We start from the raw sequence: 57,671 nt of genomic DNA, 5'->3' as shown, positions 1-57,671 counted from the left end.
CATTAGCAGGCGTTGCCCAAATATCTTTTAAGCGAGAGGTTTCTTTACTGATAGCCTCCATTTTTTCTTCATAGGCTTGCCAGCGTACATCATCAACCAAGCCAAGTTTTCGACCTGTTTCCGTTAAGCGCTGATCCGCATTGTCTTCACGCAGCAATAAGCGATATTCGGCACGGCTGGTAAACATCCGATACGGCTCAGTCGTACCATGAGTGATTAAATCATCAACCAGTACGCCCAAATATGCCTGATCACGGCGTGGTGTCCAGATATCAAACTCACTATTATTAGTAGTCACTAATGCCGCATTGGTTCCAGCAAGTAAGCCTTGCACGCCTGCTTCTTCATAGCCGGTTGTACCGTTGATTTGTCCTGCAAAATACAAACGCTCGATAGACTTGGTTTCAAGCGTTGGTTTCAAACTTTGCGGATCAAAATAATCATATTCAATCGCATAACCAGGGCGCGTGATATGCGCATTCTCTAGTCCTTTCATACTATGAATAAACTCTAATTGCACATCGAACGGCAAACTGGTTGAGATGCCATTAGGATATAATTCGTGCGTGGTTAATCCTTCTGGCTCAATAAAGATTTGATGACTGTCTTTATCGGCAAAACGATGAATCTTGTCTTCAATCGACGGACAGTAACGCGGACCTACGCCTTCGATTTTTCCTGAGAACATGGGCGAGCGGTCTAAGTTTTCACGAATAATATCATGCGTGCGCGCATTGGTATGGGTGATATAGCAGTTGACCTGCTCAGGATGCATAGATACATCGCCCATATAACTCATGACTGGCAAGGGCGTATCGCCCGGTTGTACCGTCATCACGCTAAAATCAACACTACGCGCATCAATACGAGCAGGCGTTCCAGTTTTTAGGCGACCAACTGGCAATTTCAATTCACGCAAGCGATCGGCAAGCTTAATAGACGGTGGATCACCTGCGCGCCCGCCTTTTGAATTCTCAAGACCAATATGAATGACGCCACCTAAAAACGTACCAGACGTTAAAATCACGGTTTCAGTTTTAAAGACAATGCCCGTCGCAGTCACCACACCAGTTGCACGACCATTTTCAACCAAAATATCATCAGCCGCTTGTTGGAAAATATCAAGATTAGCCTGATTCTCAAGCGTATGGCGAATCGCTGCCTTATATAAAATACGGTCGGCTTGCGCGCGCGTGGCTCGTACCGCTGCACCCTTACGACTGTTCAATACCCGAAACTGAATACCCGATTTATCGGTTGCTAGCGCCATTGCCCCACCAAGCGCATCAATCTCGCGTACCAAATGTGACTTACCAATACCACCAATCGCAGGATTACAGCTCATTTGCCCAAGGGTTTCGATATTATGGGTCAATAGCAAGGTCTGCGCACCCATACGCGCCGCTGCCAGTGCCGCTTCTGTACCAGCATGACCGCCACCGATCACCACCACGTCGTAAATTTTTGGGTATTGCATGTATGCCTCGCTTGACGAATGGCGACTGTCTCACTGCAAGTTATTGATTCATTAACCATAACCCGTAGCCTGATAAATCAGCATCGGTCGTATTTAGAAAATTAATAGCCGGTAATTATAGCAATTTTTGCACGTTTTTTTGAGATGCTTTTTAACTATTTTCAATAGCATCCATCAAATAAACCTAGACCACTGCCTAGCAGCAGCCCTCTTTTATAAATTAAACCATTCTAAATAATCTTAACTTAACGGCACAATCTGATCAGATTGACCACTGCTTAGCATATGTTCGCTGCCATGACCTTGTGGATTGGCTTCTAAATACTTGTCCATTTGCGCAATAGCATCACTATCTTGACTGGCTAAAATTTGCGCTTTAACAGCATCAACTGGTGGAAAAGGCAGATTTTTAAGTAATGCTAATCGTTGTTGATTATCGCCTTCGGCAATGACCAATTCGACAAGTTGGCGCACATCAATCGGTAAATCAAGCGTACTTTGCGCCAGTAATGCCAAATGATAAGCGCCGGCTGGGTCTTGATCGGTCATGATACGTTGCTCAATCGCCAAATAAGTGGCTTCAGTTGCACCACCTGCAACACTGAGCAGATGAATACAGCGCAAAGCAGAATGTGGTTCCGTGTTGGCAACGTCTATAATACGCGCAGACTCGGCTTTTAGGCGCTCACGGCGTAACTCAAGTGCCTGCTGTTCACGCGCTTCTTTATTATCCACTTCTTTATTAACTGCTTCTTGGTTAACACTGTTTTGCTCTGCTGCTTGCTGATTCATAGTCTTCTCTTATTATATCATCGGTGTTTTAGGGTATAAGCCTTAAGCACTATATGGGGTAAACGGGAAAAAATACAATAAACGGCTAATATAGCTACCCAAACCCTAATCTTTCAAATCAACAAAGCCCAAGCAACCATTATAAGATTACTTGGGCTTTGATATTCAATGACTATTTATTCAGAATTAAGACCATCTAAATAACAGCCTTTATATCATTTTCTATCAAAACTAGGCTGCTGGGCTGTTGGCTTCAACCAAAGGCTTTAGCTCGCCTGATTGATACATTTGCAAAATGATGTCAGAACCGCCCATCAATTCACCATCAATCCACAATTGTGGAAAGGTTGGCCAGTTAGCGATTTTTGGTAACGTCGCACGGATTTCTGGATTTTCTAAGATGTTTACAAACGCGAACGGACGACCGATTTGAGTTAATACTTCAATAGAGCGTGCAGAAAAACCACACTGCGGGAATTGCGGTGTGCCTTTCATGTATAAAATAACTTTATTGTCACGAATTTGGTCACGAATCAATTGTTCAACATCGCTAGCTGGGGTTTGGGTTTGCTCAGTCATAAAAACTCCTATTTATTAAAATTTTATCTTAAAAAAGATTGTTCATATTAAATTTGGCATGTTGCTGCTACATGGGGCAATCATTGCTATATTGCAAGCGTTATCAATAGCTATCAGCAGCAATTGCATGCACTAATATACGATAAAAATTAAACGCCTGACGCATTTGCCAGTAATAATACCACGGCATTTGCCATAATGCCCTCTTGCCGACCCGTAAATCCTAATTTTTCTGTAGTGGTCGCCTTAACGCTAATATTGCTCACGTCTGTCTGTAAATCGCTGGCGATATTGGCACGCATGGCTTGATTATAAGGAGCAATTTTTGGACGCTCACACATGATGGTAATATCGGCATTGCCCAGTCTATAACCTGCCGCTTGAACTTTGCCATAGACATAACGTAATAATATTCGTGAATCTAAACCTGCGTGCGCCGCATCGGTATCAGGAAAATGTTGCCCAATATCGCCGAGCGCAAGTGCACCAAGCAACGCATCAGCAAGGGCATGCAACACCACGTCACCATCAGAATGCGCAAGCAAACTGTGCGTATGTTCAATAGGCACACCTGCTAGCACGACGTATTGTTGCTGCTCGCCAGTATTATGAAAAGCGTGAACGTCAATACCTTGACCAATTTTTATCATGATTATCCCAAAGTGTCTTAAAGGTAAGTTAAGAGTTATAAAACGGCAATTCTAAATCGTATTCATACTTATTATTTGAAATTTTATAGCCGAATAGCTGGGCAGCTCGCCACCCGTTTCAATTAGCTGTTATAATATGACGCTTATTTTACCATAAGTAGTTGAGTGCTTTGTTATGTTAGCTATGTCAGATACATCAGCCACGCCAGTTACCTCCGCCATCCAAGCCCCCAGCTCTTTTAGAGCCCATCGCGCATTGAGCCTTACCGATATTAAAAATCCTACGACCACGCGAGTGATTGTTGGGATGTCAGGCGGTGTCGACTCTTCTGTCTCTGCTGTGTTGCTCCAGCAGGCAGGCTTTATTGTCGAAGGTCTGTTTATGAAGAATTGGGAAGAAGATGACGGCACTGAATACTGCACTGCAATGGATGATTTAGCGGACGCCCAAGCCGTATGCGATAAAATTGGCATAAAATTGCATACTGCTAACTTTGCTATGGAATACTGGGATCGTGTCTTTGAGCATTTTTTAGCCGAATATAAAGCCGGACGCACGCCCAATCCTGATATTTTATGCAATAAAGAAATTAAGTTTAAAGCCTTTTTAGATTATGCCTTAACGCTTGGCGCTGATTATATCGCTACTGGCCACTATACGCGCCGCAGTGTGAATTATACAAATAACAATGGCGTTGAAGTGGCGCAACTGCTACGTGGTTTGGATAACAATAAAGACCAAAGTTATTTCTTACATGCGGTTGGTGGTAATAAAATCGCTAAGACTTTATTTCCAGTGGGCGAACTTGAAAAGCCAGTAGTTCGTCAAATTGCGGAAGAACATGATTTAATTACTGCTAATAAAAAAGACTCAACCGGTATTTGTTTTATTGGCGAGCGCCGCTTTAAAGACTTTTTACAGCAGTACTTACCGGCGCAAAAAGGCGATATCGTCACGGACGATGGCTTCACTATTGGTAAGCATGACGGGCTGATGTATTACACTTTAGGTCAGCGCGGCGGTATCGGTATTGGCGGTGTGAAAGACCGCCCTGAAGAACCATGGTTTGTACTTGCCAAAGATTTGGATAAAAATCGTCTAATCGTCGGTCAAGGTCATGAACATCCGATGATGCTCAGTAATGAGCTGCACGCTTATAAATTGGATTGGGTCGACGGTTTACCGCCTACGGATATTTTTACTCCTGCTGGTTTGCGCTGTATGGCAAAATCGCGCTATCGTCAGCCGGATCAAGCCTGTACGGTATTTGCTGCTAATGAAGATGGCAGCGAAGTACGTGTCGTTTTCGATGAGCCACAACGCGCGGTCACTCCGGGTCAATCAGCGGTATTCTATATTGACGAAATTTGCTTAGGCGGCGGCGTGATTGCGTCAATTGATGCGCCTTGTGGCTTTTAATATTATGTTCTATTTCTTTTAACTTTTAACTTTTAACCGTTGTTTAACTTCTGATAACTTTCTATCTTTAACAACTCTTGAGGTATTGCTATGAACTTACTTACTGCCCTATCCCCAATCGACGGTCGCTATGCGTCCAAAGCCGACAGCCTGCGTCCTTATTTGTCTGAATTTGGTCTGATCAAAGCCCGCGTGACCGTTGAGATTCGCTGGTTACAATCATTGGCTGAAAACAATGCGATTGGTGAATTAGCCGCATTTGATAATGATACCAATGCTTTTTTAAATGCTATCGTTGATAATTTTAGTGAAGCAGATGCGCAAGCGATTAAAGATATTGAAGCAACCACCAATCACGACGTAAAAGCGGTTGAATACTTTATTAAAGATAAATTCCGTGGTCAAGCAGCACTGGAAGATTCATTAGAATTCATTCATTTTGCTTGTACCAGTGAAGATATTAACAATTTATCATACGCGTTAATGCTCAAAGACAGCCGCGAAATCGTCGTTGCTAAAATGCAAGAAGTGACGGATAGCATTGTTAATTTAGCAATCACTCATGCTGACCAACCCATGCTGTCTCGTACACATGGTCAAACCGCAAGTCCAACGACGCTTGGTAAAGAAATGGCAAACGTGGCTTATCGTCTTGCGCGTCAAATCAAGCAAATGGGTCAAGTTGAGCTACTGGGTAAAGTGAATGGCGCCGTCGGTAACTATAACGCCCATTACGCTTCATACCCTGACGTTGATTGGCAAGGTCATGCCGAAATCTTTATTAATGAGCGTTTAGAACTGACATTTAATCCTTATACCACGCAAATTGAACCACATGATTATATCGCTGAATTATTCGATGTCGTAAAGCGTTTTAACACGATTTTGATCGATTTTAACCGTGATATTTGGCAATATATTAGCTTAGGCTTCTTTAAGCAGCGCCTAAAAGATGGTGAAGTAGGTTCTTCTACCATGCCGCATAAAGTGAACCCGATTGATTTTGAAAACTCAGAAGGTAACTTGGGCGTTGCTAATGCGATGTTGGCGCATTTAGGCGAAAAGCTACCGATTTCACGTATGCAGCGCGATTTATCCGACTCTACCGTATTACGTAATATCGGTGTTGGCTTAGCGCAAAGTATGATTGCTTATGATGCGTGTCTAAAAGGCGTGGGTAAACTTGAGTTAAATGCACAACGTTTAAATGATGACTTAGATAATGCGCAAGAAGTATTGGCAGAGCCGATTCAAACCGTCATGCGCCGTTACCGTGTTGAAAACCCGTATGAGAAACTAAAAGCACTCACGCGTGGCAACGCCATGACGCGTGAAGCCATGCTGACATTCGTTGAGAGCGATGAGCTGTCTGCGGTTAGCGATGCAGATAAAGCGCGCCTACGTGAGATGACGCCTGCGACATATATCGGTAATGCAGCTGAACAATCGCGTTCGATTAAAGAGTGGATTGCGAAGCTTGATAAATAATCAATTTTAACCATAAAAAAAGCAATGAGTACCTAAAAGGTACTCATTGTTTGCAATCTATAACCTTACTCTGAATACTATGAATTTTTTTAAACATAGTCGATGGGTAAGGTTTTGTTTTTTATCCTTACTTTTTATTCTTTTTACCGTCGTCCTCGTCTTCATCGCCACCCGGGATGATGGCTTTAGTCACAGCGACTGTACCTTTGACCACGCCTTTGGTGGTTTTATAGGCAACTTTCACCGGTACTGTGACGAGTTTATGAACGCAGGCTTGTAATAAGAAAGTGCTCGCAAGGAGAATAATAATGGATAATTTTTTCATGAACGTCCTATAGTTGACGATATAATTTAAAATAAATCATGTAATAGCTGCACATCATAAACTATTAAAATTCTTTTCTAAAGCAAACCTTTATCCGAACCCAATTAATATATTAAACTAACCAATAAGATGGAGTCACTAATGACTGCTTTAAAATTATGTTTACCAGACTCTATAACACCAGAACAATTTTTAAGTGAGTATTGGCAAAAAAAACCACTACTGATTAAGCAAGGCTTACCACAACTGATTGGTATGTTTGAGCCTGATGATATTTTAGGCTTAGCAATAGATGAAGATGCGACCGCAAGGCTACTGACTCAAGCCGCAAGTAAACAAAACGGTCAGCCGCAATGGCAGCTTAAAAAAAGCCCACTGACTGAAGCAGATTTTGATACCTTACCTGAGCAATGGTCGGTATTGGTACAGAACCTTGAGCAATGGTCGCCCGAACTGGGTCAATTATGGCAAGCATTGGACTTCATCCCGCAATGGCAGCGTGATGACATTATGGTGTCCTATGCGCCAAAAGGTGGCTCGGTTGGTAAGCATTATGATGATTATGATGTCTTCTTAGCGCAAGGGTTTGGTCAACGTCGTTGGCAGCTGGGAAAATTCTGTGATGAGCACACTGAATTTGTCGCTGATGAGCCGATTCGACTGTTTGATGACATGGGTGAGATTATCTTTGATGAAATCTTAGAAGCGGGCGATGTACTGTACGTACCGCCTAAACTGTCTCATTTTGGTGTGGCGCAAGACGACTGTTTGACGTTTTCATTTGGCTGCCGTCGCCCAAATTTGATGCAAATCATTGATAGCCTTGCCGATGTGGCAACCAACGACAGCTCTTTATTTGTCCCAATGATTCTGCCACAAGGACAACAATCGTCTGGCGAATTACAAGCGGACAGTATTGACGCTATCACCGCGCAATTATTAGCACTACTACAGTCAGAACGCGGCGCGGATATTATGCGTCAAGCGGTCTGCGAAGTGGTCAGCAAACGCCAATACGATGTGCTTCTACCTGAGGAAACCCTAAATACTGACGAGCTCATCCAAGCTTTAGCTGAAGGTGCTACGCTACAAGCCGACTATAGCAACCGTTTACTATATAACCAAACGCCTGAGGGCTTAACGTTATACGCAAATGGTCAACTGCTCGATAGTCTCGATGACACTGCGACTGCACTTTTGACACGCTTAGCGAATGGTGAGCACTTGACACTTGATGACATGGAAGGGATTGACCCTGATGAAGTGATGGAGTGGTTAGAAAACGGTTGGATATGGTTAAATTATCCTGAGTAATTGCTCAGTACTTTACCTGAATTAGATATCATTAATTCATAATAAAAAAAGCCCCGATATCTGCGTAACAACAGAATATCGGGGCCTTTTTTTGATAAAAACAATAAGGAAAGTAATACTAGAGCAAGAAAAAATATGCCCAAAGACCCACAATAACCGTCGCAATAATATTAAGAATGACACCGACGCGTATCATCTCTGACTGCTTAATCAAACCCGTACCAAAGACAATCGCATTTGGCGGTGTCGCAACTGGCAGCATAAAGGCACATGACGCACCAATACCAATAATCAATACTAACACTTCATTTGGTATACCCATTTGTTCAGCAATGGCTGCAAATACGGGCACTAACAGCGCAGCGGACGCTGTATTCGAAGCAAACTCTGTCAAGAAAATAATAAATGCCGATACAGCAAGCATCACGATAATGAGCGGTGCAGAAGCCAAAGCATTAGCAACTGTTTGACCCAATACTAACGATGCTCCCGATACTTTTAAAATCGTTGAGAGTGCAATCCCACCCCCAAACAGCATGAGCACGCCCCAATCTGTATTATCGGAAACTTGCTTCCATGATACTAAACCCAGACTGACTACCGCAGCGGCAGCGGATAAAGCGACGATAGCATCCGTATCCTTAATATCTAGCGCAGCCCCAATTTGCTTAGAAAATATCCAGCTAAACGCCGTTATGATAAAGACCATGATGGTCAAAACGCGTGGCTTTGTCCATTCAATAGGCGCTTCTTCATTAAGTGTAACCGTACGATTTAGATTAGGTTTTAGATAAACATACATCGCACCCAACAATGCTGGCAATAGTACCAACATCATCGGTACACCAAACTTCATCCAATCAACAAAAGCAATATTCAGTGCTTTAGCGGCAATCGCATTCGGTGGTGACCCCACTATCGTACCCAAACCGCCAAGACTGGCAGAATAAGCGATACCCAATAGCACAAATACAAAAGTACCTCGGTCTTTTTCGCTATCGACATGCGTCAAAATACCGAGTGCTAGAGGCAACATCATGGCTGCCGTTGCCGTATTCGATATCCACATCGATAAAAATGCCGTTACCCCAAATATTAAAAATACGGCTGTACTTAGCTTACCTCCAGACATTGACAATATTTTTAGCGCGATTTTTCTATCCAACTTTTGTACATGTAAGGCAGCTGCCAAAGCAAAACCACCGAAGAAAAGATAGATGGTTGGATTAGCAAAACTTTGTAAACCAATTTCGGCATCGAACTCTGGTATACCAATCAGTGTACCAACTACCACGACTAATAGCGCGGTAATGGTCACATGCACGGCTTCAGTTAGCCACAGCACGCCAATAAAAAACAGCATGGCAAGCCCTTTATTGGCATTGATATCAAACGATAACGTATTATAAATAACCACACTGATAATAGCAGCGATCACTACTACTATTAAGCCCTTGCCCGTACCTTTTGGAAAAGTGTCCGTAAATAAATACTCATTGCCATCATCAGGAAGATGACTGTCTAATTTTTGCTCTGACATAAAGAGTCCTAATTGCACCCAAGAATAGTGTTAAAAAATACAAAATAAAGAGGTATTTTAATATAAGACGGCAATTTTTACTCATTTTTATGATATAGATTAAATCGTTTTAGATGAAAACAAAGGTAAATAGTCCGTAATTAAGTTACATATCGATACCAAATGCGCTTAACCTACCTCTATACAAGAGGTAATCGTTATCTCATACTAAAGTTATTGTGTATTAAACAGGTTAATTATAAACGGGAGTTCCTTATGCCAAGCTATAATAAAACTGATGAGACGACTAAAATGGCTCGAAGAGACATCAATCAAGATGGTCTGTCTGAAGAAGATCAGCAGCGTACTGATGAATGCGCGCTCGATATGATGCAAGGCTTACATGAGCATGAAGATCATGAAGAAGAGGATGATGAATAAACGGCTATTTTTCACAATATATATTTATAGCGGTTTAACTATCGAAAGCTAAAATGACTTCACTAGAAAAATACCTAAAATTAAAAAGCGCTTATCAAGGTGATGAGCGCCTTTTTTTTCTAGGTTGCCGTTTTTCTGGTAACTGGTCTGAAGCATAGTTATAGAAAAATGCCGCCAACAACACAATAGTAATGGGTACAAATAACGCGCCATAGCCAACTCTAGCGTACAAAAACGCACCTACTGCCCCACCACCGAAAAAGCAATACCAAATGATGGCTTGAAAGCCAAGCGTTGGCTTACTAATCGGTCGTCCTGCCAGCCAATTACCAATCGCCGCGCCCATATCTGAAGTCAGCCCAGTCAAATGGGTCGTCCGAATGACCGCCCCACTATAAGTAGCCACCATCGCGTTTTGTAGTCCACAAGCCATCGCAGCGGCTAATTGTCCAAGATAATCGTGCTCTTGATATAAAAAATAGCTAATTAGCAGCAGTGCTGCCTCAACATATAGGGCACGACCATAGCGTTTACCCAGCGTGAGAGATTTTTGCCCAATGACAAAACCACTTAAAATTGCACCTACTAAAAATGATAACAATGAGGCGCCAATATATAAAATACTGCGTCCATCAAAATGCGCCACAGCAGCGGCAAATAAACTGACATTACCCGTGACATGCGATACCGACAGATTGGTAAAACCCATCAGCGCAGCAGTATTGACACAGCCGGCACTAAACGCCAACACTGCTCCGCCCCACAATATCCATTTTGGTAATCTGGTTATCATATTTGCCGCCTAAAAGCTTATCGCTAAAAAAATGATATAGTATAGCTGAAAAAGGCTATAACCAAAAAAAGACAGCCTATTGGCTGCCTTTCTGATATTTGTTGCTGGATACTTTTTTTAATTTATTTTTTTGGTTCATCAATATCAAGCATCATTAACTGCTCGCTAATCGCAACGGTATTGAAACCAGCATCAACAAACATAATCTCGCCAGTGATACCAGATGCCCATGGCGACAGTAAGAATAGCGCGGCATTACCGACTTCCATTTGACTGACGTTACGCTGCAATGGGGCAATTTTTTCACTGATATCTAGCATTTTACGGAATGATTTAATACCACTGGCGGCAAGGGTACGAATAGGACCCGCTGAAATCGCATTCACACGAATGCCTTCACCACCCATTGACGTTGCTAAATAACGCACGCTGGCTTCAAGACTGGCTTTTGCCATACCCATGACGTTGTAATTAGGCAATACCGAAATACTACCTTCATAAGTTAAGGTCAACATAGAACCGTGACGCATGGCTAGCAAGGCGCGGGCTTCTTTAGCAAGAGCGACAAAACTATAGCTTGAGATATCGTGGGCAATTTGACTGCCTTCGCGCGTGGTAGCATTGGTAAAGTCACCATCAAGCTGATCCATCGGTGCAAAGCCAATCGCATGAACCACACCATCAATACCATCACCCCAATGCGCAGTCACTTGCTCAAAACAAGCAGCAATAGATTCATCAGAGGCGACATCACACTCAAGTACCAAATCAGCCTCAAAATGCTCTGCTGCCATATCGACGCGTTTTTTAATTTTATCGTTTGGATACGTTAAAATCAAAGAGGCGCCTTCACGATGTAGCGCTTCAGCAATCGCCCATGCGATAGAAAGTTTACTGGCGATGCCGGTGACGACAAAGCGTTGTCCTTGAAGTAGCATAGTATTTCCTTGTTAAAGGTTAGAATCAAATTGATATTATCAATAAAAATAATTAAACACTGGTTAAATATTAGTAATACAATCAAAAAAAGTTGTCTTATTATACACGAATGAAATTAAGTAAACAGTCGTAAACTCTTATGCCTTGATGATGATATCTCAAACACTAAAGCAGTCTACATTATTGATAGCGGTATGAAATTGAGGAGTTTTCAAGTATAATCACAGCCCTTACCAGCTTGCACATTTTTCATATAAATCCTTTACAACCGTTGTTTGTAAACAAGGATTTAGCGTTAAGCTATACCCACATTTTGGATGGCTGCCAAACTTATGAGTAACACCCCAACAGTAACATTAGACTACCAAGAAAGCACCGAATCGTATCGTCAACTCATCAGCTCAACTGGCGAAGATTTAGAGCGTCCTGGTTTACAAGATACTCCAATTCGCGCTGCAAAAGCATTTGCGCATCTCACCCGCGGCTATTGCCAAAATCTAGACGAAGTGGTTAATGATGCTCTTTTTCCATCAACCAATCGTGAGTTGGTGTTGGTACAAAATATCGAATTTTATTCTTTATGTGAACATCATATGCTGCCTTTTCATGGCGTTGCTCATATTGGTTATTTACCAAACGGGCACGTTTTAGGCTTATCTAAGTTTGCGCGTATCGTCGATATGTTTGCTCGTCGTTTGCAAGTTCAAGAGAATCTCAGCGAGCAAATCGCACAGTCGATTATGGATGTGACTGGCTGCCGCGGTGTGGCTGTAGTAATGGATGCAGCGCATATGTGCATGATGATGCGCGGTGTTAATAAACAACACTCCACCACACGTACCACATCGATGTTGGGTGAGTATGTGCATGACAACCAAGCGCGCAATGAATTTTTGGGTGCCATTCCTAAGCGTCAACCTGCGTTTTAAGTTGTAAATTAAAAATATTAAAGGATGCTTAAGCATCCTTTTTTTATTGGCTTAAATCTGCTTTATGCTTTTAAAAACAACATCTCAACTTTTATATTACTTAGACTATTATGCTCGCTTGCAATAAGCGTTGAGCATAAGGATGCTGCGGATGATTAAACACAGCTTCCGTCAGACCTGACTCCACACATACACCGTCTTTTAGCACCATAATCTGCTGACATAACGCACGAACCACTTTTAAGTCATGGCTAATGAATACATAGCTTATATTTAATTTTTCTTGAATTTCACGTAAAAGATTCACTACTGTAACCTGCGTGGTACTGTCAAGCGCAGAGGTTGGCTCATCCAAAATCAGCAAGCGTGGTTGCATGACCAATGCTCGCGCTAAAGCCACGCGCTGACGCTGACCGCCTGAAAGCTCGTGTGGATAACGCTGTAAAAAATCGGCAGGTAGATGTACAGTTTCAAGACTATCTATAACCGCTTGCTGACGTGTTACCTTATCAAACCCTTGTACTAGTAGTCCTTCCTCTATAATTTGCAACACGGTCATACGCGGATTGATACTGGCAAAGGGATCTTGAAATACCATCTGCACTTGGGCGCGAAACTGACGTAAGTCGGATTTAGACAGCGCCATGATATCTTGACCATTGATATTGACTTGCCCATTCACACGCGCCTGATTACTGAGTAGGCGACATAAAGCAAGCGCAATGGTGGTCTTACCAGAGCCAGATTCTCCGATAACCCCTAATGCCTGCCCTGTCTGCAAGGTCATATCTAACGCTTTTACGGCATCAAACCAGCGCTTTGTACTGCCAAATAAGCTTTTTTCTACCGCAAATTGCACTTGTAGATTTTTCACTTCTAATGCGGATATTTGCTGTTCTTGAGAATTTTTTTCTTTTACATCAAGAGCCTTGCCGAAGTCTTGAGACATGAGTGTACGGGTATAATCCGCTTCAGGATGCCTGAAAATCGCTGTCGTATTGCCTTGCTCGATGGTCTGCCCTTGACGCATAACGATAATGTCATCGCTATAACGTCTGACAAGATTAAGGTCATGACTGATTAAAATCATTGCCATGTTGCGCTCACGCTTTAGATTATCAAGCAGCGCTAAAATCTCATGCTGCAACGTCACATCAAGCGCCGTAGTCGGCTCATCAGCAATCAAAATATCTGGCTGCTGCGCTAATGCCATGGCAATCATAACGCGCTGGCGTTGACCACCTGACAGCTCATGCGGATAGCGCTGCAATTTGTCTTCAGCATCATTGATATTAACGTCATTTAATAGCGCTATGGTTTGCGCGCGCCACTCTTTTTTAGGTACACCATTTAAATGTAGGCATTCAGCGATTTGCTTTGCCACGGTATGTAATGGATTGAGCGCGGTCATCGGTTCTTGAAAAATCATCCCAATACGTTGACCACGTATCGCACGCAGCAATCGATTACGAACGCTATTATTCACACTAGGTGCAATAGGTAAACGACCGACACCTGCCAACTGCACGTCCCCAGTAATGATTAAGCTATCAGGTAACAGTCCTAATAAAGCTAAACTGGCAATAGATTTTCCGGAACCGGACTCCCCGACGATAGCTAATGTCTGACCTTGTTTTACGGCATAAGACAACTTATTCACCAGTGCTACACCGGCTTGTGTGACAATACTTAACTTATCAACTGTTAGCATTATTGTGTTGGTTTTGTTCACACCGTCTTGAGGCTGAACCTTATCTTTTTGAATAAAAGCTGTCATATTAAGAGCGCCTCGGATCGAACGCATCGCGTAGCGCTTCGCCAATAAAAATAAGTAACGATAACACAAGGGTTAAACTAAAAAATCCGGACAACGCAAGCCACGGCGCATCAAGATTATTTTTACCTTGTACCATAAGCTCCCCTAATGAGGGTGAACCGGGTGGCAAACCATAACCCAAAAAATCCAAGGAAGTCAGGGCAATAATATTAGCCGTTAGAATAAAGGGCAGCTGTGATAAGCTCGATGCCAGTGCATTAGGCAAAATATGTCGTAACATGATTTGACCATCTGACACTCCCAAATTGCGAGCAGCACGCACATAGTCGAAATTACGCGCCCGCAAAAACTCTGCGCGAACCAAACCAACCAGTCCCATCCAACCAAAGAGCAGCATCATGGCAAATAATACCGTGATATTGGGGCTAAACAAGCTGACCAAAATAATAATCATAAACAGCTGCGGCATTCCGCCCCACACTTCCATAAAGCGCTGTCCTGCTAAGTCAATCCAGCCGCCATAATAGCCTTGAATCGCCCCGACAATAATCCCAATCAAGGCTCCTGCTATCGTGAGTGCCAAGCCAAATAATAACGACACGCGCAACCCATACAGTATCCGCGCCAGAACATCACGCCCCATATCATCCGTCCCTAGCCAATTTTGACTATTCGGTGCTGCCGGATACGGAATACCCAGTTCCACATTGGGCGTTTGATCGGCAAATGGAATGGGCGGCATCACATAATAACCCTGACTATTAATCAGCGTTTGCACCGCAGGGTCTTTATAATTGGTTTCAGTCTCAAAAATACCGCCAAAGGTCGTCTCAGGATAAGCTTTGACCACTGGAAAATAATAAGCACCGTCATATTGCACGATAAGGGGTTTGTCATTGGCAATCACATTCGCTGCCATACAAACCACAAAAACCAGCGTAAACACAATCAGCGATATAACCCCTAAGCGATTGTTCCGAAAACGCTTTAAGCGTGCTTGCCATATCGGATTTAATTGGCTTTTTTGTGGCGTTGGAAGCATTGTTTTTGGCTGATTAGGTGGCGGAGTATGAGCAGCGTTATTCGTTAATGGTAGCTGACTATTTGACATTAACGCCCCTCAAAATCAATACGCGGATCAATCAGGTGATAACTCAAATCACTAATCAACTGTAATAACAGCCCGAGCAAAGTAAAAATAAACAACGTACCAAAAATTACTGGATAATCGCGCTGCTGAATCGCTTCAAAGCCAAGCAAGCCTAGTCCATCAAGTTTAAAAATAATCTCAATTAAGAAATTACCCGCAAAAAATATACCAACAATCGCCGCAGGAATACCGGCAATAATAATCAACATCGCATTGCGGAACACATGACCATAGAGCACTTGCCGCTCATTTAGACCTTTAGCACGCGCTGTCAGCACGTATTGCTTACCCAATTCTTCCAAAAAGCTAAACTTGGTTAAGTACGTCAATCCTGCGAAACCGCCGACGGTACTTGCCAGCAATGGTAACGCCAAATGCCAAAAGTAATCTTTAATCTTACCAATGAGGGATAATTGGTCAAAATTCTCTGACGTCAATCCTTGTAGCGGAAAAATATGCCAATAGCTTCCACCCGCAAAAAATACTAATAAAATGACTGCAAATACAAATACGGGAATTGCGTGCCCAACTGCAAGCAACATGGCGGTCGCTTTATCCACCGCTGAACCATGATGCATCGCTTTATAAATCCCCAAAGGAATCGCAATCAAATAAATCAGCAACGTACTCCATAGTCCAATGGAAATAGAAACTGGTAATTTTTCGATGATTAAATCCGTCACCGATTGCCCTTTAAAAAATGATTCACCAAAATCTAGACGGGCGTAGTTCTTGAGCATTAGCCAAAAACGCTCGGGCGCAGATTTATCAAAGCCATATTGCGCATTGATTGCCGCCACCATTTCTTCCGACAATCCGCGCGTCCCTTGGTAAGTGCTATTATTACCCGCACTACCCGCCCCAACACCACCATTGACAGCATCATATTTCGCACTTTGTTCAATTGATGCAATTTGCTGCTCAACAGGACCACCGGGAGCGGCTTGCACTATCACAAAGTTCGCGAGCAATATTAAAAATAGCGTCGGTAATATCAATAGCAACCTTTTTAAGATATAACGACCCATGATGGCGACTTCCTAGAATACGAATAATAATGGCTAAAAGTAATAATATTTTTTAAAAATTATTCTTAAGCGCACGTAACGCTGCAAATACCGTCAAAGGCTTATTATCTACAAGCTTCGTTTTTGTCTCTACCCCTGCAATCACACTCAGCTTATCTGCACGCAAAAATACGTTCACGGCGCGTTCATGTTCTAACGTTACCGGTAAGGTTGGAATGCCCTGCGCTGTTTTTTCTTCCGCTTGCAGCAATGCTTGCTGTATGGCTATATTTTCAGGCTCGATAGATAAACCAAAGCGCATATTACTGGCAGTATATTCATGTGCCGGATATAGCAGCGTCTCCGCAGGCAAGCCATTTAAGCGTTTAAAGCTGTCATAGAGTTGCTCAATTGTGCCGGTAAAGACGCGACCACAACCGCCACTAAATAAAGTGTCCCCGCAAAAACAATGCTTAAGTCCATCAATATCTAAAATATAAGCGATATGGCTCGCAGTATGTCCTGAGATATCCCAAACTTGGGCAGAGTAACCCCAAGCGCTGACCTTGCTGCCGTCTTTAACCGTTTGGTCTTCGTCAACATTGTGCTCACTGTGCGCAACAAGGTGAGTCATTGGAAAATACTCTTGTAACTCAGCCACACCGCCAATATGGTCATGGTGATGATGAGTCGTCCAAATCGCGGTCAGCTCCAGTCCGTGTGCTTCTAAATAATCGATTACTGGCGCGGATTGACCGGGATCAATCACGATGGCTTGTTTATTACCTTCATTAATTAACGTCCAAATATAATTGTCATTAAATGCTTTAATCGGGTGGATATGGATACTCATATTAAATCCTTAGCAAAAATTATCTTTGGTTTTTATCAAATAGTTAAAGGCGATGACTTGACTATCTTGATGCCATATTTTATCAATGCCATGTCCTAAAAATCCTGTCCATCATACCTTAACCGTTTACTATTATGATAATAGCTTATTGTCCAAGATATTTATCAACGCGTGCTTCCGCTTTTTTATCGACCCACCAGTAATCAATACCAACCGCATTCGTCGGTAGTTTTTCAGCATGACGATATTGATTCCAGTAGGCAACATTGGTTTCTGACTTACCATATAACGGGACTAAATAATATCCAGCCCGCAATAAACGGTCAAGCACATGAGTATATAAGACAATATCTTCACGACTTTTGGCATCACTAAGTTTAGCGATAACGCTATCAATAGCCTCATTTTTAATACCGATGGTATTATTATTACCCGCCTCATCAGCGGCAATACTGCCCCAAAAAGCCGCTTGCTCAGCACCGGGAGATAAACTCTGCGCAAACACATCAACGGTCATATCATAATCAAAGTTGCGCATGCGCTCGTAGTACTGTGGTCCATCAACTTGGCGTAATTGGGTATCAAAACCTAAGCGCGTTAAATTACGAATATAAGGCAGCAATACCCGCCCCATGGTATCGCCCGTCATTAACACTTCAATCTCGGCACGCTTACCATCTGGTTGATACAGCTGCATATTTTTATAATAAAATCCGGCATCTAATAATAATTGCCGCGCCTTTAATAATTCTTGACGATTAAAACCGCCGCCATCACTCGCAGGCAATTGCCATTCATCCAATACCGCTTGGCGCTGTAGCGGTTCAAGCTTTGATAATAAAGGCGTTATAATTTGCATTTCTGCACTTGATGGTGTGCCCATTGCGGCAAGCTCTGAGCCATGAAAAAAGCTTTGCAGGCGCTCATACTGACCATAAAATAAAGTTTTATTCATCCATTCAAAGTCATACGCCGCCGTTAAGGCTTGGCGGACGCGAATATCTTGAAAAATCGGTCGGCGTATATTCATGACAAGCCCTTGCATGGGCACTGGATTTTGACTGGTTATCGATTCTTTATTAATCAATCCTGCTTTGACAGCAGGGAAATTATATCCTGTTGCCCAGTTAGAGGCTTTGTTTTCGGGACGAAAGCGATATTGACCTGATTTAAAGCCTTCAAAAGCAATCTCATCACTCTGATAATAGACGAACTTAATCATATCAAAATTATAGCGACCCCGATTGACCATTAGCTCGCGACCCCAATAATTTGGGTCACGCACATAGCTGACGGAGCGCCCAACATCAACACGTCCGAGCTGATAAGGACCACTACCCATCAATGGCGTTAAGCTTATTTTTTCAAAATTGGCATCAATAGAGGACTTGGCAAAAATTGGAAATTGACCAACCGTGAGTAATATTTCCTTATTATCATTAGATTTAAAGATGAATTTTACTTGTTGCTTATCAAGGGTTTTAACCTCTTTAATATCACCCAAATAGCTGCGAACAAACATGGGACCTTTAGTCAATAATGCGTCATAAGTCGCCTTAACGTCGCTACTGGTAACCGGTGTGCCATCCCAAAACCGTGCTTTTGGATTGATGTGATAAATAATCCAACTGCTGTCATCAGGGTCATAAGTAACGCTCGTTGCCAGCTGCGGATACATGGTAAAGGCTTCGTTTAAGGAGCCCGTCATCAAGGTATCATAGAGATAATCGGTGCCAATCATCGCTACGCCAGTCGTCATCCATTTATTGGCGCTATTAAAAGTGCCGCGTACATCAAGTGACAGCGTGCCGCCCGTTGGGGCATTTGGATTGGCGTAAGGCATAAAGGGCGCATCAACATACTCAGCGGTACTATTATGTCCAAGTGCCGACGTCGTAATGGGTGCAGCAACACTGCTAGATACCCAGCCGATAGTTAGGCTGAGCAGAATGGCTGTTATCAGCTTATTTTTTTTGGGCATTATTTTTGTGAGCATGATAGTGATAGCACACCTGCAATTAGAAATAAGAGTGGCATCATGAGATGCCATTTATGGAAATTATCATATCAAACTTAGCTTTTTTAACCTAATGCTTTGCAGTAATGCGCTCAGGTAAATTCTTTTCAGATAAAAAAACGCCACTATTGTAGCGACGTTTTTTATTGCTATGAAAGTTATCTTTTAAACTTAGCCATATGAGCTTAGGCGTATTTTTTTTCAAAATCTTTCATAAAGTCGACCAACAGCTGTACCCACTCAAGCGGTACGGCATTATAGATACTGGCTCGCATACCGCCCACATCACGATGACCTTTTAGATTAAGCAAGCCTGCTTTTTCTGATTCTTCTAAGAATACTTTATCAAGATTACTGTATGCTAGGGTAAACGGCACGTTCATGATAGAGCGATGTTTAGGCGCTACTGGGTTATTATAAAAAGTGCTGTTATCAATGGTATCGTACAATAATGCCGCTTTTTGCTGATTAATTTTACCAATAGCAGCAATGCCACCCTGCTCTTCTAACCAGTCAAATACTAAGCCAGCTAAATACCAAGAATAAGTGGCTGGGGTATTGGACATCGACTCTTTATCTACTTGATGTTCGTAATTAAGCAGCATAGGACACCACTCACTCGCCTGCCCTAATAAATCCTCGCGAATGATGACAATAACCAATCCTGCAGGACCAATATTTTTTTGCGCACCAGCGTAAATCATACCAAACTTTGACACGTCTATCGGCTGTGACAAAATACAAGATGACATATCAACGATGATAGGCGCATCAACTTGTGGTGGCTCAAATATTTGTAAACCGTGAATGGTCTCATTGGCACAATAATGAAAATAAGACGCATCGTCACTAATATTCCACTCACTTTGCGCAGGCACATCCGTAAAGTTACTCTCTTTGCCCGTTGCGACTAAGTTAATCTCACCTAAGCCTAGCGCGGCATAACGTTGTGCCTCTTTTATGGCTTTACCTGACCACGCCCCTGTGGTTAGGTAATCGGCACGTCCACCATTTAATAGATTCAGCGGAATAGCAGAAAACTGCAAACTTGCGCCACCTTGCAAAAACAGCACTTTATAATTATCTGGAATCTCCATCAACGAGCGCAGCTGAGTTTCTGCCTTTTGGGTAATGGCAATATAATCCTTACTGCGATGGCTCATTTCCATCACTGACAGTCCGCGACCTTGCCAATCTAGCAGTTCCTCTTGGGCACGCATTAAGACAGGGGTAGGAATGGCTGCCGGACCTGCACAGAAATTCGGTAGGCGATGCGGGGCGGTTGATGTGGTCATGATTATTATCCTAGGTGTGAAGTAGTAACAAAAGAATCGCGATAACTGAGAGTGTGTAACTCGTGCTTGCAACAACCGTCTTACTTTAAATCAGTACCGCATCGAATGCAACATGGCTTATTTTTAACGAAAGTATATTATGCTATTTATCAAATTTTTATTAAAAATAGCACTCATTTAAAGATTTGAGTCATTTTTTATTGCTGATTTGACAAACTATTCCACAACTTACGCTTTAGGCTGGCATCGTTAAGCATATCAGTTAATGTCGGTACGCTCACAAAATTGGGATGTATCAATCCATCTGGTAATGCCGTCAAGACCGCCACTTGGATATCCTCGCGTCTACCCAACTTAAAGATATAACCGGCGAGACTGGCATTGGCAAGCTCAACAGTATCCATGCCGGCACAAATGGGAAAAGAGCTGGTCTCACAAGAGAGTGACAACGCGTGCGTGATATTTTGCCACAATTTTTGGCTGTCATGATTCAGTGCTTGGATATCGACCAATAATACCCAATTACCATAGCATCCGCCTTGCAAGTCAAATGGCGCAATGGTGGTATGATGATCACTTGATGCTTGGTTATCCACGTCATTGATGAGTGGTTCGAGTATTTGCGATGCATCAGACAGCGTATCAATACGATATGTTTTTTCTAGCGTTGGAAAAAGATTATTTTCATCACTAGGATTCACCGGACTTTGTGATAACGCGTCTACATACGCTTCAATGATGCCTTCGTTAGCAGATAACACGGGTGCGTTATACAAAGGCGCTAAAACCTGAGCGTTGTTTGGTTCAACATTTAAACCATGTGTTTCTGTAACTGCGCGCTGATTTAAATGAGCTTCTGGCAGTATAATATCTGCCATATTTATCGTTGGTGAGTCTGGCTGTACCCATTGCGGTATCCCCATCATCGCCAGTATCTGACGTTGTTGCATTTGGCGTGTGTTTAAGCGTATCTCGTCTTGCGTGTCACTCATGATTGGGTACTATCCTAGTTATTTATAACCACTTACTTATTGATGGGCTAAAGATTTAAACGCTAGTGGCAGCCTAAATCATCAATCGCATAACTGACGGACGCCAAGCCAATGCTCTGCTAATAAGGTCAAGCAGTCATATTCGTCTTGACTGATGATCGTATCGTGCAACATGACGGTATGCAAGGTGCTCAGCCATAGCCGGTGCGTATTATAAGCTATTTGGCTGCTAGTTGGCCGGTTGTTATGTGAGTTATCCGCAGTAGATGCTGTCGTTCTTGGCTCAGGTGTATAGGCTGCTATCGTATCAATAATGGCAAATAGCTGAATACTATTTAGGCGTTGCGCGGTTAATAATAACCATTGTAAATCGGCATCCTTTACTACTGATAAATCGATATCAATTAAACGGGCATGGCGTCTTAAATCTGTGACATAACAGATATTATGGTTTGATAAATATGCCTTTATTTGGTCTTGACGCTTATTTTTTAACACGGCATCTTTAGCAAGGCGATAGGCAAATACAATCAACATAGTACGCTTACCAGTACTTAATCCTGCAAAAATATTCCCTGATGGATCAAGCTGAGCAATACTATCCGGTAATCTAGCTTGCAAAACAGCCGAATAGGCTCTATCGCTTATCGGCTTATTATCGTTTTTCTTATCAGCATTTTCCTTATCCGCATTTTTCTTATTATCATGCCCCTTGTTATCAGCACCGTTATTAGAACCTAATACTTGTGATAATACAGGCAGTAACTGCTGCAAATGTAGCGCTTGCCACAAAGATATAATAGATAAGGTTTTATTTTTAGTTGGCGCTATTTCTGACTGTATATCGGTCATGCTATGTTGACAACAAGGTTGACTGGAAGTTAAATCAGCAGTTAATTGATGATTAAATAGCTTGATAAACCCTTGCTGATAACGTAATAGCATCGCACGACATTTTTGCTGTTGTTCATAATGTTGCTGATCTTGAAAACGATGACTCATTAGACTTTGCTGCTGCAACTGCTCTATCGTCAGGAGTGATAAGTCCTGTTTGCGTAACTGATTCAGTGCGATGGCTATTAAACTACTATCTAAACGCCTATCCAGAGTGGCGACTATTTCTAAGAGCTTGGCATCGATAGTATGCGGTAATATTAAGTGATGGAGGTTAGCAACTAAATTATTATCTGAATTTTCTGCTGCAGCGCCTGATTGAGCCAAACCGCACCAAATATCAGTGAGACTATAGGTAGTAGCCGTCGATAAAGCATGATCTTGGTGACACAACATTACAGCTTCAATCAGTGCCAGTGCGCCTAGCGGATGGTGACTGTGATTCAGCAGATAATGTGGTAGAGACACTTGCTGAATATCCGCCAACTCTACAAGTTTATCAGCAGGTAAGTCATTATCAGGCAATGCTTGCCACGGTTTTAACAATTCCTGCGCAATCATATCCTTATCAGCGGCAATATTAACCTGTAAACGCCCATCAATAATCACATCCACTTCTTGTTTAAAAGACAATCCTTCTTCGTTATCTTCCGGCTGAGTTAAGCCAGCAGGTTCAGCCAATGTATTATTATCAGGTGAAATTACTTGTTCAGCGTCGGCTTTAGTATTGTTATTGATAGGGAAATTATTAAGGTTAATACTAGCATAGCGTTCACTCCAATCACCCAACCGACGCTGCTCATAGATTTCTTTAATTTTTTGTTGGTTTAAGCGTTTCTGCTGCGCCACTTGTACCGCAAAGTCTTGATAAGCGTTGGCATTAATCGCGCTCATACGTTCAGACAAGCTCGGATGGGTAGCAAACCATGATACGTCGCCTAAATCTGCGCCACTACTGGCAAAAAAGAAGTGACTCAGCCCGTTAATATCGGTGGTGTCCGATAACCGTGAGCCTAATGGGTCTTGATGAATGGCTTTTAAGGTTTCTAAAATAGCAGGCGAACGCGTGAGCTGAATACTGGTCGCGTCCGCCAATAGCTCGCGCTCACGGTTAAAACTGTGCTTAATTAATTGCGCACTTGCCATACTCGAAAAGCTAAAAGCGTGGACGATTAACGTCCAAATATTACGCGGTGAGCTACGATCAGGCTCAGCGCTACTAGAGGTTAATAGGGATAAAGAATGGGTTGATAAAGCTCGGTGTTGTATTTGAAATTGAGACTGTGACTGAGATTGCCAATAAGTGACCCATTCACTATGCGAGGTGAAATTCGCTGTCTGTGCTTCTGTACTGCGCGCTCTAGCATCAACCTCTCGTTGAGATAACGGCATAGTTTGATTAACCGCGTCATCAAAGTAACTGGTATGTCGTGACGTCCCTTGAGCAGAAAAATTATTGATTGAATTACTCCAATCATAGAGTAATTGCAACCCTGCCAGCACGACCATTAACTGTAGATTAAACTTCGCATCGCCGTGCAAAATATGCCCATACTCATGCCCAATAAGACCATATAGCGCCTCATCGGACAACTTATCGAGCGCCCCTTGCGTGACGACCATCACCATATCATTGCTGTGCCGACCTGCCACAAAGCCATTAATCCCTTGCTCATTAGGCAGCACATACAATATCGGCATGGTCAATCCCGAAGCAATGGCTAACTGCTGTGCAAACTCATAATAGCGTCGGTACACCGCTGGAAAATCACGCTCATGACGCACCGCGATATGCCGCGAGGTATAGCGCACAGGCATTAACGATTCGTGCTGATGCGCTATGCCCTGACTATGCTCCCAAGCGTCATGGCTATTATCAATAAATAAGCGAATCGCTCCGACCCGCTGAGCAATGGCGCGTCCGCCTGCCTTTAGGCGACGATATTCTAAAAAACTTCCGATAATGAAGCTAAATAACGTCCAAATAATAACCAGCACCAACACCCAATGATAAATGCCGCCAGTAAAAACGGTTAATAATAACGCCATAATACCTAGCGCTACTGCCATATGCGCCAAGACAATGAGCAAAAATAACCCATAGAGCAATAGACTACGCCGCGTGCGGGTACGCTGTTCAGCAAAAAAATCTATGCGTTCATCTTGCTCAAACCCAGCCAACATTCACTCCAAAGCTTATCAGTCATTTTATTAAAAAAGCGGGTTGATATTACTGGTTAAAATTACTGATTAAATTAACCTTAGGCGCATTACTGATTAAAATTAACCTTAGGCGCTTGGCTAATCATTGCTTTATCGGCAAATACCAATGGACTTAACGGACGAAAACCAAAGGTCGTACTCACTAAATTATTTGGAAACACTTCGCGATTATTATTATAAAACATCACACTGTCATTATAATGCTGACGCGCAAAACCGATGCGATTCTCGGTATTGGTCAACTCATCCATCAACTCTTTAATTAAGCTGTCCGCTTTTAGCTCAGGATACGCCTCCACAACCGCATAAAACTGCCCGAGCGCTTTGGACAGCATCCCTTCTGCTTGCGCAAACAGCGCCATATGTTCCAACGATTCAGGCTGATGCTTGCTAGAATCTTGCAGATTTTGGGCACGATTACGGGCACTAATGACCCGTGTGAGCGTCTCTTCCTCATGCGCTAAATAGCGCTTTGCGGTTTCCACCAAATTAGGAATCAAATCATGACGGCGCTTTAGCTGCACATCTATTTGCGCAAAGCCATTTTTTGCCTGATTACGTCCACGTACCAATTGATTAAATATCGTCACCCCAACCACAATTACCAACATCGTCACTGCAATAAATAACCAAACGAACGTTTTCATAATAAAGTCTCAAAGCAATCAATATGGATATAAATGCGTACATTATATTTTAATCGATATTAATAAGCGAACCTTAAAAATCAATTAAAATACGTTATAAAACGCTAAACAAAAAAAAGCCCTTACAAATGAAGGGCTTCGAATAACAAACAAGAGTTTTAAATATTATTTTATAACTCATTGTTTGATAACTAATTACGTTATAGCTATATTATCAAATTTTAGGCAAAAAAAAGCGACTCCATCAGCACATCCTCGGCACACATTATAATTAATACCGTTGCTACCTTCCGGTCCTGGCGGGGTTCATAATTTAACGTTGCGAGGCTACCAATGGAGCCACCAGTCGCAAATTATACAAGGTTTTTTTAATATTACAAGCCCTAAAGTAAATTTTTCTGTCAGAGCACTGTAGAATCTAGCAATATGCTGACAAAATTATCACAGCATCTTAGTTAAAATTTGCTATTTTAGCCAGATAATAAACAAAAACCTATTTTATCGCTGTACTTATTAAGGAATTTATAATGAAAAACACTCTATTAAACAAATTATTTATGGCATCTAGTGCTGCCTGCCTTCTTACTTTTGCCATGACAGGAGCGCAAGCCGCCCCAACTGGTTATGACCAACTCAGCTTTCAAACAGAAGTCAAAGAAGAAGTAGCAAATGATGAAGTACGCGCCAGTTTATATAAAAAACTGCAAGCCACTGATGCCAAAACGTTAGCAACACAGCTTAATACCGCGGTAAATAAAGCGTTAAACATTGCTAAGCGCTATCCTAGCGTCACGGTCAGCACCGGACAGCAAAGCACCTATCCACGCTATGATAAAAACGAAAAAATTATCGGCTGGACTGGACAAGCCAATATCGACATAAAAAGTACCGACTTTGCAGCGACTAGCCAGCTGATTGCCGATTTGCAAGAAACATTGGTCATGAACAATCTCAACTTTGGGGTTTCAGATAGTAAGAAAGATGCCATAGAACAAAAACTGATGACCAGTGCCTCGCGCGCCTTTCAACTACAAGCAAAAAACTTAACCCGTGCTTGGGATGCAAGTAGCTATCGCGTAGTAACGGTCAACCTTAATACCAACAATAATAACTATCCACGCCCAATGTACAGCATGAAAGCAGCAGCCATGGAAGACTCAGTACCAAGCCAAAGCTTTGAGTCGGGTAATAGCACTATTTCGGTGACGGCAGGTGGTACGATTGAATTGACAAGATAGTAATGAAGATGTCTGTATAAAAAGACAATAACGCTTAACAATAAAGGCAATCGCTAAATATAGCGATTGCCTTTATTTTATTTATCAATATAAGCCGACACGATTTATCATTTAATCAGATGTTTTATCAGTAAAGTACGGGTTAATAAATCACGCACTTTACCAATAGTTATTTAATTGCTGGCTGCTCAAGTGTCATCGGTGTATCCGCTTGCGGCTTAGCGGATGATTGTATATTGGGTTGTTTACCATCTTGGCGCAATTTCAATAATACCTTTTGATGCCATGGCAACTGCTCATACGCTAAAAGCTGTTGGGCAATTTTCTTGTTATTTTGCAACATTGCCGTATTTTGAAGCACGTAGACAGTGCGCGAAACTTGCGCCACGCTCTGCCCTTTCTCATTGCTCACCACTACTTTGATAGTATGCGCACCAGGCAAGAGATCTACCGTAGCGATTGATGCGCTTAAGCCTTGGGTGACCTGATTACCATCTAAGTAGATACTCACACTATCACCAGCTTGCAGCGCAGGCTTGAGTTGTACGTTGACGACGATATTTTGTGCCGGACGATGATAAGCACGTTCTTCGCTGGGTTCAGTCATGGTCAACTGATAATTTACTCGGGGCGCTTTGGTTGCCGTTGAGGTATTTTGTGCGGCGCCAATGGTTTGTGTCGATGCACTCGACTCAGTATTAGCCGTACCTGATTGACCACTCGTTGCGCTATGAGCATGGGTTTCAGTAGTAATGCCCGTTTGGCTAATTTTCTTGCCTGTTTGCTGCTCATATTTTTGTACATTGTCCGTAAACGTCACACGCCCTGTTTGCTGATCAATCACTTTATAAATAGAGGAGGCATTGGTTAATGGTGCGTAAAAAACTACCATACCCAGCAGGATACCATTTAGCAGGCTATTTTTACGTGATGACTTCTTGCCTGATGATTTATTGCCTGTAGCCGCTGCCATCTTCGTCAGTCGTGGCGATGTGGATAATAGAGTCATAGTCAGTCAACCTCGTTAATGAGCGTTATTAATCATGATTATAACCCTTATAACGCGGTCTTTTTAAGATGAGAAGCGTTAATTTTTTATCAGATAGTTTATTAATACTATTTACCTTATAAACAACCATAAAAAAACCAGCTAAGACGCGCTGAGCTGGTTTTTTATCATTTAAAATAATTGAGCGGATGAGCTAAAATTAGCAGCTATAGTACAAGTCAAACTCAACAGGATGCACGGTAATGTTGACGCGTTGCACTTCTTCTTCTTTGAGCGCGATATAAGCTTCTAACATATCTTTGGTGAATACATCACCTTTTAATAAGAACTCATGATCGTCTCTTAACGCTTGTAGTGCCACTTCTAAATTTTCAGCAACCGTTGGGATGAGTGCTTCTTCTTCTGGTGGTAAGTCATACAAGTTTTTATCAGCCGCTTCGCCTGGATGGATTTTGTTTTGAATACCATCAAGACCCGCCATCAATAACGCGGCAAAGGCTAGATATGGGTTGGCGGCTGGATCAGGGAATCGCGCTTCAACACGTACCGCTTTTGGGCTTGATACGTGTGGAATACGAATAGACGCTGAACGGTTAGATGCCGAATATGCCAACTTAATTGGCGCTTCATAATGCGGCACAAGGCGCTTGTAGCTATTGGTTGAAGGATTGGTAATCGCATTTAGCGCGCGGGCGTGCTTAATGATACCACCGATGAAATATAGCGCCGATTCAGACAGACCCGCATATTCGTCACCAGAGAAGGTATTTACGCCGTCTTTTGAAATAGAAATATGTACATGCATACCTGAACCATTGTCACCAACGATAGGCTTAGGCATAAAGGTCGCTGTTTTGCCAAACTGATGCGCGACGTTATGTACCGCATATTTTAGCTGCTGTACTTCATCCGCTTTACGCACTAGGGTATTAAACGCGACACCAATTTCTAACTGACAAGGCGCAACTTCATGATGATGGACTTCGATGCAACCTTCACCAACGATATCTTCGATACGGTCACACATCACGGCACGCATATCTTGTGAGCTATCGACTGGTGGTACAGGAACGTACGCGCCCTTAACACGTGGGCGGTGTCCCATATTGCCCCATTCATAGTCCTTATTGGTTGACCATGCGGCTTCTTCAGCGACAATCTCATGGCTCACGCCTGACATATCAATAGACCATTTTACTTCGTCAAATACAAAAAATTCTGGCTCAGGACCGAAATAAGCGGTATCACCAATGCCAGTAGATTTCAAGTATTCTTCGGCACGGCGCGCGATAGAGCGTGGGTCACGGTCATAACCTTGTAGCGTTGATGGTTCAATGATGTCACAAGTCACCACCACAGTAACCGCATCAAAGAACGGGTCGATAAATGCAGTCTCTGGATCAGGACGCAAGATCATATCTGACGCTTCGATACCTTTCCAACCAGCGATTGATGAACCATCAAACATCTTGCCATCTTCCATTGATTCTTCATCAACGCTATGAGATGGAAAGCTCATATGATGCTCTTTGCCGCGAGTATCCGTAAAACGAAAGTCAACCCATTTGGCATTAGATGACTTGATAAGATCTAGTAATTTATTCGACATAAAAAATTTCCCTCGTGGTTATCAGATTATAACGATTTAAAGTTTCTGTACTCGTTGTCGAGACAGCTTTATTGTGGTGTTTGACGGTGCTCACTTACCATTACCCCAAAGTTTCATAGGGATAATCAGCGCTGGTGCTATTTTAGCAATATCTGACCAATAATGCTGAACTGTTATGCACTCATCAACATGACATTTGTCATTATCGAGGCTAAGATTCTCATTATTCAGGGTTTTTGTATAGATTTATATGAATAATATTTTTGATTAGCGTGCAGCAGTAGACGACATTTAATAGAACACAAAATAGTGGTAAGATAACCTGCTCAGTGATAATGTACCTAGTGGTAACATACTGGATGAAAATCTAACTGATACCATAAACATCGACAACAAATACGAGCAATAGGCATTGCTCTAACGTCATGTTAGATGCGTAATGTCATACACAGTAATAAGCCTACCTTTATAAAACAAAAACACATTAATAGGTTGAACCCATAATGATTCTAATGATCGATAATTACGACAGCTTTACGTACAATATTGTACAGTATTTCGGTGAATTGCAGCAGGACATCACCGTCTGGCGTAATGATCAGGTCACTTTAGACGACGTTAAAACACTGGCGCCGGATATCATTGTCATTGGTCCAGGTCCTTGCGATCCTGATCGTGCGGGTATCTCACTAGATATTATTGATACGTTTAAAGGGATTATTCCTATTTTGGGTATTTGCTTGGGTCATCAAGCCATTGGTCAAGCATTTGGTGGACAAGTGGTCAAAGCTGGCGAGGTCATGCATGGTCGCTTATCTGCCGTTTATCATAACAATCAAGGCGTATTTGTAGACTTGCCCAATCCTTCGCAAGCCACGCGTTATCACTCTTTAGTGGTGGATAAAACCAGCCTACCCGATTGTTTAGAAGTTACGGCATGGACACAGAATACAGATGGCAGTATTGAAGAAATTATGGGCTTTCGTCATAAAGAATTTGCGATAGAAGGGGTGCAATTTCACCCAGAATCTATCTTAAGTGAAGCCGGTTACCAGCTGCTGAATAACTTCTTAAGAACCCACAACTTAGCAAAACTGAGCACCGATCAGTTACCACAAGTTGGCTAATGACCCAAAATACTTTGTATCATTACATAAAAAAATAATAGTAAACGAGACCATCATGACCATTGCTCATATAAAGGATAGGCACAAACAAGATGCACCGCTAGCCTCCATAAATACGCCTGAAGACATTGCTAAACTTTCGGATGCAGACATTCACACACTGCTTACCAGTGCTTTAGACCGCATTTTTCAACATATTGATTTAACCTTTGATGAGATGTACCAAGTCATGCTGATTATTATGCATGGCAAATGTAGCAACGCGATGATGGGCGCTATTTTGACCGGACTGCGCATGAAAGGTGAATCCATTGATGAGATTACCGCTGCCGCCAGTGCCATGCGAGCTTTAGCAGAAAACATTGCACCGAATGCTTGCGATTATCTGGTTGATATTGTTGGTACTGGTGGTGATGGCGCTAATTTATTTAACGTGTCTACTGCTTCAGCTTTGGTTGCTGCTGCGGCTGGCGCACAAGTCGCTAAACACGGTAACCGCGGAGTATCTACGCGCTCTGGTAGCTCAGACTTGCTAGAGCAAGCGGGTATCAGTCTGGCGCTCACCCCAACGCAAACGCTTGATTGCATTGAAAACCAAGGCATTGGCTTTTTGTTTGCGCCAAATCACCACAGCGCCATGCGTTATGCCAATCCGGTACGCCGTGAGTTAAAATCCCGCACGATTTTTAATATTTTAGGTCCTTTAACCAATCCTGCTGGCGTCCCTAATTTGGTGATTGGGGTCTTTACCGCGCGCTTATGTGAGCCAATGGCAAAGGTGATGAGAAATCTGGGCGCACGTCATGTGATGATTGTTGGCGCAAAAGATGGCTTAGATGAAATCAGCCTTGCGACCTCCACCACCGTCGCTGAGCTCAAAGATGGTGAAATCTCCGTCTATGACATTATGCCAGAAGATGCAGGTATCGAGTCCCAGACCCTTATTGGACTTGATGTAGAGTCACCAGAAGAAAGCCTTGAGCTGATTCGTGCCGCCTTATCGGGTAATGCCACTACTGAGCGCTCAATACTCAAAGCCCGCGATATGATTGCCCTCAATGCAGGGGCAGCGATTTATACGGCAGGGCTTGCCAGTAACTATAAAGATGGCGTCAGTCAAGCACAGGCGGTTATTCAAAACGGTTCCGCATTAACCAAGCTTGAATCTCTAGCTGAGTATACCCAGCAACTTGCTGCGAGTGCTTGATTTGCCACTGTTTTATTTTAATAAAACATTACTATTGATTGCCCTATTAAACTGATTGCTAGCTGGATAATATAATGACTACAAACACTCAAACTAATACAAGCTCAGACGCTCACATTCCTTCAGTATTACAGCGTATTGTCGCCACCAAACGCGACGAAGTTAAAGCCGCCAGTAACGCGCTGTCACTGACAGAATTGCAAGCACAAGTTGCTGCTGATAAGCGCCCACGTCGTGGCTTCGCTAACGCCTTACGTGCTGCCGATATTGGTATTATCGCTGAGATTAAAAAAGCTTCACCCTCTAAAGGCATTATCAACCATAATTTTGCCCCTGCCGCCTTTGCTGCGCAATATGAGCAAGCAGGAGCAAGCTGCCTATCCATCTTGACCGATCGCGATTATTTTCAAGGTGATGATAGCTATCTTATCCAAGCGCGCGAAGCCTGCAATTTACCGATATTGCGTAAAGATTTTATGATTGATGTGTATCAAATTTATCAATCGTATTTACTGGGCGCTGACTGTATTTTACTCATTATGGCGTGTCTAGAAGATACGCAGTTGCAAGAATTGCACGCGCTCAGCATTAAACTCGGTATGGATGTTTTAATTGAAATACATACTGCCGAAGAGCTTGAACGCGCCCTACAATTACCGCGCTCAGTCCATAATATTTATGGTATTAATAACCGTAATTTAAATACTTTTGAAGTGGACTTACAAACCACCTTAGACTTAAAAAACACGCTGTTGCAAGCCTTGGCTAATAATGACCATAATGATGGCGAAGACTCATTATTAAAACCGCTGATTGTCACCGAAAGTGGTATTCATAACGCCGCTGATATTCATCTGATGCTGAAACACGATATTCAACACTTTTTAATTGGTGAGCAGTTTATGAAAACTGACCACCCTGGGCAGGCGTTACAATCGTTACTTGCAGGCGTCGCTGTGAGCGCGTAAAGTAGCGAATATAGCAGCACCTATTTAACTATTTTTACCTATTCACTCATTAAACAGACGCGCTAACTTCTATGTCAAATTCTCTATTTTCACAAGAAATGCAAGACCAACTCAAAGAGCTTAAAGGTCAACTCAGCAAAGGTCGTGATACCACGTCCCCAGATGGCGATAATGGCAAACCAACAGAGCCGGTTTCTCTACTTACCCAAAAACAAGTGAAGAAAACCGTCAAGCAAATGGACTCTGAGCATATTGACGACGATAAAGTCTTGTTTATGCAAGCGATGCACGGCGTTAATCAGCTCGATGATAAAAACGTGCGCTCGCCTGCCAATGCTAAAAAAGGCAGTAAACCTGATGCAGCAACTTTATCAAAACGTGCCGCTGCACAAGGTAGTGATGCCGTAGAACTGGGCGCAGGCTTATCCGATATGCAAGCGCTACTGAACCCTGTCGCTGGTGAAGCGTATTTATCTTATAAAAACCCAACTTTGCAGAACAAGATATTTACCCAGTTAAAACAAGGTAAATTGCGTTGGTATGATGCGGTAGATATTCATGGTTGTACCATTGAAGAGGCACGTGTAGCAATGACGCAACTGCTTAGCCAAGCCAAGCAAAACAATGAAACATCAGTAAAAATCGTCCATGGTAAAGGTAGTGAAGCTATTCTTAAAACCTGTGTCAATGGTTGGTTACGTCAATTACCAGAAGTGTTAGCATTTTGTTCAGCACCACCAAAAGACGGTGGTAATGGTGCGGTATTGGTATTGTTAAAAAAGAACAAGACCGATGCAGAAAAATAAATATTGATAATTATCATAAATTAGCTATAAAAAAAGGACTGCCTAAGCGCAGTCCTTTTTTATAATTTTATATTTATTACCTCTTAACGAGGCTCATGTTTTTTTACTTTAGGAAATCTAAAGCCTTTTTTTAAATGCCTAAACTGGCGTTTAACGATTGGTTTATCCTCTTCATTGTTCTTTACCTCATTATCAACTTCAAAGCCAGTCGCTTCAGTTTCCTTGCTTAAGTTGACAGGCTTATTATCATCGTGAGTGACATTAGTATTCGTCAGTTCGACCTTCTCTACTTTATCTTCAGTCGCCTTTTCTAACTGATGCTTCAGTTCATCTGGATTGACCAAAAGCTGCTGAGTCGGCAAGGCTTGTTCAACGTTATATTTTTTTACTAGCGATAACACATCAACCAACAAAATATCTTGTTTCCCATAAAACTCGGTTGCACTAACCGCATTCACATAAGCACGCAATTGTATGACGTAACAATCTTGACGCAGCTCTGAAATGTTCGCCTGATTCCATTCTTGATTGGTCAATTTATGGGTGTCTAAAAACTGACTTAACGCTTCGACCATTTTAAACACCACGTCGATATCAGCATTGCGCTTGATATACAAATGATGCAAAAAGTGGAACATATCGCGTGAAGTAAAGTTTTCAATTTGCATAGATGAAAAGTCACCATTTGGCACGGTTACTATCGTACGGTTAAGCGTACGCACACGCGACGAACGAATACCAATATCTACTACCGTGCCTTCGTATGTGCCAAATTTACAATAATCTCCGATACGTACAGGCGAATCAGCGACCACGACCACACTGCCGACCAAATTCTCGATGGTCTTTTGCGCACCCAATGCTAACGCTAAACCACCAACCCCTAATGCTGCAATACCAGTCGTTAAATCAAAACCTAAATTGCCAAAAATAACAATAACCGCAAATATCAATAGCAAGGCTTTGACGATTTTACGCATCAACCCCAAGATGGAAACGCGCTCGATATAGTTCTTTTTATAGCTTAGATTTACAGCACGGGTAAATATTGAATCGATAACTCGTAGCAATAACCATGTTGTTGCAAGCCAAGAAGCAATATCGGTAAAGCGATTTACAGGTTCACGCAGCGTCACAGACACGCCAAAATAGACCATAATTTCGGATAATATCAATGCCATAATAACCACAGCAAGCGGTAATATCACTTTATTTGGTAAGCCCAATGGCACACCGCGTACACGTGGATAGATAATATTTAACAAATGATACAATAGCCAAACCAGCATATAAGTTAGTATAAAACTGCCAATAGTGATGGCAACTGCAGCAGTTAAATCCGTTACTTGATAACTAAACAGCTTTTTACCTTCAAGCCCATCAAAGGTGTAGCGCGATATAAGGGTCGGCTGCGTATTTTCTATAACTTCTGGAATAGAGCTGAGCGTGTCACTAGAAAACTGCCAATACTGCTCCCCGTTTTTCGACACTACCCGCTCTAATAACAACGGCACACTTTTTTCACCAATATTAATGCTACCGACTTTCTCTTGGCTAGGTGGCAGCTGATCGGTTAAATTGCCCTCTGGTGTATTATTAATCTGTAAATCAGGCTGAAAACGTCCGCCTGCATCCAGTGCTTGTTTAAACTGACGTACAATAGTGGTTGGATTATCAGATTTGGATAAATTTAGATAATTGCTTGCCAATAAAAAATCGTTTTCACCAAGTGCACTGATAAATCCCTGCACCGTATGACGCGGCGAATCACGCCCAAAAGAATCGGGCAATGGCTCGCTGACACTTTCCTCTTTATTACCGCCAATACCCAGTACGCTACCTTCAACCGCTAAGGCAGGCTTCGGCAACATCAGACTCAATAGCAATACGAATAGCAGCGCTATAAATGTTAACAGCGAACTAGGTAAACTTGGATGACGCTCAATAGACAAAACAAACCTCTTTATTTGATATCACTATAGATGTTAATTTTAGCAGCCTATTTTAAAGGATTATGGCACCAATAAAATGTATGTATTGTGCAGTCTATGATAACAACGATGGATGACTGCAAGTCCGCTGCAACCTTTGACAATAACAATAAAGCCTTAGTGTGAAATTAATTCATCTTATGATGAATAAAAATTAGGTTAAAGTGGTTTATAAAGGAGACATTTTTATAGATAATGGCGGCGCGTCATTTATTGATTACTTTTTGTAATTTTTAGCTGCCTGACTTTTCGCTTCTGTAATTTTTTGATATGTTTACTTTGGAATTAAATATGGTTTTATCACGCTCATCTTCGACCACTTATCTTCGGTTGTGTATTTTAAGTGCCTTTGGTGCATTTGCCGTTAGCGCTACCGCAGCCACTAATGAATTAAATGTCGTCAGCGATAATGAACTACCACAAGTTGAGCTTGATAAAATTGTTGTAACTGCCACGCGTACGCCGACTAAAACCAGTAATGTCATTGCACAAACTCGTGTTGTAGATAAAGAAGACTTAAAGCGCTTTCAAGGTCAGACAGTGATGGAAGTCTTAAGACGCCAGCCAGGCTTTAGCGTTAAACAAGATGGCGGAATGGGTACAAATAGTAATTTTTATCTGCGGGGATATGATAGTAAACGCGTATTAGTACTCATAGATGGTATTCGTTATGGCTCAATGTCAACTGGACAACCTACACTGGGGTTATTACCTGCCGACCAAATTGACCGTATCGAAATTTTATATGGCGCATCTGGGTCTAGTATTTATGGTTCTGATGCAATGGGTGGCGTGATTCAAATCTTTACTAAAGGTCATGACATTGACCAAAGCAATGTTTCTGTTACCGCAGGTGTCGGCTCACACGATCATTATGTTTACGGTGCAGGAGCTCAGTTTGCAAACGCTCAAGGTGTAAAACTTAGCCTTTCTGCCAGTCGCAATCAAACTAAGGGCATCAGCGCTATTGAGAACCAAATAGGCAATAATAGCGACGACGATGGCTTTAGAAGCAATAACTTTTCTCTAAATGCTAGCATGCCTATTACTCAAGATATTAGTGTTGGGGCAACTGGGATCTTTGCCAAATCGATTTCTGAATTTGACGACTACAGTAATGTTTCTAACGCAGAAACCGATCAAAAAAATGGTGTAGTATCAGCTTTTTCACAATATGAAAAAGATAATCTCACAGTACGTCTGTCCGGCGGTCAGAGTTTAGATAAACTCAATAATAGAATTGGTGATGCCTTTGAAACCAAGCAAAAACAAGTAAATCTATTGACTATCTATAAGCTATCTATGGGGCAACTACAGGCAGGTGCTGAATGGCTCAAACAAGACGTTAATGTTACAGATAATACACCTGCAACTGGTCGAGATAGTTATAAAATAAATGACCGTACTATAAAAAGTGGATTTGCTGGTTATCAGATTAACGAAGATGCCTACGATTTTCAAGCCAATGTTCGCGTTGATGATAATTCACAGTTTGGTGATGAAACTACATTTGGTCTTGGTTATGCTTTAAAGTTAGCGCCGAGTCTACGTATTGGTACTAGCTTTGCTACCGGTTATAGAGCGCCTACTCTAAACGACCTGTATATCGAAAGCGTTTACTACGTTCCAAATGAAAATCTAAAAGTTGAAAAAAGTAAAAATATAGAAGTATTTATTGAATCTAATACTGCAGCGCAAATCACTCGCTTAACAGGGTTTAGTAGTGACGTCGATAATCTTATTGATAATGCTTATGACGATTCCACTAAAAAATATAAAGCCGTTAATATTAATAAAGCTCGCTTAACAGGTTACAGCTTTACTTCAGATTGGCAGCTAAGCAACATCCTGTTTGGTGGTCAATATACTCGTACCAATGCAGAGGAACGTACAGGAGCTAATAAAGGTAAACAATTAGCATATCGTCCTAAAAATACTGGATTGGCTTATATAGGCTACCAAGCTGGCAACTTTGATATACGTACTGAAGCAGAATATGTCGGTAAGACTTATAACTCTGCAAACGAAACCACTTTTATTGATGACTATACGCTATTCAACATTAGTGGTAATTATTATATTAATCCAAATCTATCGTTAAATAGTCGTATCAATAACTTAACCAACAAAGACTATACAACTAACGAAGGTTTTGGTACTCGCTATGGTCAAGACGGCACCAACTTCTTTACCTCACTTACCTATAACTGGTTCTAAACTCAGTTAAGCTTATCAAAGTTTAAATAAATAAAAAGGTCATCAATGTTTGGTGACCTTTTTTATGCCCATTCACTTGCTTTTAGGCACACAGAGATATCATTTATCAGTTGAGTACATAGCCTTTTTATCAGCCAATAGGTGACAAATTACCCATCATACTTTACAATAACGACCTCCGAGAGGTGTTGCACCATAAATAATAGTTTGGTTTATATTTAAAACTTACTATTTATTCTTTATGTTAGGCTCGGTAACTGTTGAATAATCACCCTATCCATTGGCGCTGATTATTGACAGGGCAAACAACGGCACCTGCGTTATTATTCTTTTTATCATAAATTTACCACTGATAGGAGCATATTATGGACGCAGTGTCTAAAGCCCCCTCTGCCCATACGATCAACCCCGCTTTCACAGATTATAAAGTCGCTGACATTAGCTTAGCCGATTACGGTCGCCGTGAAATTACTCTTGCTGAAGCTGAAATGCCTGCCCTAATGGGCTTGCGTCGTCGCTATGAAGCCGCTCAGCCATTAAAAGGCGCAAAAATCGTCGGCTGTATTCATATGACGATTCAGACTGCGGTACTTATCGAGACTTTAGTCGCGCTTGGTGCGGAAGTACGTTGGACGTCATGTAACATTTTCTCAACTCAAGACCACGCTGCTGCTGCGATTGCTGCTGCCGGTATTCCTGTATTTGCTTGGAAAGGCGAAACGGACGCAGAGTACGAATGGTGCTTACGTCAACAAGTCCACGTTGGCGGCGAAGAGTCAGGCAAACTTTGGGATGCGAACTTAATCTTGGATGATGGTGGCGATTTAACGTCATTAATTCATAATGATTATGCAGAGCTTCTTGATAACATGCATGGTATCTCAGAAGAAACCACGACTGGCGTGCATCGCTTAATTGAAATGTTGAATAAAGGTACATTAAAAGTACCTGCTATCAACGTTAATGATGCGGTAACTAAGTCTAAAAACGATAATAAATATGGCTGCCGTCATAGCTTAAATGATGCGATTAAACGCGGAACGGATATGTTCCTCGCTGGTCGTCGCGCCCTTGTTATCGGTTATGGCGATGTGGGCAAAGGCTCAGCGCAAAGCTTACGTCAAGAAGGTATGATTGTACGGGTATCAGAAGTCGACCCTATCTGTGCAATGCAGGCCTGTATGGATGGTTATGAAGTATTGTCACCGTACATTAATGGCGATAACACTGGCGGCGCGGAAGGCATCAACACTCGCCTGCTAGAAGATACTGATATGATAGTCACCACTACTGGTAACTATCATGTGTGTGACAAAAACATGCTAGCCGCGCTGAAAAAAGGCGCTGTAGTGTGCAATATCGGTCACTTTGACACCGAAATTGACACCCAATTTATGCGTGATAACTGGCGCTGGGAAGAAGTGAAGCCACAAGTGCATCAAATTTTCCGCTCTGACGATGTTAATGACTATCTCATCTTGTTAGCTGAAGGTCGTTTGGTAAACTTGGGTAATGCGACTGGTCACCCATCACGTGTGATGGACGGCTCATTTGCTAACCAAGTATTGGCGCAAATGTATCTGTTTGAAGAAAAGTTCGCGGACTTGCCAGCAGATAAGCGTACCGAAAATTTATATGTTAAAGTATTGCCGAAAAAACTAGATGAAGAAGTGGCTGCGGCAATGGTTGCTGGTTTTAACGGTACATTGACCAAGCTGACAGACAAGCAAGCGGAATACTTAGGTGTGCCGGTTGAAGGACCTTTCAAGCCTGATGCTTACAAATACTAATCGTAGTACCGAGGAGCATGACTGTGAGTAAGCCGGCTTTTTCTTTTGAGTTTTTCCCTGCCAATACTGATAAAGGGCATGAAAAACTGCTCAGTATTTATGATGAGCTTAATAAGCTGTCACCTGCCTATTTTTCGGTGACCTATGGCGCTGGTGGTTCGACCCGTAGCCGAACTTTAGATATCGTGCAAGCATTGTGCGCACGTGGTGGAACTGCCATTGCACCGCACATGTCTTGTATTGGTGATGACAAATCTGAAATTACAGGGTTGCTCGACCATTATAAAAGCTTAGGTATCAAACGCCTTGTCGCGCTGCGTGGTGACTTACCATCAGGACAAGTCGGCATGGGTGAGCTGCCATTTGCGGTCGATTTAGTCAAATTTATCCGTGAGTATGCAGGTGATCATTTTCATATCGAGGTTGCCGCTTACCCTGAGATGCATCCGCAAGCACGCAGCTTTGTGTCTGATATTGACAACTTAGTCAATAAGTTCAACGCAGGTGCTAATGCAGCCATTACGCAGTTTTTCTATAATGCAGACAGCTATCTATACTTGCGTGATGCTTTAGAAAGTCGCGGTATCGACACTACAAAACAGAAGCTAATTGCAGGCATTATGCCCATTACTAACTCCAGTAATTTAATGCGTTTTGCGGATAGCTGTGGCGCTGATATTCCTCGTTATGTGCGTAAGCAGCTTGCTGACTTTGGTGATGATGGTAAAGCGATTCGTGAGTTTGGCTTTGATGTCGTCTACCGCTTAGGCGAGCGTTTGATTGCTGAAGGTGTACCAGCCATGCATTTTTATAGCATGAATAAGGTTGAGCCAAATAAGCGCTTAGTAGAAGCTCTAGGACTGACTTCTTAAAATTTTTACTCTTATGATTACAGCAACTGGCGTTCTTAGGAGCGCCAGTTTTTTTGTATTTTATCCTTTTTATCAGACACTCCATCATCGTTTTACCCTATTTTGCTACGCATTTGTTACAGTAAACTTTATTTCAGTTTTTTGATTATAAATTTACTGTATAAGTATAATATTGATAAGTAGTATTGGTAAATAATATGGATAAGTAGGTTACTTAATATTAAAAAAATAACTACCGATTAACTAATTAATACTTGCACCAGCTATTTAAATAATAATTTGAAAAATCATTTAAAAATAATTGAAAAAACAGGAATAAGATATCGTGAGACGTTTTTTTTATGCACTTGATAATGAGCCAGAGAATAATACTAATGATAGCGAACCCCAGCGCTCTAAACTGAGCACCTTTTCTATTGGTGACAGCATTATTTTAACCGATAGTATTAGCCACCACTGGTGCCGTGTATTGCGTGCCAATATCGGTGATCAAGGGATTTTATTCGATGGTTTTGGTGGAGAGTATCAAGTACAGCTACACACTATCAGTAAAAAACAAGCAACCGTCGTTTTATTAGCATCAACGGGCGATGATCGAGACGCACCTATTATCAGTAAAGTTGGCTTAGTCATGAGCCGTGGCGAACGTATGGATTACGCCATTCAAAAAGCCACTGAACTGGGCGTCACCGCCATTCAGCTGCTCAGTAGCCAACATGGTGAGGTCAATTTAAAACCAGCACAAGTTGAGAAAAAATTACATCATTGGCAACAAGTCGCTATCGCTGCTTGTGAGCAATGTGGACTAAATCGTCCGCCACTTATCTTAGCACCAAAGCCTATTGCTGAATGGCTACAGCATTTAGCGTCTGATAGCATCGATACAGATATGTCCGTCAGTCCAATAATAGCAACGCTCAGTACCGACACTTATTATCAAATACTCAATAGCCAGTCTGATTTACGCTTGATGTTGAGTGTGCCAGCAGCCGATCAGCCCTTGATGCCAGCAGCATTATTACCGGTGTTGGCACAAGATAAGCCTTATATTGAGCTATTAATTGGTTCTGAGGGCGGACTGAGTAACGAGGAATGTGCGCAAGCTGAGCGTACTGGATTTTCGCCATGGCAAATCGGTGCAAGGGTGCTGCGTACTGAAACGGCGCCCGTAGTAGCACTTGCTACTTTACATGCACTCATCAATATAAGTTAACTATAAATCAAGTAAAAATTATTAATTATAAAAAATAAAAATCCTTATTATCAGAATTACTCTGATAACCCTGCTAACTTTGTAAGAACTCTTCTTTGATGAGCTGATATTATGTCTATTTTTACCCCGATTACTGAACTCATTAAGCAGCAATTACTCACCCAATTGTGCGAAAATCTCGAAGATGCCATATTCATATTAGATGCTAATCTACGCTATATGTCAGTCAACGCGACCTATGAGATTATGATTGGTTACCATGAAGCTTTCTTAGTTGGACGTCCACTGGGTATTTACGCAGCAGAATTTTTAGCTGAAAAAGAACGGATTATTTTAAATAATATTGCCAGTAATTTAGAAAATGGTGGGTTTTATGAAAATAACTTTGCTATGGCAACCCGTTACGGACAAACGTTAAATTGTCATATGACTTTTCGGAATATTTTTATTGAAGGAACGCTATATCATATCGGTATGGTGCGTGATATCTCCGCTGTGATTAAAGATAAAGAAAAAGTAGACCATTTATTAAATTATGACCAAATAACGGGACTGCCCAATCGCAAAGTATTTTTAAGCCAGACCAGTGAATTACTGTTAGAAAGCTATCAGGAAGTCGTGTTGGTGCGTTTCAATATCGATCGCTATCGTACTCTTGTGAGTACTTTGGGAACCAATAATGTTAATACTTTAATCGAACACTTTGTTGCTCGGGTTCGTCAACTCGATATGGATAACTTACACTGCTTTTCCCATTTTGGCGGTGATGATTTTGCCCTACTTTTTGAATTCAGCGATGCGCATATGGTGCGCCACCAGCTGGACATTCTGATGCAGATGTGTGAACGTCCCTTTTTACTCAAAGACAATATCATTTATTTGCATATTTCTGTCGGTGTCAGTTATTTCCCGGAACACGGCAATCAGTTGGCGGGCTTGCTGACAAAAGCAGAAAAGGCACTAGACCATATTAAGCAGCACGGTGGCGATGATGTCTGTTGGTATCATGAAGGCATCAATGCTGCTACCAGCAATAGCTTGCAGTTAGAGGCGGAATTGCGCATCGCTATTGATGAGTGTCAATTTATACCGCATTATCAACCCAAAATTGCGCTGGCAACTGGTGCCATTACTGGTTTTGAAGCCCTAGTCCGCTGGCAGCATCCCACACGCGGTTTGTTAAACCCTATCGAATTTATTGATGGTATTATTAAAAACAAACTGTCTTTCGAGCTATTTTGTCAAATGGCGCTGCAAACTGCTAAACAGTTAGCCATTTGGGAGGCAATGGGGCTTACCCAGCATATCTGTATTAATGCTGACGCCGCTGAGTTTAGCCACCCTGAATTCTTCAATTTTATCAGTAGTTTATTTACCAAACACTATATCCATCCTCATCAATTACATATTGAAGTGACTGAATCCTCATTAATGTTACGTCACGCCAGCGTCAAAAAACAACTCGCAGTACTCAAAGATTTGGGGATTTATTTAGCATTAGACGATTTTGGTACGGGCTATGCATCACTCAGTTATTTGCAAGAATACCCTTTTGATTTTATCAAAATTGACAAGAGCTTTATCTCAAAAATTGTGGATGATCATACGCAACATGCTATTGTCAAAGCTATTTTAGATTTAGCGACCGCTTTAGATATGAAAGTGATTGCTGAGGGTATCGAAACTGAAGCACAACGCGATTTATTACTAAAAATTGGCTGTACTTATGGGCAAGGTTATTGGTTCAGTCGCCCCGTTACGGCTGAGGCAGCCACAGCAATGTTGACTCAAGAGCAAAAAAAAATCCACCTCAACACTTAATATAAAATTACATAACGTCCTAATAATATTGGATTTTTTATTATTAACCATATTAATATCTTATCCGCTACCTTTGATTGATTATAGGATGCAAGAAAGGTTCATGACTTACCAGTATTAGTGCCAAACTTGTATATTTATCTATGAACGCCTATCTTTTATGCATAAATATGACCCTAATAATACGGCATTTTTGACAACATATTCGGTCATATTCCATTTCATATTCAAGATAGGACAGGACGTTATGCAATACAAAGCACCCCTACGCGATATCAAATTTGTCATGCATGAACTGCTTGATAGCGAAAGCCATTATAAAACCATCCCCGAATTTGAAGACACTGACCGTGAATTGATGGACAGTTTGTTTGAGATGGCGGCAAGCTTTGCGGAAAATGAGCTGTCACCGCTTAATCAAAGTGGCGATGCTGAAGGCTGTCATTTTAATAATGGTGAAGTCACCACCCCAAAAGGTTTTAAAGAAGCCTATAAGGCGTTTTGTGAGCTTGGCTTTCCGGCATTGTCAGCGGAAGAAGCCTTTGGTGGGCAAAATATGCCGTTCTCATTATCCACGGTGATTAATGAGATGGTTGGCACAGCGAACTGGTCGTTTTCTATGTATCCCGGTCTGTCGCACGGCGCGATTCAAACCATCGAACATCATGGAACAGACGCCCAAAAAAACACTTATTTAGAAAAAATGGTCACGGGCGAATGGTCAGGTACGATGTGTCTGACTGAAGCGCATGCGGGTTCTGACTTAGGTATTATCCGTACTAAAGCGGAGCCAAATGATGATGGCAGCTACAATATTACAGGACAAAAGATTTTCATCTCAGCGGGCGAGCACGACTTAACCGACAATATTATTCATATTGTATTAGCACGTCTGCCGGGTGCACCAGCTGGCACCAAAGGTATCTCATTATTTATCGTGCCTAAAGTGATGGTCAATGAAGATGGTAGCTTGGGTGACAGAAATAAAGTCGTCTGCGGCTCTATCGAGCATAAAATGGGTATCAAAGCTTCCTCTACTTGTGTGATGAACTTTGATGGCGCAGTCGGTTACTTGATTGGTCCTGAAAATCGCGGGCTGCAATGTATGTTTACCTTTATGAATGTGGCACGTATCGGCACCGCAGTGCAAGGGGTTACGGCTGCTGAATATGCGTTCCAAGGGTCACTTGCCTATGCTAAAGACCGTCTTGCCATGCGCGCACTATCGGGTGTTAAAGCCCCTGATAAAGTTGCCGACCCAATCATCGTGCATCCAGCCGTACGCAATATGTTATTGACTCAAAAAGCATTTGCTGAAGGCGGTCGTGCCTTGATGTATTATTTATCGCATTTCGTTGATACCGTAGCCAAAGGCAATGGCGCTGAGCAAGAATTTGCCGACCAAATGCTGTCGTTATTGACCCCTATTGCCAAAGCATTCTTAACTGAAACTGGATTAGAAGCTGCCAATCATGGCGTACAAGTTTATGGTGGTCATGGATTTATCAGCGAATGGGGCATGGAACAAAATGTCCGTGATACGCGTATTGCTTGTCTGTATGAAGGCACCACTGAAATTCAAGCTTTAGATTTGTTGGGTCGTAAAGTGCTAGGTTCACAAGGCAAATTACTTGCCAACTTTGTACAAGTGATTGAACAGTTCTGTGAAGAACATAAAGACAATGATGAGATGGGACAATTTATCCGCCCACTTATCAAGCATCTCAAAGAATGGGGCGACCTGACCTCGCGTATCGGTATGCAAGCGACCGAAAATCCGGAAGCAGTTGGCGGTGCAGCGGTTGATTATCTCTATTTTAGTGGCTACGTCACTCTCGCCTATTTATGGGCGCGTATGGCACTGGTTGCGCAAACAGCGATTGCTGAGGGCACAACTGAATCCGCTTTTTATTATGCCAAAATCAAAACCGCGCAGTTTTATTATGCCAAATTGCTACCGCGTACCACGACTTATGTCCAACGTATCAGCACCGGTGTTGAACCATATATGAGCATGGATGTTGAGCAATTTGCTTTTTAATTAGCACCATTTATCACTCGTTGTAAGCACTGTTAAAGTTAACTGACTTTGAATTTAACAGATTTTGAATGTAGCGCAATCGGCAACATACTTCGGAATGTTGCCGTTTTACTTTATTTGAACTTACTTTATTTGAATATGACAAGTGTGGCTAGCGATTTTTAGTGTACGCACAATTCACGAAGAGATACACAAGCTCAGAGTCTAATTTGCTAAACTTCAAGCATCGATAATCACGGCTATACCTAAAAAAATTAAACATTTTAGCCTTTTTAATTTATTCATCTGAATCAAAGGAATGTCTATGTCCATTTATAACGCCCCCCTTAATGACATGCGCTTTATCTTAACGGATGTTTTTAAAGCCCCTGAGTTTTGGCAAAATAACGCGAACTTATCTCATGTTGACATGGAAACGGTCGATATGATTTTAGAAGAAATGGCAAAATTGTCTAAGAACGTGCTACTTCCCATTAACCAAAGCGGTGATGAAGAAGGCGCGACATTCCAAGGTAATGGCGTAGTCACCACTCCAGCAGGCTTTAAAGAAGCGTATCAGCAATATGCAGAATCAGGCTGGGTTGGTTTAGGCGGTAATCCTGAATACGGCGGGCAAGGCTTTCCAAAAATGGTGACGATGCTGACTGAAGAGATGCTATTTACCACCAATCAATCATTTGCCCTTTATCCTAACTTAACGGTTGGGGCGACTTTATGCCTAAACGCTGCGGCAAGTGAAGAACAAAAACAAACCTATTTAGAAAAAATGTATTCTGGTGAGTGGTCAGGTACGATGTGCTTAACTGAGCCGCACGCGGGCACGGATTTAGGTATTATCAAAACTAAAGCCATCCCTAATGACGATGGCAGTTATCAAATTTCTGGTACTAAAATTTTTATTACGGGCGGTGAGCACGATTTAACCGATAATATCATTCATTTGGTATTGGCAAAAACGCCTAATGCACCTGAAGGCTCAAAAGGAATTTCACTATTCGTCGTACCAAAATTCCTAGTAAATGATGATGGCAGTTTAGGCGAGCGCAATACTTTAGCGGTAGGTTCTATTGAGCATAAAATGGGTATCAAAGCTTCCGCCACTTGTGTCATGAACTTTGATAATGCCAAAGGCTGGATGGTTGGTGCTGAGAATACTGGTTTGTCATCGATGTTTATTATGATGAACTATGAGCGTGTGACGATGGGTCTACAAGGGCTTGGCGGTACGGAGCTTGCTTATCAGAACGCAGCTTTATATGCGCTAGAGCGTGGTCAAGGGCGCAGCGATACGCAAATTCAAAGCCCCGAAAAGCCAGCGGATGCCATTATTTATCATGCCGATGTACGCCGTATGCTGTTAAATGCTAAAGCTAATTCTGAAGCATCACGCTGCTTTGCGATGTATGTTGCCAAACAACTCGATACGGAAAAATTCAGCACGGACCCTGAAGCGGCACAAGCAGCGGCAGCACGTGTTGCTTTACTAACGCCGATTGCTAAAGCTTTCTTGACCGACAAAGCGTTAGAGGCAACTGTCGATTGTCAGCAAGTCTTTGGTGGTCATGGTTATATTAAAGAGTGGGGTATGGAACAAATCGTCCGTGATACCCGTATTGCGCAGATTTATGAAGGCGCAAACGGTATTCAGGCGCTCGACTTACTCGGTCGTAAAGTGGCACGTAATGACGGCAAATATATCACCCATTTCTTAGGTGAGATTCGTGATTATGTTGCTTCAATGAGCGCAGAGCACGGCATTAAGCAAGCAACGTTAGCCGCAGCGGATACCATTGAAGCATTAACCACAACAGTACTTGCTAATATCAGCACCCGTAAAAGCGAGATTAATGGCTGTGCAGTCGATTATATGCATGCGGTTGGCTATCTATGCTACGCCTATATGTTTGCCATGATGGTAGAAGCGGCAAATGGTAAATCAGGCGACTTTTATACCAATAAAGCCAAGCTTGCGGATTATTTTGTTGGTCGTATTCTCCCGCGCCTTGATGCGCACGCGCAAATGGTCAAATCTGGCAGCGACCCTATTATGAGCTTCGATATTGATTACTTTCAAATATCCGCCAGCTAATTATAGTTAGTAGCATTTTTTTTAAGTTAACAGTCAACTGAGTTAACATACATATTAGATAAAGTTCATATTAGTTAACACGCATCTTCAACTAAAAAAGGCAGTCTGGTTACTGCCTTTTTTATACCATATTAATTGCTAACAAAATAATTACCCATCTTTTCGTCGTTCAGTTTAGAATAACTGGCAATAGTCATCAGTAACAACCACGAAATATCGAGTATAAAACATTCACAAATGAGTATTAAATAACCAACAATACTTTGTATCATCCCAATCTTCTCTAGCGCAACGGCCTGTTTTGTGTAATATTACCGGGTTTATCGCGCTTATGCTTACTTTTATCTCCTTATATTTTTCTGCTAAATACTTTTGAAGTGCCATGCTTTATGCGGAAATAGGAAACACATGAGTCAAAAACAATTACAATTATAGCCATCATAAAGGGTACCTTGTGTCAGAAATTAAACGCATTTTACAGCAGATTACTGCCTTAAGCGACGTGCCCGATGCCTCGGTGCTTAAACGCTTGATTGATGAGCTTCGGGTCACTGAAAAAAATCCAGTGCTTGCCAATAGAAAGATTCAGTCATTAATTGAGGTAATGCAGCTGCATCCAGAATATGGTGATGGGCTTGCCAGCTTTGTCTTAAAGCTAATCATTCAATATCGGCAAATTGCGCTGTACACTGATACTGGCATCATGTCAGACGAGGGCTTTTTTAGCAGTCTGCGGCGTTTGGTCGGTCATCGGTTTTTACCTTTATTACCGCAAGATGATTCGGTTGTTGAATTGGTAGGCTACTTATTTGATCAACGCCTAGACGAGCATTGGCTTGCTAGCATCGATAAAGACAAATGGGAAGTACTGGTCGAATTACTCAAAGTCAAAAAAGAACATTTGGACTTGGTTGCTAACGCTAAAAATAATATTTTGAACGCCATCGTTATCTTATCATATCGTATTAGTGGTATTGGCTTGCATCCAGACTTAATGGAATCTTATCCGCAAATATTGAACTACTCAGCGTCTTTTGTTGCCCAAAATCAAGAAGCCGTCTTATTCGTCAATCAATATCGGCAAGCGCACGAACTGGATAATTTAACCGATATCACCCCTGCACAAGCAGTGAGTCCTGCCCCTTTATTGGTCATGCTAGAGCAATGCGAGGATATTGTCGCAACGGTACGCAAACGTATTTATAAAACCGGTATCTCTATTCGTTTGACCAATATGATGCTGCGCTTAGACCAAAGTTTGCAGCGGATGCGCATTCTAACCAAATTGGTGTCAGTTGATGGGATTAAGCGTGATCGCGCCATTATTGAGCTGATTCAAACTTTGGTCATTACTGCCAATCGGCGCTATAGCATCGGCTATTTGATTGATAATAATACCAAGCTGTTATCCCGCAAAGTAACCGAGAATGCAGGTCGCGTCGGTGAGCACTATATCAGTACCGATAAATCTGGCTACCAGAAAATGTTTAAAAAAGCCTCGATTGGCGGCTTTATCATTGCTTTTATGGCGACCATTAAGATAGTGACGTATCAGTTAGCCATTGCACCTATGGCACGGGCGTTTTTAAACAGTATGATTTATGGTTTAGGCTTTGTCTTTATTCATATCGTGCATGGTACGGTGGCGACTAAACAGCCGGCGATGACGGCGGCGGCTATTGCATCAACCATCTCAGACGGCTCTGGTAAAAAGTCACATCAGCTGACCAAGCTATCAGAGTTGGTCGTCGATATTTTGCGTACTCAGTTCATCGCTATCATGGGTAACGTTATGATGGCGATTCCGGTCGCGTTGATTATCTCTTATACGTGGCTACATGTTATTGGCGTGCCAATGATTAATACGGATAAGGCAGGTCACTTACTGCATGAGCTTGACCCTTTTACTTCATTAGCACTGCCCCACGCTGCTATTGCAGGGGTATATTTATTTTTATCTGGTCTGATTGCGGGCTACTATGATAATTTAGCCGTTTACAATAATATCGGTGAGCGCGTACGTCGGCACTGGCTACTACAATATATGCTGCCCAAAGCATGGCTTGAGCGTTTAGGTGGCTTTATAGAAGCCAATCTTGGCGCGATTATGGGTAATTTTATATTCGGTATCTTCTTAGGCAGTACTGCCACCATTGGCTTCATCTTTGGTTTACCCATTGATATTCGTCACATTGCCTTTGCCTCAGCGAACCTAGCGCATGGACTATTTAATTTAGCACCCGAGCAAATGAGTTGGCAAATAGTAGTCCTGTCTATCATGGGTGTGTTGATGATTGGTATGGTCAACTTGATGGTGAGTTTTTCACTCGCGCTATTTGTGGCATTACGTTCTAAAGAAGTCCAATTTCTGGAATGGAGTCGCCTAGCCAAACAGCTATTGAGCCATTTACTTACTCATCCGTCCGACTTTATTTGGCCCCGTGATAAACCGATGAAGTACGCACGTATCGATAGCCAAGGTCATATGATATTTGACGATAGTGCCACGCAAAATAGTGGTAAACCCTTACCTAGTAACTATGTGGTTAGACGCTTGTCTGATGTCAAAATATTGCCTAAATCTAAGCTAGCTACTACAGCAGAAACGGACATTCATTATGAGAATCAACCTCAAGGTAAAGATATTAATAGCGGACAAGAAGTGCCTACTACATTATCTAATACTTCACCTAAAAAGGTTATAGACCTTGATGATGGTCTAATCGATGAGGAACTGAATAGCACTCCCTATAGCGATGATATCCAATATGATAAAACCACCAAAACACTGGGAAATAATAGCGAATATAAAGATACAGGCGTAATCGATGCTACAAACCCTGATAGCAAAGCTGCTGGTGATGCCAAAACACCATTACCAAAACCTAAAAAACCGCCTAAACTTCCCAATTAATTTGGTGTGAATTTAGGACGGCTGGCGCATTTTACTAAAGCGTGTTTTACTAAAATGCATATCAAAAACAGTAATCGGGTCGGCTGAAATTTTGGGTTTAAAATTAGGGTTTAATGATTAGGGCTTAGGACATTTGGCGCTTGAAGTGAAAACTGTGCCATCACTTAAGCGATACGCCATCAAATAGTTGCCCCAAACGCAGCCACCGTCAAGCGCGCGCGCATAAGGCAAATCAACTTTACCTTTCAACGCCGCCCAATGCCCGAACAATATCTTGCGCTCGCGTGGTACTTGCCATTCAAACCACGGAGAAAAATTATCCGGCATCGCATCATCAAGGCTAGAGGTAAAGCTAAACTCCAAGGTGCCATCCTGCTTACAAAGGCGCATACGCGTGAAATAATTGGCAATCGCCCGTATTTTCGTAAAGCCATTGATATCCGCCGTCCAATCATCTGCCGTCTTACTATATAAATGCGGAAGTACCCTATCAAGCTGATATAGGCTGCCTCGCAGTTGCGATTCTAGCTGCTTTGCATACTCAGCTGCTTCATCCAAACTCCAATGCGGTGGAATACCTGCATGTACCAGTACGGTATGCGCGTCCGGATAAGCCAATATTGGCTGATGGCGCAACCATTGCAGCAACTCATCTTTATCCTCTGCTGCAAAAATTGGTGCGGTCTTGTCCTTTTTACGCATTTTGGTCGCACCGCGCCATACGGCGAGCAAATTTAAATCATGATTGCCAAGCACTGTTGCTGCTGCCCCTTGCTCACACAATGCCTTCACATCACGCAACGTATTTAGCGAATCTTCACCGCGCGCAACCAAGTCACCGGCAAACCATAACTTATCTTGTTTAGGATCGAAATCTAGTTTTTCAAGAAATTGCAAAAACGCAGCATGGCAACCCTGTAGGTCACCAATGACATATTGATGGCGAAAGCTCATATTACCTCAATTACAATGACAGATAACGATTATCAACAGGATTGGTTGATAATCGCTTTTATGAATGGCTGCTATTGCTAAGAATAGAAATAGCCCTACTTATTTTATATGATCTTATTTTGTCTCGTCTCTTGCCGTATTAGGCTTCTAACGATTTAAGCCTCTAACTACTCAAGCTTCTAACGATTTTGCCCGATTACTCAGTGCCACAAAATCACTCACGCTCAGGGTTTCTGGACGTGCCTGCGGATCAATACCACAAGCAGCAAAATCATCTTCGCTTAATGTAGGTAGCAAGGTTGAGTTTTTAAAGATAGCGCGGAGGGTTTTGCGGCGATGATTAAAGGTTTCGCGTACTACAATGGCAAAATACTGTTCATCTTCTGCGACGATGGGCTTATTAATATGCGGTGTTAAACGAAAAACTGCACTGGTAACTTTTGGCGGTGGATTAAACGCGCCACGAGGAACTGTCAATAAATAATCCGTATCACAATGATACTGCATAATGACGGACAGACGACCATAGGTTTTGCTGCCCACATCAGCAGTAATACGCTCAACGACTTCTTTTTGCAGCATAAAATGCATGTCTTGAATCACATCAGCATAACTGAGCAAATGAAACAATATCGGTGTAGAAATATTATAAGGCAAGTTGCCGACCACCCGCAGTTTGCCACGCTCTGCACTATACAGCGCACGATAGTCGACATTCATGGCATTGTCTTTAATAATCGTAAAGTTCGGATGGCTATTAGCGCCAATACGTATACGTAAGCTATCTGCCAAATCACGATCTAACTCAATCACTGTCATGGCATCGACTTCAGCCAATAATGGCTCGGTCAATGCACCCATACCAGGACCGATTTCTATTAAATTATCATCGCGCTCTAAGCGAATGCTTTCAACAATCTCACGAATCACGCTACGATCATGTAAGAAATTTTGACCAAAGCGTTTTCGCGGTTGGTGTTTTGCGGCTCGTAAACTGGCGGACAAAGTTTGGGCGTCAAATGAAGGCTTAGACATAAATAGTTCTTAATTAAAAAGTAAAATAGTCACTGCCATGGAATCAGGCAATAAATGAGGCGTTTATCATATTTAAATTATATCACAGCTCATTATCAGACTGTATTTTGCATTCGCTTCCGCTGTGACAAATTGCCCAGTTAATCTGCTAACGCTTTACTTGCCATCTCATCTGCCATTACTAACGCTTGATATAAGCTAGTAGCACTAGCATCGCCACGCCCTGCCAAATCAAGCGCCGTACCATGATCAACTGAGGTGCGAATATAAGGCAAGCCCAAGGTTAAATTAACGGTATCACCAAAACCATGAGATTTCAGCACAGGTAAACCTTGGTCATGGAACATCGCAATCACGGCATCGCAATCACTCAAATGTCGTGGCGTAAATAAAGTATCAGCGGGCATGGCTTCTGAAATATCAGCCCCTTTTACGATAAACTCTTGCAAGACAGGATTGATAATATCAATCTCTTCCATGCCTAGATGACCGCCCTCGCCTGCATGCGGATTCAGACCGCACACTAAAATACGCGGATTTTTAAGACCGAATTTCGACTGCATATCATCGAGTACAATTTGTACCGTTTGGCGTACATTGTCTTTAGTGATTGCCGCAGGAACATCTCTTAATGCCAAATGGGTAGTGACAAGCGCGACTTTCATGGCTTGATTGGCAAGCATCATCACTACTTTATCACAGCCACTTTGCTGCATAAAAAATTCAGTATGACCGCTAAACATGGTGCCATCTAACAGTTTAATATCCGCATCAATCAATGCAGATTTTTGCAAAGGACCCGTGACAATGGCAGCAACATTGTGAGTGACCGCAAGTTTATGAGCAATCTCCAACTGCTGAGCGACCATAATCGCGTTATTAATGTCAATTTGTCCGGCAATTACAGGCGCACCGCATGGCACATCGAGCAAGATAAAATCATTGGTATTGGCACTCGCATCCTCACCCGACTGCTGTGCTACCGCCTCAACAAAATCCGTTGCTTCCGCTTGTGCGTCTACGATTTGCCACGAAGGGCAACTTTGTAACACGCCCGCAGCGATAAGCTGCTCGGCACGAGCCTGCATAGCTTCCGCATCAGCTGTCACCCAAATAGGACGCCCAAAACCTTGTAATTTATTTTCTTGCGCCAAGATTAGCACCACATCCATACCAATGCCAGCAGGCTCACCCGTGGTTAGGAGTAAAGGTTGTTTTTGCATCAAAATATCCTTATTAAGATAATAACTATCAGTTTTTATTGTGTTTTTTGAATACTTTCTACTGTTTTAAAATACCGTTTTACGCATGATTCACATTTATAATCGCACTAAAGTTATGATGAAAAACAATCAATTCAGACTCAGTGCGCTTGTAATGTGATAGACTTTCGCCCTTGATTGTAACATCAATTACCGCGTCATTAGCGCGCGTTTTGGTACCGCTATTGTTGGTATTTAATACGTGTTTTGAAGATATTGCTGGTGACAGCATTTGCTTATAATGGTAATTGTTCATGATAGTAATTGCTCATCATGGTAAGCGCTGGTGATAGCAAGAGTCACAGCGTGCTCGATTTTACAATTTAAAACTCTACCCCTTTTAACGTTTATATACTGATAAATCATTAGGCACTCATGGCAGACATAGATAAAACTGACGACTTACTCAACCAGACCCCGCCGCATAATATTGATATCGAAAAGGCGTTACTGGCTTCTTTGATGAGTATTGAAGAGGCGTATGACAAGATTGCCGATATCGTCTCTAAAGACGATTTTTATGCTGGACGACATCAGCATATTTTTGATGCGATTGCGCATTTGGCAGCGGTAAATGAGCCTTATGATACGGTGATGGTGCATGATTGGTTAGAGGCACAAAAACTCTTAAAAAATGCAGGCGGTGACAGCTATCTTGCCGATATTTTAAGCCAAAGCCCAGCGACGTTATTTAACTTGACTGCCTATGCGCAGCGTGTCCGCGAGCTATCAACCCTGCGTCAGTTGATTACTACTGGGAACGATATGCTGACCCTTGCATATAACCCTAAAGACAGAACCGTCAGTGATATTTTAGACAGTGTAGAAGCTAAGATTTTTAGCATTAATGAGCAACATAATAAGCGCGCTGAACAGCGTGGACCCGTTGGCATTACTGCCGTTTTAACCAATGTTATCGATAAAATACAAGAGCTGAAATCCAATCCTGACGGCATGATTGGTCTACAAACGCCTTTTGTGGAATTAAATAATAAAACCCAAGGCTTACAAGCAGGCGATTTGGTGATTGTTGCGGCGCGTCCGTCTATGGGTAAAACTACCTTTGCCATGAACTTGGCGGAAGGGATTTTGTTTAATGAAGATTTGCCCGTCGTGGTGTTCTCGATGGAGATGCCTGCTGAGTCTATCGTCATGCGTCTGCTGTCCTCGTGGGGCGCGATTAATCAAACTCACCTACGCTCAGGGCAGATGAATGAAGATGAATGGGCAAAAATGATGAACGCCATTCAGCATTTGCAATCGAAGCATTTATACATTGATGACAGCACTGCGCTACCGCCATCCGAGCTGCGCTCACGCTGTCGCCGTATTGCCAAAAACCATGACGGTAAGCTCGGCGCTATTATTGTCGATTATCTACAATTAATGAAAGTGCCGAGTCTTGATGGCAACCGCGTTGGGGAGATTTCCGAGATTTCACGCAGTTTAAAAGCCTTAGCACGTGAGCTTGAATGCCCAGTTATCGCGTTATCGCAGTTAAATCGCAGCTTGGAGAATCGCCCCAATAAACGCCCGATTATGTCCGATTTGCGTGAATCTGGAGCGATTGAGCAGGATGCCGATTTGATTATGTTTATTTATCGTGATGAGGTTTATAATGAGAATTCAGACCACAAAGGCGTGGCTGAAATTATTATTGGTAAGCAACGTAATGGTCCTATTGGCACGCTGAGATTGGCGTTTGAGGGACAATTTACCCGCTTTACCAACCTGACGCCTGAATATTATCAAGGCAAGAGCTTTGATGATGAGTAGCATTTAAGTGCTTGCTTATCATTCATTAATTTATTTTTATACATTTATTTTTCATCCCATTCCGCTACAGATAGTAAATCGCTATTCATAAAAAGAGCTTTGACTAATCTGTAGCTTTGCTTTACCACCCTGCTAATAAAGAAGCCGATTATGCGCACCATCACGATTAAGCCTCAAGCACTCACCCACAACTTAAATCAAGTCAAAAAACGAGCACCCACTGCCAAAATATTAGCAATGGTAAAAGCCAATGCGTATGGTCATGGGGTTAAAGCTGTATTGCCTGCCTTGCAGCAAGCAGATGGTATTGGCGTGGCAACGCTGATAGAGGCGTTAGAAGCACGCGACTTGGGTTGGAATAAAATGATCGGCTTAATTGAAGGGGTATTTAACCAAGCAGAATGGCAGCAGGCGATTGACAATGACTTAAGCTGTGTGATTCATCATTATCCGCAGCTTGAATGGGCGTTAGACAATGTCCCTGCGATTGCCAACCAAGCGCGGCAGGTTTGGCTAAAATATAATACTGGCATGAACCGCTTGGGCTTCAATGAGCAGACTATTTTGGATGCTGCTCAGCGTCTGCATGATGCCGGTTATCGAATGATATTAACCACTCATTTTGCCAATGCTGACGACGTTGATCACCCGCTCAATACCATTCAAAAACAACGCTTTGCTGATATGCTAGCGCGATTGCGTGACACTGTGAGTCAAGATGTTCAAGGCTCGCTATGTAATTCAGCCGGTTTGGTCAATTTTCCCGACAGTCATTATGATTGGGTGCGCCCCGGTATCATGCTATATGGCAGCTCACCCATTAAGAATACCTCTGCAAATGAGTTAAATTTGCAACCCGCGATGGATTTTAGCGCCCAAATTATGGCGCTACAAACGATAAAAGTGGGCGATGCCATTGGTTATGGCAGTCACTGGATTGCGCAGCAAGAAACCAGAACCGCGCTGGTCAGTATCGGCTATGGCGATGGCTATCCACGCATACTCGATAAAAACGCCTATGTTTCTGTGATTGATGAAAGCAGCAAGCAAAGCTATCCTTGCCCCGTTCGTGGTCGGGTGGCAATGGATATGATTGTCATTGATATCAGCTCAACGCCGACAACGCTTGCTTTAAATAGCAAGGTGATACTTTGGGGCAGCGTTCCCCATGTTGATGAAGTAGCAAATCATGCAGGCACTATTGGCTATGAGCTGCTATGCCGATTGAGTACCCGACCTGTTCGTACACAAACGTCATCATTAGAATAAAAACGTGGTTTTACGCTCATCAAATAGCACAGATAAATAACATAGTTAATATAAATAACATAGATAAAATGGTAGGCTGATTGCTTAAAAAACAGCCTTACTTATTATGGCAAAATTGGGCGTTTACATTATCCTCAATTACGCTATACTAAAATTTTGTTGTCAGCACGGTATTGGTCATTTTACCATGCCGTCGCCTACTGATAACCTCCCATTTTTCACTGACTGTGTTCGACTGCTAGGATTGCTATGAGCTTGCGCCATTTTTTAACTTTATCTGATTTAACCAAACAAGAACTAGAAGCCCTTATTAAACGCGGCAGCGAGTTGCGAAAAATGCAGCATGCGGGCGAGATTTACCAACCTTTTGTTGGTCGGACGTTGGGCATGATTTTTGAAAAATCCTCTACCCGTACGCGTATCTCGTTTGAGACTGGTATGGGGCAGTTTGGTGGCAGTGCCATTTTTTTATCGCCAAATGACACGCAACTGGGTCGCGGTGAGCCATTAGAAGATTCAGCCCGTGTCATATCGAGCATGGTCGATATCATTATGATTCGTACCTTTGGGCATGAAAAAGTTGAGACCTTTGCTGAGTACTCTAGTGTACCGATTATCAATGCTTTAACCGATGAGTTTCATCCGTGCCAATTATTGGCGGATATGCAAACGTATTATGAGCATCACGGCAGTATCGAAAATAAAATCGTCACATGGGTTGGTGATGGTAATAATATGTGCGCCTCCTATATGCAAGCGGCAAATCAGTTTGGCTTTGAGCTACGCATAGCAGCACCTTATGGCTTTGAGCCTGATCCGGTACTGATGGAACGCTTCTCACATTGCGTCAGCCTAGTTGAAAATGTCCAAGATGCCGCGAAAGATTCTAACCTGATTGTCACCGATGTGTGGGCAAGTATGGGGCAAGAGTCTGAGCAAAGC

General features: G+C 42.3%; 45 protein-coding genes and 1 other RNA gene (2 of these 46 cut by a window edge). 21 read left to right on the top strand and 25 right to left on the bottom strand.

Annotated features, from left to right (window positions below; all coding sequences use genetic code 11):
• The 4 genes from mnmG to ispF all read right to left on the bottom strand — a co-directional run.
• A protein-coding gene (mnmG, locus tag AOC03_RS00500; protein WP_062533108.1) for a tRNA uridine-5-carboxymethylaminomethyl(34) synthesis enzyme MnmG crosses the window boundary here: on the bottom strand, positions 1–1,477 show its 5' portion. It extends 419 nt beyond the left edge of the window; 1,477 of the gene's 1,896 nt are visible here — the first part of the coding sequence; it begins with the start codon at positions 1,475–1,477; the stop codon falls past the left edge of the window.
• 240 nt (positions 1,478–1,717) lie between these two features.
• Positions 1,718–2,269, bottom strand: a complete 552-nt coding sequence (locus tag AOC03_RS00495) for a hypothetical protein (protein ID WP_227514252.1) — start codon at positions 2,267–2,269, stop codon at positions 1,718–1,720.
• Positions 2,270–2,500: 231 nt separating this feature from the next.
• Positions 2,501–2,848: a Grx4 family monothiol glutaredoxin gene (grxD, locus tag AOC03_RS00490; RefSeq protein ID WP_062533107.1), complete on the bottom strand. Its 348-nt coding sequence runs from the start codon at positions 2,846–2,848 to the stop codon at positions 2,501–2,503.
• 149 nt (positions 2,849–2,997) lie between these two features.
• On the bottom strand, positions 2,998–3,498 hold the full coding sequence (gene ispF, locus AOC03_RS00485; RefSeq protein ID WP_062533106.1) for a 2-C-methyl-D-erythritol 2,4-cyclodiphosphate synthase: 501 nt from the start codon (positions 3,496–3,498) through the stop codon (positions 2,998–3,000).
• A 175-nt stretch (positions 3,499–3,673) separates the two neighbouring features.
• Here ispF and mnmA point away from each other — a divergent pair, with 175 nt between their 5' ends.
• Positions 3,674–4,918: a tRNA 2-thiouridine(34) synthase MnmA gene (gene mnmA, locus AOC03_RS00480; protein ID WP_062533105.1), complete on the top strand. Its 1,245-nt coding sequence runs from the start codon at positions 3,674–3,676 to the stop codon at positions 4,916–4,918.
• Positions 4,919–5,008: 90 nt separating this feature from the next.
• Positions 5,009–6,406: an adenylosuccinate lyase gene (gene purB / locus AOC03_RS00475; protein ID WP_062533104.1), complete on the top strand. Its 1,398-nt coding sequence runs from the start codon at positions 5,009–5,011 to the stop codon at positions 6,404–6,406.
• 127 nt (positions 6,407–6,533) lie between these two features.
• Here the strand turns inward: purB and AOC03_RS00470 are convergent, their stop codons facing one another.
• Positions 6,534–6,731, bottom strand: coding sequence for an NF038104 family lipoprotein (locus AOC03_RS00470; protein WP_062533103.1), 198 nt, complete (start codon positions 6,729–6,731; stop codon positions 6,534–6,536).
• A gap of 141 nt (positions 6,732–6,872) precedes the next feature.
• On the opposite strand from AOC03_RS00470, the gene AOC03_RS00465 reads away from it, so the two are divergent.
• Complete coding sequence (locus tag AOC03_RS00465; RefSeq protein ID WP_062533102.1) at positions 6,873–8,045, top strand: cupin domain-containing protein; 1,173 nt, start codon at positions 6,873–6,875, stop codon at positions 8,043–8,045.
• A gap of 118 nt (positions 8,046–8,163) precedes the next feature.
• Here the strand turns inward: AOC03_RS00465 and AOC03_RS00460 are convergent, their stop codons facing one another.
• Entirely contained in the window at positions 8,164–9,585 is a 1,422-nt protein-coding gene (locus tag AOC03_RS00460) for an SLC13 family permease (protein WP_062533101.1), read from the bottom strand.
• 255 nt (positions 9,586–9,840) lie between these two features.
• Between AOC03_RS00460 and AOC03_RS12775 the strand changes: the two genes are divergently transcribed.
• Entirely contained in the window at positions 9,841–10,005 is a 165-nt protein-coding gene (locus AOC03_RS12775) for a hypothetical protein (protein ID WP_204247919.1), read from the top strand.
• 94 nt (positions 10,006–10,099) lie between these two features.
• On the opposite strand, the gene AOC03_RS00455 is transcribed toward AOC03_RS12775, so the two are convergent.
• Entirely contained in the window at positions 10,100–10,798 is a 699-nt protein-coding gene (locus AOC03_RS00455) for a YoaK family protein (RefSeq protein ID WP_062533100.1), read from the bottom strand.
• 122 nt (positions 10,799–10,920) lie between these two features.
• Positions 10,921–11,736 (bottom strand): enoyl-ACP reductase FabI, encoded by an 816-nt coding sequence (locus AOC03_RS00450; protein WP_062533099.1) that lies wholly within the window; start codon positions 11,734–11,736, stop codon positions 10,921–10,923.
• A 333-nt stretch (positions 11,737–12,069) separates the two neighbouring features.
• Between AOC03_RS00450 and folE the strand changes: the two genes are divergently transcribed.
• Complete coding sequence (gene folE / locus AOC03_RS00445; RefSeq protein ID WP_227514251.1) at positions 12,070–12,666, top strand: GTP cyclohydrolase I FolE; 597 nt, start codon at positions 12,070–12,072, stop codon at positions 12,664–12,666.
• A 100-nt stretch (positions 12,667–12,766) separates the two neighbouring features.
• Here folE and AOC03_RS00440 read toward each other — a convergent pair whose 3' ends face one another.
• The 10 genes from AOC03_RS00440 to ffs form a co-directional block, all read right to left on the bottom strand.
• A complete protein-coding gene (locus AOC03_RS00440) occupies positions 12,767–14,377 on the bottom strand; it encodes an ABC transporter ATP-binding protein (protein WP_227514300.1) in 1,611 nt (536 codons plus the stop codon).
• A gap of 67 nt (positions 14,378–14,444) precedes the next feature.
• The gene (locus AOC03_RS00435; protein ID WP_227514299.1) at positions 14,445–15,485 is read right to left on the bottom strand and encodes an ABC transporter permease; all 1,041 of its coding nucleotides are present in this window, start codon (positions 15,483–15,485) and stop codon (positions 14,445–14,447) included.
• Between the two features lie 68 nt (positions 15,486–15,553).
• Positions 15,554–16,621, bottom strand: a complete 1,068-nt coding sequence (yejB, locus tag AOC03_RS00430) for a microcin C ABC transporter permease YejB (RefSeq protein WP_062533095.1) — start codon at positions 16,619–16,621, stop codon at positions 15,554–15,556.
• A 52-nt stretch (positions 16,622–16,673) separates the two neighbouring features.
• On the bottom strand, positions 16,674–17,453 hold the full coding sequence (gene gloB, locus AOC03_RS00425) for a hydroxyacylglutathione hydrolase (protein ID WP_062533094.1): 780 nt from the start codon (positions 17,451–17,453) through the stop codon (positions 16,674–16,676).
• 145 nt (positions 17,454–17,598) lie between these two features.
• Positions 17,599–19,449, bottom strand: coding sequence for an extracellular solute-binding protein (locus AOC03_RS00420; protein ID WP_420480441.1), 1,851 nt, complete (start codon positions 19,447–19,449; stop codon positions 17,599–17,601).
• 206 nt (positions 19,450–19,655) lie between these two features.
• Positions 19,656–20,765 carry a 3-phosphoserine/phosphohydroxythreonine transaminase gene (gene serC, locus AOC03_RS00415; RefSeq protein ID WP_062533092.1) on the bottom strand — a complete coding sequence of 370 codons (1,110 nt, stop codon included), beginning with the start codon at positions 20,763–20,765 and terminating at the stop codon, positions 19,656–19,658.
• A gap of 197 nt (positions 20,766–20,962) precedes the next feature.
• Positions 20,963–21,757 carry a hypothetical protein gene (locus AOC03_RS00410; RefSeq protein WP_062533091.1) on the bottom strand — a complete coding sequence of 265 codons (795 nt, stop codon included), beginning with the start codon at positions 21,755–21,757 and terminating at the stop codon, positions 20,963–20,965.
• A gap of 81 nt (positions 21,758–21,838) precedes the next feature.
• Positions 21,839–24,835 carry a M48 family metalloprotease gene (locus AOC03_RS00405; RefSeq protein ID WP_227514250.1) on the bottom strand — a complete coding sequence of 999 codons (2,997 nt, stop codon included), beginning with the start codon at positions 24,833–24,835 and terminating at the stop codon, positions 21,839–21,841.
• Between the two features lie 86 nt (positions 24,836–24,921).
• On the bottom strand, positions 24,922–25,521 hold the full coding sequence (locus AOC03_RS00400) for a LemA family protein (RefSeq protein ID WP_062533090.1): 600 nt from the start codon (positions 25,519–25,521) through the stop codon (positions 24,922–24,924).
• Positions 25,522–25,760: 239 nt separating this feature from the next.
• An RNA gene (gene ffs, locus AOC03_RS00395) (signal recognition particle sRNA small type) lies at positions 25,761–25,857 on the bottom strand.
• Positions 25,858–26,048: 191 nt separating this feature from the next.
• On the opposite strand from ffs, the gene AOC03_RS00390 reads away from it, so the two are divergent.
• Positions 26,049–26,759: an SIMPL domain-containing protein gene (locus AOC03_RS00390; RefSeq protein WP_062533089.1), complete on the top strand. Its 711-nt coding sequence runs from the start codon at positions 26,049–26,051 to the stop codon at positions 26,757–26,759.
• 169 nt (positions 26,760–26,928) lie between these two features.
• On the opposite strand, the gene AOC03_RS00385 is transcribed toward AOC03_RS00390, so the two are convergent.
• Both AOC03_RS00385 and glnA read right to left on the bottom strand, forming a co-directional pair.
• Positions 26,929–27,768: a DUF4124 domain-containing protein gene (locus tag AOC03_RS00385; protein ID WP_084785718.1), complete on the bottom strand. Its 840-nt coding sequence runs from the start codon at positions 27,766–27,768 to the stop codon at positions 26,929–26,931.
• A 199-nt stretch (positions 27,769–27,967) separates the two neighbouring features.
• Positions 27,968–29,377 (bottom strand): type I glutamate--ammonia ligase, encoded by a 1,410-nt coding sequence (gene glnA, locus AOC03_RS00380; RefSeq protein WP_062533087.1) that lies wholly within the window; start codon positions 29,375–29,377, stop codon positions 27,968–27,970.
• A gap of 503 nt (positions 29,378–29,880) precedes the next feature.
• Here glnA and AOC03_RS00375 point away from each other — a divergent pair.
• The 4 genes from AOC03_RS00375 (at position 29,881) to AOC03_RS00360 (ending at position 33,485) form a co-directional block, all read left to right on the top strand.
• Positions 29,881–30,504 carry an anthranilate synthase component II gene (locus AOC03_RS00375; protein WP_062533086.1) on the top strand — a complete coding sequence of 208 codons (624 nt, stop codon included), beginning with the start codon at positions 29,881–29,883 and terminating at the stop codon, positions 30,502–30,504.
• A gap of 55 nt (positions 30,505–30,559) precedes the next feature.
• Positions 30,560–31,711 (top strand): anthranilate phosphoribosyltransferase, encoded by a 1,152-nt coding sequence (gene trpD, locus AOC03_RS00370; protein ID WP_062533085.1) that lies wholly within the window; start codon positions 30,560–30,562, stop codon positions 31,709–31,711.
• Between the two features lie 74 nt (positions 31,712–31,785).
• Positions 31,786–32,679 (top strand): indole-3-glycerol phosphate synthase TrpC, encoded by an 894-nt coding sequence (trpC, locus tag AOC03_RS00365; RefSeq protein ID WP_062533084.1) that lies wholly within the window; start codon positions 31,786–31,788, stop codon positions 32,677–32,679.
• Between the two features lie 71 nt (positions 32,680–32,750).
• Positions 32,751–33,485, top strand: coding sequence for a Smr/MutS family protein (locus AOC03_RS00360; RefSeq protein WP_062533083.1), 735 nt, complete (start codon positions 32,751–32,753; stop codon positions 33,483–33,485).
• Positions 33,486–33,568: 83 nt separating this feature from the next.
• Here the strand turns inward: AOC03_RS00360 and AOC03_RS00355 are convergent, their stop codons facing one another.
• Positions 33,569–35,437 carry a mechanosensitive ion channel family protein gene (locus tag AOC03_RS00355; RefSeq protein WP_062533082.1) on the bottom strand — a complete coding sequence of 623 codons (1,869 nt, stop codon included), beginning with the start codon at positions 35,435–35,437 and terminating at the stop codon, positions 33,569–33,571.
• A gap of 330 nt (positions 35,438–35,767) precedes the next feature.
• Here AOC03_RS00355 and AOC03_RS00350 point away from each other — a divergent pair, with 330 nt between their 5' ends.
• The 8 genes from AOC03_RS00350 (at position 35,768) to AOC03_RS00315 (ending at position 50,433) form a co-directional block, all read left to right on the top strand.
• Complete coding sequence (locus AOC03_RS00350; RefSeq protein WP_062533081.1) at positions 35,768–37,693, top strand: TonB-dependent receptor domain-containing protein; 1,926 nt, start codon at positions 35,768–35,770, stop codon at positions 37,691–37,693.
• 365 nt (positions 37,694–38,058) lie between these two features.
• Positions 38,059–39,483 (top strand): adenosylhomocysteinase, encoded by a 1,425-nt coding sequence (gene ahcY / locus AOC03_RS00345; protein WP_062533080.1) that lies wholly within the window; start codon positions 38,059–38,061, stop codon positions 39,481–39,483.
• Between the two features lie 17 nt (positions 39,484–39,500).
• Positions 39,501–40,355 (top strand): methylenetetrahydrofolate reductase, encoded by an 855-nt coding sequence (locus tag AOC03_RS00340; RefSeq protein WP_237182066.1) that lies wholly within the window; start codon positions 39,501–39,503, stop codon positions 40,353–40,355.
• Between the two features lie 325 nt (positions 40,356–40,680).
• A complete protein-coding gene (locus AOC03_RS00335; protein WP_062533079.1) occupies positions 40,681–41,568 on the top strand; it encodes a 16S rRNA (uracil(1498)-N(3))-methyltransferase in 888 nt (295 codons plus the stop codon).
• Between the two features lie 111 nt (positions 41,569–41,679).
• Positions 41,680–43,389 (top strand): putative bifunctional diguanylate cyclase/phosphodiesterase, encoded by a 1,710-nt coding sequence (locus tag AOC03_RS00330; protein ID WP_062533078.1) that lies wholly within the window; start codon positions 41,680–41,682, stop codon positions 43,387–43,389.
• Positions 43,390–43,636: 247 nt separating this feature from the next.
• Positions 43,637–45,430 (top strand): acyl-CoA dehydrogenase C-terminal domain-containing protein, encoded by a 1,794-nt coding sequence (locus AOC03_RS00325; protein ID WP_062533077.1) that lies wholly within the window; start codon positions 43,637–43,639, stop codon positions 45,428–45,430.
• A gap of 304 nt (positions 45,431–45,734) precedes the next feature.
• Entirely contained in the window at positions 45,735–47,519 is a 1,785-nt protein-coding gene (locus tag AOC03_RS00320) for an acyl-CoA dehydrogenase C-terminal domain-containing protein (RefSeq protein ID WP_062533076.1), read from the top strand.
• 454 nt (positions 47,520–47,973) lie between these two features.
• The gene (locus tag AOC03_RS00315; protein ID WP_062533075.1) at positions 47,974–50,433 is read left to right on the top strand and encodes a site-specific recombinase; all 2,460 of its coding nucleotides are present in this window, start codon (positions 47,974–47,976) and stop codon (positions 50,431–50,433) included.
• A gap of 117 nt (positions 50,434–50,550) precedes the next feature.
• Here AOC03_RS00315 and AOC03_RS00310 read toward each other — a convergent pair whose 3' ends face one another.
• From AOC03_RS00310 to AOC03_RS00295, 4 genes are all read right to left on the bottom strand, one after another.
• Complete coding sequence (locus AOC03_RS00310) at positions 50,551–51,387, bottom strand: symmetrical bis(5'-nucleosyl)-tetraphosphatase (protein ID WP_062533074.1); 837 nt, start codon at positions 51,385–51,387, stop codon at positions 50,551–50,553.
• Between the two features lie 171 nt (positions 51,388–51,558).
• Entirely contained in the window at positions 51,559–52,422 is an 864-nt protein-coding gene (gene rsmA, locus AOC03_RS00305) for a 16S rRNA (adenine(1518)-N(6)/adenine(1519)-N(6))-dimethyltransferase RsmA (protein ID WP_062533073.1), read from the bottom strand.
• 140 nt (positions 52,423–52,562) lie between these two features.
• Positions 52,563–53,645, bottom strand: coding sequence for a 4-hydroxythreonine-4-phosphate dehydrogenase PdxA (gene pdxA / locus AOC03_RS00300; RefSeq protein ID WP_062533072.1), 1,083 nt, complete (start codon positions 53,643–53,645; stop codon positions 52,563–52,565).
• A 79-nt stretch (positions 53,646–53,724) separates the two neighbouring features.
• Entirely contained in the window at positions 53,725–53,940 is a 216-nt protein-coding gene (locus tag AOC03_RS00295; RefSeq protein ID WP_062533071.1) for a hypothetical protein, read from the bottom strand.
• 119 nt (positions 53,941–54,059) lie between these two features.
• Here AOC03_RS00295 and dnaB point away from each other — a divergent pair, with 119 nt between their 5' ends.
• From dnaB to argF, 3 genes are all read left to right on the top strand, one after another.
• Positions 54,060–55,460 carry a replicative DNA helicase gene (dnaB, locus tag AOC03_RS00290; RefSeq protein WP_062533070.1) on the top strand — a complete coding sequence of 467 codons (1,401 nt, stop codon included), beginning with the start codon at positions 54,060–54,062 and terminating at the stop codon, positions 55,458–55,460.
• Between the two features lie 150 nt (positions 55,461–55,610).
• Positions 55,611–56,729, top strand: a complete 1,119-nt coding sequence (alr, locus tag AOC03_RS00285) for an alanine racemase (RefSeq protein ID WP_062533069.1) — start codon at positions 55,611–55,613, stop codon at positions 56,727–56,729.
• 249 nt (positions 56,730–56,978) lie between these two features.
• On the top strand, positions 56,979–57,671 hold the 5' portion of the coding sequence (argF, locus tag AOC03_RS00280; RefSeq protein WP_062533068.1) for an ornithine carbamoyltransferase. Its footprint extends 228 nt past the window's final position; only the first 693 of its 921 coding nucleotides appear in the window; it begins with the start codon at positions 56,979–56,981; the stop codon falls past the right edge of the window.

This window comes from Psychrobacter urativorans, assembly GCF_001298525.1.
Taxonomy (GTDB): domain Bacteria; phylum Pseudomonadota; class Gammaproteobacteria; order Pseudomonadales; family Moraxellaceae; genus Psychrobacter; species Psychrobacter urativorans_A.
Note: the sequence above shows the minus strand (reverse complement) of the source record. Positions and strands in the feature narration are given on the sequence as shown.

Coding starts and splice junctions, on each gene's coding strand:
- AOC03_RS00495 (WP_227514252.1), bottom strand. CDS start 2,269: ATGAATCAGCAAGCAGCAGAGCAAAACAGTGTTAACCAAGAAGCAGTT.
- grxD (WP_062533107.1), bottom strand. CDS start 2,848: ATGACTGAGCAAACCCAAACCCCAGCTAGCGATGTTGAACAATTGATT.
- ispF (WP_062533106.1), bottom strand. CDS start 3,498: ATGATAAAAATTGGTCAAGGTATTGACGTTCACGCTTTTCATAATACT.
- mnmA (WP_062533105.1), top strand. CDS start 3,674: ATGTTAGCTATGTCAGATACATCAGCCACGCCAGTTACCTCCGCCATC.
- purB (WP_062533104.1), top strand. CDS start 5,009: ATGAACTTACTTACTGCCCTATCCCCAATCGACGGTCGCTATGCGTCC.
- AOC03_RS00470 (WP_062533103.1), bottom strand. CDS start 6,731: ATGAAAAAATTATCCATTATTATTCTCCTTGCGAGCACTTTCTTATTA.
- AOC03_RS00465 (WP_062533102.1), top strand. CDS start 6,873: ATGACTGCTTTAAAATTATGTTTACCAGACTCTATAACACCAGAACAA.
- AOC03_RS00460 (WP_062533101.1), bottom strand. CDS start 9,585: ATGTCAGAGCAAAAATTAGACAGTCATCTTCCTGATGATGGCAATGAG.
- AOC03_RS12775 (WP_204247919.1), top strand. CDS start 9,841: ATGCCAAGCTATAATAAAACTGATGAGACGACTAAAATGGCTCGAAGA.
- AOC03_RS00455 (WP_062533100.1), bottom strand. CDS start 10,798: ATGATAACCAGATTACCAAAATGGATATTGTGGGGCGGAGCAGTGTTG.
- AOC03_RS00450 (WP_062533099.1), bottom strand. CDS start 11,736: ATGCTACTTCAAGGACAACGCTTTGTCGTCACCGGCATCGCCAGTAAA.
- folE (WP_227514251.1), top strand. CDS start 12,070: ATGAGTAACACCCCAACAGTAACATTAGACTACCAAGAAAGCACCGAA.
- AOC03_RS00440 (WP_227514300.1), bottom strand. CDS start 14,377: ATGCTAACAGTTGATAAGTTAAGTATTGTCACACAAGCCGGTGTAGCA.
- AOC03_RS00435 (WP_227514299.1), bottom strand. CDS start 15,485: ATGCTTCCAACGCCACAAAAAAGCCAATTAAATCCGATATGGCAAGCA.
- yejB (WP_062533095.1), bottom strand. CDS start 16,621: ATGGGTCGTTATATCTTAAAAAGGTTGCTATTGATATTACCGACGCTA.
- gloB (WP_062533094.1), bottom strand. CDS start 17,453: ATGAGTATCCATATCCACCCGATTAAAGCATTTAATGACAATTATATT.
- AOC03_RS00420 (WP_420480441.1), bottom strand. CDS start 19,449: ATGCTCACAAAAATAATGCCCAAAAAAAATAAGCTGATAACAGCCATT.
- serC (WP_062533092.1), bottom strand. CDS start 20,765: ATGACCACATCAACCGCCCCGCATCGCCTACCGAATTTCTGTGCAGGT.
- AOC03_RS00410 (WP_062533091.1), bottom strand. CDS start 21,757: ATGAGTGACACGCAAGACGAGATACGCTTAAACACACGCCAAATGCAA.
- AOC03_RS00405 (WP_227514250.1), bottom strand. CDS start 24,835: ATGTTGGCTGGGTTTGAGCAAGATGAACGCATAGATTTTTTTGCTGAA.
- AOC03_RS00400 (WP_062533090.1), bottom strand. CDS start 25,521: ATGAAAACGTTCGTTTGGTTATTTATTGCAGTGACGATGTTGGTAATT.
- AOC03_RS00390 (WP_062533089.1), top strand. CDS start 26,049: ATGAAAAACACTCTATTAAACAAATTATTTATGGCATCTAGTGCTGCC.
- AOC03_RS00385 (WP_084785718.1), bottom strand. CDS start 27,768: ATGACTCTATTATCCACATCGCCACGACTGACGAAGATGGCAGCGGCT.
- glnA (WP_062533087.1), bottom strand. CDS start 29,377: ATGTCGAATAAATTACTAGATCTTATCAAGTCATCTAATGCCAAATGG.
- AOC03_RS00375 (WP_062533086.1), top strand. CDS start 29,881: ATGATTCTAATGATCGATAATTACGACAGCTTTACGTACAATATTGTA.
- trpD (WP_062533085.1), top strand. CDS start 30,560: ATGACCATTGCTCATATAAAGGATAGGCACAAACAAGATGCACCGCTA.
- trpC (WP_062533084.1), top strand. CDS start 31,786: ATGACTACAAACACTCAAACTAATACAAGCTCAGACGCTCACATTCCT.
- AOC03_RS00360 (WP_062533083.1), top strand. CDS start 32,751: ATGTCAAATTCTCTATTTTCACAAGAAATGCAAGACCAACTCAAAGAG.
- AOC03_RS00350 (WP_062533081.1), top strand. CDS start 35,768: ATGGTTTTATCACGCTCATCTTCGACCACTTATCTTCGGTTGTGTATT.
- ahcY (WP_062533080.1), top strand. CDS start 38,059: ATGGACGCAGTGTCTAAAGCCCCCTCTGCCCATACGATCAACCCCGCT.
- AOC03_RS00340 (WP_237182066.1), top strand. CDS start 39,501: ATGACTGTGAGTAAGCCGGCTTTTTCTTTTGAGTTTTTCCCTGCCAAT.
- AOC03_RS00330 (WP_062533078.1), top strand. CDS start 41,680: ATGTCTATTTTTACCCCGATTACTGAACTCATTAAGCAGCAATTACTC.
- AOC03_RS00325 (WP_062533077.1), top strand. CDS start 43,637: ATGCAATACAAAGCACCCCTACGCGATATCAAATTTGTCATGCATGAA.
- AOC03_RS00320 (WP_062533076.1), top strand. CDS start 45,735: ATGTCCATTTATAACGCCCCCCTTAATGACATGCGCTTTATCTTAACG.
- AOC03_RS00310 (WP_062533074.1), bottom strand. CDS start 51,387: ATGAGCTTTCGCCATCAATATGTCATTGGTGACCTACAGGGTTGCCAT.
- rsmA (WP_062533073.1), bottom strand. CDS start 52,422: ATGTCTAAGCCTTCATTTGACGCCCAAACTTTGTCCGCCAGTTTACGA.
- pdxA (WP_062533072.1), bottom strand. CDS start 53,645: ATGCAAAAACAACCTTTACTCCTAACCACGGGTGAGCCTGCTGGCATT.
- AOC03_RS00295 (WP_062533071.1), bottom strand. CDS start 53,940: ATGAACAATTACCATTATAAGCAAATGCTGTCACCAGCAATATCTTCA.
- dnaB (WP_062533070.1), top strand. CDS start 54,060: ATGGCAGACATAGATAAAACTGACGACTTACTCAACCAGACCCCGCCG.
- alr (WP_062533069.1), top strand. CDS start 55,611: ATGCGCACCATCACGATTAAGCCTCAAGCACTCACCCACAACTTAAAT.